Raw genomic sequence first — 57,671 nt, 5'->3', positions numbered from 1 at the left:
AAGTTTAATGACTTGAACTGGATATTCGCTTTCGTCATGATGTAATTGAGACTCGAGTCCATGCTCTCATCATTCTTATGCAATACTTCAAGAGAATCCGTTATAGCTGATAACCAAGGCGCCATTTTCTCCTCTTCTGTCCCCGGTAAAAAGCCAATAGACTCAGCGATCTCTGGCGTGTTTCGGGTAACAATAATTTTCTCGTAGATCCCCTTTTCGACCACCATTTCTAATGCCGCAGCAAGCGCTAATAGCGTCTTACCACTACCCGCCGGCCCCGTCAGAATGACCATGTCCAAGCTTGTGTCAAGCAGTGCGTGCATCGCCATCGCTTGATATATATTCTTAGGGTGAATCCCCCACGCGCTGTAACCCATTAAGCGCTCATATCCCAAATCCATCAGCGTTACAGAGGTATCGTCAAAAGTGTCCACCCGAGCTGCGAAATGTTCTGTTTCATCGATAAAATATTCGTTATAGAAAATTTGCGGCATGTGTTCGCGCGAAACCGTGTGATAGGCATCTCGCCCCTCTTGCAACGTACTGACATCACCCACTTGTTGCCAAAAGTCCCCTTCAAACTGATAGAAACCTTTCGTCAATAAACGAATATCATCAATTAATTGGTCTGTGCGATAATCCTCAACATGTTTTACGCCCGCACCTTTGGCTTTTAGGCGCATATTGATATCTTTTGTCACCAAAGTGACCGTGCTACCCGCAAACTTAATTTGCAGTTCTAACGCCACTTGAATAATACGGTGGTCATTTTCATTGAGCGCCAAAGCAGACGCACTTTGCTTCAACTCGTAGTCAGGGAAAATAGCTAACGTGCCGCTCGCTTGGTGGTCGCCACTTAACTGCGTCAAAGGGACACCTTTAACTATCTGCTCAGGTGTTGCATCCTTTAACACCTCCTCCAATGAACGAATCGCAACACGCGCATCTCGGCTCACGTCTTTATTGCGATCCTTAATATTATCTAACTCTTCTAACACGACCATAGGAATAACGACGTTATGCTCATCGAAGCTGAGAAAAGCGAGAGGATCATGCAATAGAATATTGGTATCTAAAACGAAGTACTTAGTAGCTTGGGAGGTTTGACTAACATTTGCGGTCATAGCGTACACCTTTTGTTATCGTTTGATTAAAGCTTAGACCAAAATTCGTGACACAGGGATGACAGTCGCATTGTTTTTTTCTAATCTCCCCATTACTATTGCCGACCTTTAAAGTTAGCGCATAGGAAGGACGAAGTGAGCGAGTTTAGTTTAGGGCAACGTTGGTTAAGCGAAACTGAAACAGATTTAGGCCTTGGCGTAGTCACTGCCGTGGATGGACGCCAGGTATCGGTGATGTTCCCTAGCACAGGGGAAACACGAATGTACGCTAAATCCGACGCACCTCTCGCTCGATTTGTGCTGAATGAAGGACAAGAAGCAACACATGCTGATCAATGGCGTTTTATCGTCACCGAAGCAAAAGAGCATCAAGGGTTAGCCATCTATTTCGGTGAACGCGAAGACTCAGGCGAAGAGGTGATGGTGCCAGAGTCCCAGTTAGCTCATCAAATTGATACCAATCCAGCATTAACGCGCTTTATTGCAGGGCAAGCCGATCGCCACGATCTGTATCTTCTGCGCATGCAAGGCCAACAACAATTAGCGCGCTGGCAACAAAGCCCTGTCGCGGGTCTCCTAGGCGCACGTGTGAATCTGTTAGCGCACCAGTGTTACGTCGCATCAACCGTGGCGAACCGCTACCACCCTCGAGTTATGCTCGCTGACGAGGTCGGCTTAGGAAAAACCATCGAAGCGGGCATGATTATCAAGCGCCAGCATGTCACGGGGCGTAGCCAACGTATACTAATTGCCGTACCCGATAGCCTCCGTCACCAATGGCTTGTTGAGATGAAGCGCCGATTTGCGCTTGATTTCAGTGTGTTTGATGAAGCCAGAATCCGAGAAGCGCAACTCGATAGTGATAATCCATTTTCTACTGAACAATTAGTGATTATCAACAACAAAATCCTACACGATGAACAGTGGCATGACGCACTCATGGGTGCCGAATTTGACATGTTGGTGGTCGACGAAGCCCATCACCTTAATGACAGTACACCGGGCTATGAACACTTTGCTCAGCTAGCGAAAGCCATCCCAGGCTTATTGTTATTAACCGCAACACCTGAGCAAGAAGGTAACGAGGGACACTTTAAGCGTTTGCAGTTACTTGACCCAGACCGCTTTAACGATTTTAGCGCGTTTGAGGAGGAGCAAACTCATTATCGCGAACTGGCAGATAAAGCGACGGAGCTTAAAGGAGAGGAACTCGACGAACTTCTTGATGAACACGGCACAGGCCGGGTTATGTTTAGAAACCGCCGTCAAAATGTCGGTGGATTCCCAGCACGTCAATTTCACCCGGTTAAACTACCTGAGCCCGAGGATGACATGCGTGAACCTTGGTGGCTTGGCGACCCCCGTGTGACTTGGCTTATTGACCATATAAAAGGTAACCGGGATGACAAGACGTTGCTTATTTGCCACGGCGCGAAAACGGTAAATGAGCTCGCTGAAGCATTGCGTGTGCTTGAGGGGATAAACGCTGCCGTTTTCCACGAAGGGATGTCATTACTTGAACGCGACCGCGCTGCCGAGTTCTTTGCCGACGATGATAATGGCAGCCCGATTTTATTGTGCTCAGAGATAGGTAGCGAGGGGCGGAACTTTCAGTTTGTGCATCAACTCGTATTATTCGACTTACCTGAAAACCCAGACTTACTTGAGCAACGGATAGGACGCCTTGACCGTATCGGACAAACCCATGATATCGCGATCTACCTGCCGTACACCGAAGATTCCGACGAGGGCATTTTACTGCCTTGGTATCACACGATGAATGCATTCGAACAATGTAACCCCGTCGGACGCCGCATGTATGACGACTTTTCTCAGCAGATTAAAAAGGCTTTGCTAAGCTGCCAGCCGCTTCCGAAAGAAGTGCTGCAGCAGAGTGCAGAGTTACATCAGCAACTCATGTCCGAGGTTGAAGCGGGTCGCGATAAACTACAAGAGTTAAATGCATGCCGTCCAGAACAGGCTGAATCGGTAATCGCGGCTATAGAAGAAAGCAGCGACGTATCAACTCTGGATGAGTTTATGACTACATTCTGGGAGCGCTTTGGTATCGATATCGAAGAACTCGACGAAAACCGAGTGTTCGTTAAACCGAGCGAGCATATGCGCGTCGAGGCTATTCCAGGCCTGCAAGAAGAAGGGATGACCATCACCTTTGACCGCACCACGGCACTTAATTACGAGGATATCGAATTCTTAAGTTGGGACCACCCTCACGTGCAAGAGGCCTTGGATATAGTGACCCAGCAAGACTTCGGTAGCGTCTGCGTTACTAAGCTAAATAATAAAGCGCTGCCTGAGGGCGCCTGGTTCATGGAGGTTGACTTTAGTGCACAGATTAACGCCCCCCAAAGCGCGGTAGCTCAGGAGTTCTTCCCGCTTCAGAACCATCGTATATTGCTTGATAGTCAAGGGCGGGAACTGACGAGCAAAGTGCCACGCGATGCATTAACCAAGCAAGCCGACTTTATGGATAAAAAAACCTCACGGCAAATTTTAAAGCAGTTGCGTGATATCACTAAGTCGCACTTAGAAGTAGCGCGTAGCTCTGCTGAAGCTTGGTTAGAGCAACAAAGCGCTGCTATCGGTTCGCGTATCAGTGAAAACTTAGGAAAGGAACTTGAACGTCTGACCAAACTACAGCAGCGCAATCCTTCCGTACGCGAATCTGAAATTGAAGCTATCAAAATGCGCCAGCAAACCTTATTAGAAGCGCTAAAACAACCGCAGCTTTCGTTGTTTGCCGTGCGTATTTTGGTCAATCATCACTAATGGCACTGCTTCACTATCAACCACCAACCAACCCTTATCTCAAGATAATACATCGAGATAATGCGTTGGTTGTGGTCGATAAGCCCGCAGGACTGCTTAGCGTACCAGGGAAATTACTCGAACATCGAGATTCCGTTTACACTCGCCTAGCTCGCATATTTCCTGATATCAAGTTAGTACACCGGCTAGATATGGCCACATCGGGTGTGATGGTGTTTGCGCTTGGTAAAGCCGCGCAAAGCCACCTAAGTAGACAGTTTCAACAACGAACTCCAAAGAAAACCTACTTGGCAAAAGTGTGGGGAGCATTGCCCGCTGACAATGGCTGTATCGATTTACCACTTAGCTGCGACTGGCCTAATCGACCGAAGCAACAAGTCGACTTTTTCAATGGCAAGCCCAGTCAAACCTTTTACCGAGTGCTAAAACGTCAAGCTCAGGGATGCACTGTCAAACTATCACCCTACACAGGCCGTTCACATCAGCTACGGGTGCACATGTTGGCATTAAACTGTCCTATTTTAGGTGATAAGTTTTATGCACACTCAGCCGCTTTTCAGGCGGCTGAACGACTGCTCCTACATGCATTTGAACTGCGTATTACACACCCTCAGACCGAGCAAACGCTAACCTTCACCAGCCCCTGCCCGTTTTAGCTAAAGTTTAAAGAATTTCCGTCTTATGACGATAACAAAGCATGAATATTATGCGCGTTGCCATCCTGTTGTTTGTCATATGCTGGTCTGTTATTTCACACGGACAGGATGATCGTGCTCGTTTCGTCCCCCCTGACGAGATCGTCTGGCTCAAAGACGCGACAGAGAAAGACGTACAGTATTTAGCACTGCAACTTGAGCCATTAAGAAGCTTCGAACGAGGGCAATTTGTTGCCTTGCCGGACTGGGGTCTACACCCCTTGCAATCTTCGCTCATTAAATCCAGTTATCACGAAGCGTCGAAGATGGGTTGGCGTAGTTGGGGACTGACACCACCGAGTATGCTTATCCAACCCACCTCGTTAGCGCATCACACCCCTGACTCTGAGTTTACTCAGCCCGATGATAACGCACTGGATCCTTATAGAGCCGCGTTATTTAAGCGCCTTGAAGCACTGAATGAAAAAGTGAGCCAGCACCCTGGTTTCGTTGTCTGGCTTGTTGAGGGAATCAGTGGTGCACTCTGGATTGATTGGATCAATAAAAATCCTTCAGCCGCACCCGATGCGGTCATCTTGTTGGATGTGTATCTGCCGCAGCCAGCACTTAATCGAGTCCTAGGCACCAAAATCGCTAAGCTCACCTTCCCGGTACTTGATATTAAATCAGCTTCAGCCAACCGATGGGTCGTTAAGCAATGGTCTATGCATGAAACACTTAGCCAAAAATATCAACAATTAAGCTATCGACCGCGTAGCTTATTGACCCGTCCCCCAGAAGCCGCCAACGAACTAAAGAGTGTCATTCAAGGTTGGTTTAAATTCCATGGCTTTTAATAGCTACCGTATGTCACGGTGTTTTTTGATTGCTTCATAGGCTGACTGGATATCCTGGGCGCGTTTTTGTGCTTCTTTCATCACATGCTCCGGCAATCCTTTTGACGCAAGCTTGTCAGGATGATGGCGCGCCATCAGCTTGCGATACGCTTTTTTAATCTCCGCATCTGACTGTTCTGGCTTCACTCCTAACACTTCATATGCATCTTGAAGTTCATTACGCGACGGCTTAGCCTGTTGGCTCCCCGCGTTTCCTTGCGAACGGTGTTGATGAAACCTAAATGCGGCTTTCTGCATCGCAAGCCACTGATCAATCTGAAACCGCCTGAAACCCAGCGCTTTACCAACATTAACAAGGACTTCATGCTCACCTCGATCAAGTACACCGTCATTAAGAGCCAAAGCCATCAACTGTTCCATAAAGACCTGAAATACCTCACGGTTGCCATAAAATGACTCCCTAAACCGCTTCATCGTATCTTCCAGTGGAAAAGTCGCCTGCTTCCCTTCTCGAAACGCCTCTTGCGCCTCTCCTCTCGCTTCAGAATCGAGTCGGAATCGGTCCATCAGTTCCGATGCTTGTGCAATATCTCGCTCGGTCACGCGTCCTTTTGCTTTAGCAAGATGTCCCATCACTGCAAACAGGGTATATAAAAATAATGCATCTTTATCAGCATCACGTTTGCCACTCATAAATTGCCCAAAACCACCACGGCTGGCAAAGTCCTGAGCCATTCCTCGATCAAACCAGTGTCCGATTAATACGCCGATGATAGCTCCAGGCAATCGCAAAAACAGATAGCCCGCTAGCGCACCAATCACCTTTCCCCAAATCATTATGTTTCCTCTACTTCTTGATTTAACTGACTCAAACGCGTTGGCGTTCCCACATCCGTCCAGGCACCTTTTAGGAGACTCCCCGCCACTTTGCTCTGATTAATGGCATCGAGCAGCAAGGGCTTTAATGGCCTATACCCATCGCCGTAACCGGCAAAAAATGCGGGGTCATATAAGCCAATGCCGGCGAACGTAAGTCCAGTCTGCTCGGGAGACTGGGCTATTACCCGGCCATCTTGCAAGGCAAAGTCGCCACTTAGATTATGTTCAGGGTTATCGACGAGTAATAGGTGAGCCAAGTCGTTCGTCTCAAGTTGAGTTGGCAAGTCTGTTAAGTCGGATGAGATAAAAATATCGCCATTAATGACCCAAAAAGGCGCTGTTCCCAGCATCGGTAGAGCATTAATGATGCCGCCCGCTGTTTCTAACCCACCGTCAGGTTCGGGAGAATAAATAATCTTCACGCCCCAACGTGAGCCATCGCCAAGCTGAGACTCAATTTGCCCCCCTAACCAAGCATGATTAATCACAATTTGCGAGACCCCAGCCCCCACCAACTTTTCAATGATGTATTCGATCAAAGGTTTGCCCGCGACGGTTAAAAGTGGTTTTGGGGTCAAATTAGTCAGAGGTTGCATACGCTTTCCGCGACCTGCGGCCAGTATCATCGCTCTCATGAGTTTTCCCATTTGGGTATAATACGTTGGGTCAGCCATTGGTGGTAGTTACTTAATTCCGGATAACGTGCACTGACTTTACTCAGATAGCCTAATGTACGAGGCACGTCTTTCAAGTAACCGGTTTTATCATCACGGTGCGCTAGTCGGGCAAAAATTCCTGCGGCTTTCGTATGCCGCTGAAGTCCCATCCAGTCGAACCAGCGTTGCCACTGTTCTGGCTCAACATCTGCACTTAGTAGCCCATCCTCCTGCAGTTGGCTCCGTAACCGTTGAGATAGCTCATCGACTAAGTCATCAGGCCACTCAATGTAACAATCTCTCAGTAGCGAGACCGCGTCATAGGTAATCGGCCCGATAACCGCATCTTGAAAGTCGATAACACCAAGCCCTTTAGGCGTCACCATCAAGTTGCGGGAGTGATAATCTCGGTGCACACCAACCTGTGGCTGAGCAAATGCATTACTCACTATCAGCTCGCAGAATTCAGACCATAGTTCGTCGTCGCGATCATCCCAGTCAAGATCGAGGTGCTGCATCAACAACCAATCTTTAAACAATGCCAGTTCGCGATCTAACAATGCTCGGTCAAAGCGGGGTAAATCGCCTTCCGCTGTTGCCGTCACACCCATAACTCGTGGCAAAATCGAAAGCGCTTGATCATAGTATTGGCGTGCGTTTTGCGCTTGGAGTTTCGACAATAGTACCGTGTGGCCCAAGTCTGTCTGCAACATGTATCCCTGCTTCAAATCAACGTTCAATACCAGCGGCACGGGAATATTTGCCGCTTGATAAGCGTCCGCTACGAGAAGAAAAGGGCGCATATCTTCTTTATCGGGTGGGCAATCAACAGCAATTAAGCTACGTTGACCATCTGAAGCTCGAAAGTAGCGCCTAAAACTCGCATCACCAGAAACCACTTCCAGTTGCGTTTGAGGATACCCCGTCTGCGCCTCACACCATGCTGCCAGACCAATCTCACGAGAATCTTCCAAAATGCCCCCTCTGTGTGCCATTATTTGGCAAATTTAATCTCTATTTATGCGTACTAAAATAGCAGAATACGCAGATTTGCTTTATTATACCAAGCTTGTCTCTAATCATTAATTAACAACTCAAAACGGATTAGTATCTTGCCATTGCGTTACAAAGTTGCCAAAACGTCCGCTGTCTTATTTACCTTACTCAGCGCGTCAGTTTCTGCTCAGCAGGAGCTTACTAATGTGTGCTCAGCCCGCTATAATCAGTGGCGTTTCGAAGAACCCGACTTCGACGTTTCTGCACAACTCCCTGGTAGCATATTAGTCCACTCTGATAACTCCAATGTCAGCAACAATGGCGAAGCGTTATTCTCTGGTAACGTGAGTATCCGTCAGGATGGTCAATGGCTTCTCACTGAGTCTGCACGGATCAATCAAGAAAAACAAACCATCGATGCGAATCAAGGCGTTCTGTTTTCTGACGGTTATATTCAAGTCAAAGGTCAATCGTTTAATTATAATGGCGTTTCAGCAACCGCCGAATTACGCGATACTGAATATCGAATGAAAACCACACAAGCGCGTGGCGAAGCCCAGCTACTGCGTTTATCTGAGCAGCACGTCAATCTGTTTTCTTCAAGTTTCACGACCTGTCCAACGACAGATCCGGCTTGGAAACTGACTGCTGATCGAATCGAAATCAGTCAATCAGAAGACTTTGGTGAGGCATGGGGCGCTAAAGTTGAGTTGTTCGATATCCCCGTTATTTATTTACCGTATTTTACGTTTCCAGTTAACGATAAACGTAAAACAGGGTTTCTTTATCCGACCATTGATACCTCATCTGTCAGTGGCCTTGAGGTAGAAGTCCCTTATTACTTTAATATTGCGCCGAATATGGATGCAACGCTTGCTCCCGTATACATTAGTAAGCGCGGGACAATGTTAAAAACAGAGTACCGCTTTCTAACCGATAGCTATGGTGGTCAAATCAATCTTGAGTACCTTCAAAGCGACTCACTTCGACTCGATAACGCCGATCGCTATTTATGGCATATTGATCAGCAAGCGCAACTCGGCGAGCACTGGCGCGCCTATGTGGACGCAACGCAAATCAGTGATGACAACTATCTCAATGATTTTGGTAGTGATTTTGCGGGGCGAGCAGACACCCACTTGTACCGTGTGGCGCAAGTTGATTATTTAAAGGATAACTTTTTTGCACGCATCCGTGCTGAAGACTACGAACTATTAGGGCAATATCAAAGCCCGTTTAGAACACTGCCACAAATTTCAATGCGTTACGATGAAGGTGCATACACGGGCTTTAACTGGGCGATCGAAAGCGAACTCACCTACTTTCAAAGCCAAGACGATTCAAACGTATACGCGACACGCGCCCACCTTCAACCCAGCTTAAGTTACGCGCTCGAAGCGCCTGCTTACGATGGTGAAGCTGAAATCACTTATTTATATACGCACTATCGTCAACAAGGGACAAGCCCTGAGCTCGAAGAGTCCGTGTCGCGCGCGTTGCCAAGAGCTCGCTTAAGAGGTCGCCTGCACCTAGAGCGCTTTTTTGACGGCGACGGCGTTGACGCATACCGCCAAACATTGGTACCACAACTTCAATACCTCTACGTCCCTTACAAAGACCAGTCTAATATCGGCATCTATGATACATCGCTGATGCAAGACGATTATTACGGCCTGTTCCGCGCCCAGCGCTATTCCGGTTTAGACCGCATTGCAGAAGCGAATCAAATAACCTATGGTGCCACAACAAGCATTTTTGATAAGCGCGAGCGTGAACTGTTGCGCTTTGCGTTTGGCCAAATTTATTATTTTGATAAAAGTCGGACCGAGCTATTGCAGCAAAATACCTCGCGGACATCCAGCAATACAGAATGGGTTGCCGACTTAACATGGGCGATTACCCCTCATTGGAGTATCAAGAGCGCGTTACAATACGATACGGAACTAAATCAAACACGAAAGAGTCAGACCGCTTTAGAATATCGCTTTGACAATAAAAACTTGCTTCAAGTGAATCATCGTAAAGCAACCAATATTTTAAATAGCGATATTGAACAAGTCGGCGCGCAAGCGGTTTGGGAAATTAATAACCAATGGCAGGTCGCTGCTAACATTTACTATGATTTGGTAAATCGCCGCACCAATGATGCCATTCTTGGGGTGCAGTACAGCAGTTGTTGTTGGGCGCTACGTGTAAGTGCGTACCGTCGAATCAACCTGAATTTAGAGCCTGCTATGGCTGGAGCGGCAAACGCTGGTATGATGCAAAGCACGTTTGCGGCACCCGAATTTGACAACGGTGTTAGCTTACAGTTTATCATCAGCGGCCTTTCAAGCGACGGAAGCAGTCTGATCGAAATGTTAGAGAAAAGCATTTACGGCTACAGACGACCTTTTTACTTAAGTAACTAGTGGTACAAATAATGAAACAGTTAGTTAAATTCAGCACATCAGTCAGTATCGCGTTGATGATGTGCATAACCGCAACGGTGGCGCATGCACAACAAGTGCTGGACCGCGTGGCAGTTATTGTCGACGATGGCGTTATTTTAGAAAGCCAAATTGAGCAGCTTATAAAACAAGTAAAACAATCCGAAAACTTCTCATCGGCTAATGCACCATCAGACAAGGTGCTACGCACGCAAGCGACCGAACGCTTGATCCAGCAGGAGCTTCAGCTGCAGATGGCGGAACGCATGGGTATTGAGGTATCGGAAGCTCAGCTTGACCAAGCAATCTCGAGGATAGCGCAGGATCGCGGCATGAGTGTCGACGAGCTGCGCGAGAATACAATTAACTCTGGGCAAAGCTGGCCGGCATTTCGCGAGCAGATTAAAACTGAGATAATCACGAGCCAAGTTGAGCGAGCCGCTGTTCAGAGACGTGTTTCTGTCACGCCACAAGAAGTAGAGAATTTAGTCAACTTGATTGAGCAAAATGACGCTTCACCTACAGAGTACCGTTTACGCCAAATTTTGATTGGTGTTGACTCTGACGCACCGAATGAAAAGCAGGAAGCGGCCAAACGTCGAGCGCAAGCCGTCATCGATCGCCTCGAGGAAGGTGAAGACTTTTCGCAACTTGCTATTCGTTCATCGTCAGGCTCAAATGCGCTAGACGGCGGTGATCTTGGCTGGATGACTGAGAATTCCATGCCGACATTGTTCGCAGAGGTCGTAAAAGGTAAATCAAAAGGTGAAATTATTGGCCCTATCCGCAGCGGCGTGGGCTTTCATATTTTACAAGTCGCAGATAAGCGAGGCGAGCAAGTCGTCGAAGTACAGGAAGTCAAAGCGCGACATATTCTTATTAAGCCATCAGTGATTTTATCGGATAACAAAGCCAAAGAAATGCTTGCTCAGTTTCGTGAGCAAATCTTAAGTGGTGAAAAAACATTTGCCGAATTGGCGAAAGAGCACTCCGCTGATCCAGGGTCCGCATCACGCGGAGGGGACTTAGGTTGGTCACGTCCAGATCGGTATGCCGAAGAATTCAAACAACGCGTCAGTACGTTGGAAAAAGGTGTGATCAGCGAACCTTTCCGCACCCAATTTGGCTGGCATATTGTAGAGGTAACTGATCGCCGCACGCTCAATGCCACGCAGGAAAGTAAACGCGACAAGGCATACCAAATGCTATTCTCGCGCAAGTATCGAGAAGAAGTGGACACGTGGCGACAAGAAATGCGCGATCGTGCTTATGTTCGCGTCGTAGCCAAGTAAAATGCGACCATTACTCGCTTTTACCCCCGGCGAGCCCGCCGGGGTAGGTCCCGATTTAGCCGTTATGATGGCACAACAGCATTGGCAAGCAGATATTGTTGCCATTGCGGATGCAGGCTTACTCAAACAACGAGCCACGGAACTCAACCTGCCACTTGAACTCATTCCCTATGAGGGCGCCCGCCCTCAGTCGCCAATGCAACCAGGTCAGTTGCTTATAAAACACGTTCCCCTTGCTGAAACCGCAATTGCTGGAGCGCTGAACGTTGCTAACGGTCAATACGTTGTTGAGACCCTATCCATTGCCTCGGATGGTAATTTAAGCGGAGAGTTTGACGCTATCGTTACCGGGCCTGTACACAAAGGTATTATTAACGAAGCAGGTGTCGCTTTCTCTGGTCATACCGAGTTTTTTGCGAATAAAGCAGACTGTCCTGATGTTGTAATGATGCTGGCAACAGAAGGATTACGCGTTGCGTTAGTAACCACTCACATTCCGCTTGCTTACGTATCAAAAGCGATTACACCTGAACGTCTAGAAAAGATTATCACGATCTTGGACGCGGATTTGCGACAAAAATTTGGAGAGGAGCAACCCAACATATTAGTTTGCGGATTGAATCCGCATGCGGGCGAGGGAGGTCATCTCGGGCATGAGGAAGAAGCAATTATTGCGCCCGTAATAAGGTCCTTACAAACTAGGGGAATGACGGTGTCTGGCCCTTACCCTGCTGATACAGTCTTTCAGCCCAAGTACTTGGAGTCGGCGTCAGCTGTCGTTGCGATGTACCACGATCAAGGTCTACCTGTGTTAAAATATAAAGGCTTTGGCAAAGCGGTGAATATTACACTCGGATTACCTTATATTCGAACATCAGTCGACCATGGTACGGCATTGGATATGGCAGGCAGTCCAGCGATTAACTCAGGTAGCTGTCAACTCGCCATAAAGACAGCAATTGATATGGTAAATAACTCAAAATTATGAGCAAAACTCACTTAGGTCACCGAGCGCGAAAGCGATTTGGTCAAAACTTTCTAAATGATGAACACATTATCGAATCAATTGTCGATGCGATTCATCCACAGCCGGGTGAAAATTTAGTTGAGATAGGACCAGGCCTAGCAGCATTAACCGAGCCAGTGGCAGAAAGGTGCCAGCAACTTCACGTTGTAGAGTTAGACAGAGATCTCGCCGACCGCTTAGAGACCCATCCGTTTTTGAGTCAGCATTTGGACGTCATTCGTGGCGATGCCATGAAAATCGACTTTAAAGCGTTCGCCTCTCCTGAGCAAAAACTACGCGTGTTTGGTAATCTACCTTATAATATTTCGACACCTCTCATTTTTCATTTGTTAAAGTTCAGCGATTATGTCGAGGATATGCACTTCATGTTACAAAAGGAAGTGGTTGATCGATTAACAGCTGAGCCTGGCAGTAAAACATATGGTCGTATCAGCGTGAGTGTGCAACAACGCTGCGAGGTTCAAAAAGTATTGGATGTGCCACCTGAAGCATTTACTCCACCGCCTAAAGTTGAATCAGCTGTTGTGCGTTTGCGACCCTACGTGAAGAGCCCAACGCCTGTAAAGGATGTTCAACAATTGCAGTCGTTATGTTTGACAGCTTTTAATCAAAGACGTAAAACAATTAGAAACAACCTTAAAAAGCTCATTGATGATACGCAATTAGAGGCACTAGGCATTAACCCGAGTGCTCGCCCAGAAACACTCACAGTTGCTGACTATTGTAGAATATCGGATTGGCTGACGGATAATCAGAAGTCCTTATGACGGTAAAAACACAAGTCCATATCGAAGTTTCTACGCAATATATTGCGGCTCAATCTAACCCTAATCAGGGCCAATATGTGTTTTCGTATACCATAAAAATTAGTAATAACGCCGCCCAAGACGTGACACTTAAAAGTCGAGAGTGGCGTATTACTGATGCTGAAGGCAAAATCACCCGCGTCGCTGGTGAAGGGGTCATTGGCCAGCAGCCAACGATTGCGCCAGGAAAGTCATTTAGTTATACCAGCGGTACTGTTATTGCGACTCCAGTCGGCATGATGGAGGGTCATTACTTAATGTTTTCTGAGCAAGGTGAACAGTTTAAGGTGCCAATTCCCTCATTTCGTTTAGCCATTCCCAATATTATTCATTAGATCGATGGCGACATATATAGTTGGTGATATCCAAGGCTGTTATTCCGAACTTATGGAGCTACTGAATCAGGTAGGCTTTTCCCATAAATCGGACTCACTGTGGTGCGTTGGTGATATCGTTGCGCGAGGGCCTGACTCAAAAGCTTCGATAGATTTCTTCCTTAATAGCGGCTCTTCTGTAAACACGGTACTTGGCAATCATGATCTGAATTTATTAGCTATCCTGTTGGGTGCGCGCGAAGTGAATCCAAAGGACAAATTAGAGGCTGTTATTTCATCGTCTAGACGACTTGATTATATCGACTGGATCCGTCAGCAACCATTACTACATCATTTCAAGCACCACAACACGTTGTTATGCCATGCTGGCGTCTATCCGCTTTGGTCAACTCAGCAGGCGGCTGAGCATGCAAACGAAGTTGAACAGTTACTAACCAGTGATGACATGCCGCGGTTTGTAAACCATATGTTTTCTAATCAACCTAGCAATTGGCGCTCAAGTCTTAGTGGATTTGACCGATACCGATTTATAATCAATGCGTTTACGCGCATGCGTTTTTGTAGCAAAACCGGTGAGCTGGACTTTCACCGAAAAAACCATCCACGAATAGACACGGACGCTCAGTGGAAACCCTGGTTTGAATTGTCCCATAGTAATGACCGCATTGTTTTCGGACACTGGGCGGCACTCATGGGAGAAACTCAAAATACGAAATATATTGGTTTAGACACAGGTTGTGTTTGGGGTCAACACATGACGCTTTTTCATTTAGAGGAAGCGAAATACTTTACACAGCCTGCTCTGTCCCAACTGTAGTTGTAGCGATGCTGAGGACTATCTTATGAAAATGACTGTTGCAATGCGAGTTATTGGTGGCTTCGCACTGATTACTTTGCTTTTGCTTGTGATCAGTTTGAGCTCACTGTTTAACATTAACAGTATAGGCTCATCGGTTGAACGTTTAAATGATAAGGCAGTTCCTGCCCTAGAAAGCGTAGCGGGTCTTAAAGTCGACGTATTGCAGCTCGGCGCTCTGCAAAGTGAAACGTATTACGATGAGTCATTAGATCAGCTCCAAAGCCACACTCAAAGCTTCTCCAGCACAAGACAACAGTTTTCGAATTCGCTTGATCAAACCATGAACTTAATTCGAGGCGAAGGTTATTCGAAGCTCGTTGAGCGACTAGAAACCGATGCCAATAAGTATGTCGACTCGATAGACAATCTATTCGCACAGCAACGCAAATATTTAGAGCTAGAGCAAACGGCAAAAGCTCAGTTAGACGACATCGCATTTAATATTGATGACGCATCAATCATGATGCTTGATACCTCAGACATGTCAGGTGTGCCTGAGGTTAAACAGCTAGCACGCTCCATAGAATCATCTTTATCGTCGTTAGTAACACTGATGTACGATTTAAGTAAAGCAGATGCAATTGATCGCGCAGAAGTAATTCAGAGCGAGATCGGAATCAATATCGATTCACTGCGCCCACGTTTAGACAGCTTGGAGTCTGCGGTAACGAGTGATAACGAAAAATTGGTCAATGACGGACTTACTCTTATTCGCGGTGCTCTGAGCAATTTGCAAGGCGCGGGGTCTTACCCAGATAACATTGTCGCGCGTTTGAAAACACGTGATGTCGAACAACAAACGTTAGCTCAATCGAAACAAGAATTGGATGGGTTGATTGAGTTAGCAAATGAACTACAAGCTGCTGTGCGTAGCATCGCTGACGAAACACGCACTAATGTTGAGTCATCCATCTCGACCTCAAGCTGGATAAATAGCATTTTAACTATTGTATCTATTGCGCTTGCCGTCGTGATATCGTGGGTAACCGTCCGAAGCATCAGCAACCCGCTCGGCAAAGTAAACCACATGCTCAATATTATGGCCGAGGGAAATCTTACTGAGCGTGTTGCATATGATTCGCAAGATGAGTTTGGTACGCTCGCTGAGAATACCAATAAGCTAACCGACAACCTGCGTAAACTGATCGAAGGTATTGCGAATCGAGCAACACAGTTGGCAACGGCAGCGGAAGAGTCCTCAAGCGTCTCGGATCAAACCACACACGCGATTGAAGAACAACGCAGTCAAATCGAGCAAGTTGCAACAGCAACTCAAGAAATGAATAGCACGGCGAGTGAAATGGCAAGTGGCGCCGACCAAGCGTTAGCTGAAATCCAACATTCCGACCAAGAAGCTAAACGAGTACGCGGTATTTCAGAACAGAACCGCGCTACAATTGAACAGCTCGCGAAAGAAATAGAAGGTGCCTCTTCGGTCATCAATCAGCTTTCTGAAAACAGTAAAAATATCGGCGGTATTTTGGATGTGATCCGCGGTATTGCTGACCAAACCAACCTATTAGCGCTCAACGCGGCTATTGAAGCAGCGCGTGCGGGTGAGCAAGGACGCGGATTTGCAGTCGTTGCCGACGAGGTGCGCACGTTGGCGAGTCGAACTCAAGAGTCGACTGAAGAAATTCAAAGTATGATCGAATCTCTGCAAACCGACTCTCAACGTGCTGTCGAAGTGATGGAGCGCGGTCGGGCACAGGCGGAGCAAAGTGTACAGCAGACCGACGAGGCCGCTTCAGCACTCAATGCAATCACCGAGTCAGTGCATCAAGCGGCGGATAGCAGCACTCACATTGCCAGTGCAGCGCAAGAGCAAAGCCGTACGGCGCATGATATCAGTGAGCGTCTGGAAGCCATCGTATCCATTGCAGAACAAACCGCGTCGGGTTCGAAACAAACAGCGCAGGCATCCAATGAAGTTGCCAAGTTGGCAGATGAATTACAAGACTCAATTAAGAGCTTCACCGTTTAAATTAGGTGATTATCCAAAAAAGGCTTGCCCAGTGGGCAAGCCTTTTTTTTATCGCCATCGCGAATTAAACAAAGATAATTTTAGCAAATTTGCGCTTGCCGACTTGATATACGCCTGAATCTTCTTTTGTGCACATCAGTTTCGTGTCAGTGATTTTCTCACCATCCCGCTTGACGGCCGACTGTTTAATCATACGCATCGCATCAGACGTTGACGATACCAGCCCCGCCTCCTTCAAGGCGTTGCCAATGGCGATACCATCGTCTCCAACGGTGACCTCAACTTCTTTGATATCATCCGGTATCGCATTTTTCTGGAACCGCTGGATAAAGTCCTGCTCCGCCTTATCTGCTGCTTCTTCATCATGGAAGCGCGCAATGATTTCCTTAGCTAGAAGAACTTTGATATTACGCGGGTTTTCACCATTAGCGACTTGCTGTTTAAAGTCTTCGACTTGTTCCAACGGACGGAAGCTCAATAACTCAAAGTAACGCCACATCAGTTCATCTGATATCGACATGACCTTGCCGAACATCTCATTAGCGGGCTCAGTAATACCAATATAGTTATTCAATGACTTCGACATTTTCTGAACGCCGTCGAGCCCTTCGAGTAAAGGCATCATGATGACCGTTTGAGGGCGCTGTCCTTCTTCTTTCTGAAGCTCGCGTCCCATCAACAAGTTAAAACGCTGATCGGTACCCCCCATTTCAACATCGGCCTTAAGTTCGACAGAATCCCATCCTTGCACAAGAGGATACAAAAACTCATGGATCGCGATAGACTGATTGGCCTGATAGCGCTTCTTGAAATCATCTCGCTCTAACATACGGGCCACAGTCTGGCGCGCTGCTAGCTTGATCATGCCATCGGCGCCGAGATTATTCATCCACTCTGAATTAAAGCGAATTTCTGTTTTCGTCGGATCGAGAATTTTAAAAACTTGCTCTTTGTAAGTTTCCGCGTTTGCCAGAACATCCTCTCGCGTTAACGGTTTACGCGTAACGTTTTTGCCCGTCGGATCACCAATCATCCCGGTGAAGTCACCAATGAGGAAAACCACCTTATGGCCATAATCCTGAAATACACGCAGCTTATTAATTAAGACCGTGTGGCCTAAATGAAGATCCGGTGCGGTCGGATCAAAGCCTGCCTTGATAATCAGAGGTTTACCCTGCTCTAGCTTGTCAGCAAGTTCACTCTCGATAAGGACTTCATCGGCACCGCGTGTAATTTCTGCTATTGCTTCGGCCACCTGAGGGGTCATTGAGCCAATCTCCTACGTCGTGAATAAAGTGTAAAAGTGTTAGTTTACGCCATTTATAGCCCTGTTTTAACCTCTTTAATACTGGTATTCTTGAATTTTTCATATTATCCTCAAGAAAATCGCCTTGAGCGAAGTTTAAACAAATAACGAAGTGCGCAACCAAATGAATGTCCAAGCAGTACATAAAATCAAACAGTTTATCGTTGATTTACCTCGCTCCCATAGAGTGCTAATCAGCTCTGTGAGTGCGCTGTTATTCTTGTTGCTGTTCGTGCCAACCGAACAAGCAACTGCTTCTAAAAATAGCACAAAGCCAGAGCAGCTTTTGCCGGGTCAACGCTATCAGCTTGATCTCGTTTTTGAGCCCGAGCAACAAGTCGATAATCAACAGCCTGAACTTTTCTGGCAAACCTACGTGGTTAAAAGTGGCGATAGTTTAGCTAAGATATTTGATACGCTGGGCTTTTCCGCACAGCAACTTTATCGCGTAACGCATTCGGGTAGCGAGGCGAAAAAATTACGCAATATGCATCCCGGCGATGAGCTCCGCATTGCAACCGATAGCAACGACGAGCTCGTGCAATTGGTTCATCATATTAGCGGTTTGCAAACCTTAATTATCACACGCCAGAACGAAGACTTTGTATCTGAGATCGAAACGCGCGAAGTAGAGACGCGTACGGAGTTTGCTCATGCTGTCATCGATAGCAGCTTCTGGAGCGCTGCGATGAACGCGGGAATGACCGATAACCAGATCATGAGCGTCGCGAATATTTTTGGTTGGGATATCGACTTTGCACTCGATCTCCGTAAAGGAGATGAGTTCAGCGTATTATTCGAGCGCGAATTCGTCGACGGTGAGTTTGTTGGTTATGGCAAAATTCTAGCGGCCGAGTTTGTTAATCAGGGCGAAGTTTTTCAAGCTGTATTGAACGCGGAAAATGGTCGTTATTACACACCGGAAGGTCGTGCGATGCGCAAAACTTTCTTGCGTTCACCGGTCAACTTCACATACGTGAGCTCAAACTTTAATCCGCGTCGACTGCATCCCGTCACGGGTCGAGTACGTCCTCATAATGGGACCGACTATGTAGCGGCGGTTGGGACGCCGGTCATGTCCGCCGGTGACGGTCGCGTAATAAAGGCAAGCTATAACTCACTCAATGGTAACTATGTGTTTATTCAGCATGGTGAGCGTTACGTTACTAAGTATCTTCACTTGAGTCGTAAACATGTCAAAACGGGCGACCGCGTTTCACAGGGGCAGATTATAGGTCGAGTGGGTTCTACAGGTCGTGTGACGGGTGCTCATTTACATTATGAATTCTTAGTTAATGGCGTACACCGTAATCCACGTACCGTGGAGTTGCCAAAAGCTAAATCGCTTTCAGAGTCGGAGCTGCCAGCATTTAGAGCACACGCCCAACAACTCGTTGCGGTACTCAACGACAACAAGCGAATCTATCTGGCAATGCGCTGATGAGCTTGTATATTGGTTTGATGTCCGGCACCAGCATGGACGCTGTTGATGCAGTGCTATGTGACATCAAACCCGATAGAGTTCAATTTATTGATGCACACGCAGTTTCCATTCCAAACGAGCTAAAGCAACGGCTCGAAAACGCCTGTCGTCCTGATCTATCCGTTACCGATTATCAATACCTTGCTCGCGAATACGCAGCGTTATGTGCTGACGCTACGTTGCAACTGATCGAGAAGGCTAAAGTCGAAAAGCAAGCAATTTCAGCCGTTGCCAGCCATGGTCAAACGCTTTGGCATGCTCCTCCAAAGCACAGCGGACAGGTCGGCTATAGCATTCAGCTCAATGATGCCGATTGGTTATCAGTTCAAGTAGGCCTACCGGTTATTTTTGATTTTCGTGCCCGTGATCTCGCACTTGGTGGTCAAGGTGCACCGTTAGTACCGGCTTTTCATCAGTTTATTTTTACAAACACTCATCGAGCCCCTATTGCAATACTGAACCTTGGTGGTATTGCTAATATCAGCTATTTAGATACTCAAAAGGGCATCGCGCTTGGTTTTGATACAGGCCCAGCCAACACCCTGCTCGATCAGTGGATCGAACGTCACCAAGGGAAACGGTTTGATCAGCAAGGTCGATGGGCGCAACAAGGCACATTACAGGTCAAGCTGTTAGAAGCTCTACTCAATGATCCATTCTTTCAAAACTCTCCACCTAAGAGCAGTGGTCGGGAGCATTTCAATTTAGCTTGGTTGGAGCGCTTTATAGATGAGCCATATCGCCCACAAGATGTGCAACGCACGTTACTAGAATTAACCGCTAAAAGTGCTGTGGATAGCTTTCAATGGTTACCCGAGAGTCCTACTCAGCTCATTGTATGCGGTGGCGGTGCGTTTAATTCGTTTTTACTGGAGCGCATCGCTCAGTGCCTACCCGACAAGGTGACATTGGCAGACAGTGCCCAATACGGTGTCGCGCCTCAACACGTTGAGGCAATGGCATTTGCTTGGCTAGGATGGTGTTTTGACAATAACAAACCAGCCAACCTGCCCGCAGTGACGGGGGCCAGTCGGCTGGCTACTTTAGGTAAACGCGTTAACGCATAGTATTACTCAGCGCCGAGCTCTTTAAACGCATCACGCGTTAAATTTTCATTCTCGGTTTCGCCCACCACAATACTATCCTCAATACGCACGCCGCCGTATGGACGAAGTTCATCCACGCGTTGCCAATTGATATCTGAGCTACCTTCGAACTCCTCAAGCAACTGGTCAACAACGTATAAGCCTGGCTCAATCGTGAACACTTGCCCTACTTCCACATCGCGTAACAAGCGTAAGAATGGGTGGCGTTCATTACGTGGGTAACTATCACCTTTATCATTCTTTAAGAAGCCCCCTACATCGTGTACTTGTAGTCCAATGAAGTGACCTAAACCATGCGGCATAAAGGCACTGGTGATACCTTTTTCATACGCTGACGCCGCGTCAATCGTGATAAAGTCGAACTGCTCTAAGATAGCCGCAATTTTATGGTGCATCGACACGTGCAAGTCGTAATAGCTCACCCCCGGCTTGATTTCAGTCAGGAGCTCTTGTTGTGCAGCATCGACGGCGCTAATCAAATCGGCGTAAAAACCTTCTTCTTTCGCGTAAGTGCGTGTGATATCAGCGCAATAGCCCTTATATAATGAACCCGCGTCAATCAGAAACGACCGGCTCACAGCAGGTGCTTCAGTGTCGTACACATCATAGTGCAGAATCGCGGGGTGTTCATTTAACGCGACGATACTATTGTAAGGAACCTGAGACTCGCGGAAGTTCATCGCCGCTAAGTAGTCCGCATGAATTTCGAGCTCACTTTTGCCTGCATAGAAGGCTTCTTTAGCTGCGACATGCGCTTTTGCTGCAAGCTTATTGGCTTCGCGTAAGTTATTTACTTCCCATTCAGTTTTAACCGCTCGATGAAAGTGCAAATGGTCAATCAAGCCCTGTGGGTTACGCGCTTTCACGTTCCAGCTACAGACCGGTTCGGCAAAGTCTTCGCCGATAAATGCTGAGTTTTCAAGCTCACTCCCCAGATCGGCAACCATCGCATCTAAACTATCGATGATTTTTAAATCAACGTGTTGCTGCCAATCTTCTTCTGGGATTTTCGCTTGCGAGTGCCAAAAGTCGCGTGCTTGAAACAAATAAACAATTGGCTTACCGGCACCCTTTTTGTAGAACACAGCACTTTTGGGGCTTTCAAGTACAGGTACCCAATATTTAAACAGAGGGTTTACTTTATATGGTGCGGGGTTGTCATCTAGAAACGCAACGCGCGGTTGACCTGCGTAGACCAACACAGACTCAAACTGATTGTCCTCTAGCGCCTTGTCAAAACGCTGCGTAACCGTTTCTAAATGCTTTGCGTATAAACTCATAATACTCCCTCAAATCGGAATGGATAGGAGTATTCTACCTAAACGCTGAAATGAATTCAGCCTATTGGCTAAATTGAGAAGCTCGAACCGCATCCACAGGTCGTTGTCGCATTTGGATTGTTCACAAAAAAACGCGAACCTTGTAGACCTTCTTCGTAATCGACAACGCCACCCACTAAGTATTGTAAACTCATAGGGTCAACAACGAGCGTAACGCCATCCTTATCGATCTGCATATCACCCGCGTTTATCTGCTCTTCGAAGGTAAAGCCATATTGAAATCCCGAGCAACCGCCCCCCGTGACATACACACGAAGTTTTAGGTTTGGATTCTCTTCTTCGGAAATTAACTTTTTAACTTGGGCCGCCGCATGTTCTGAGAACTCGATCGGCATTGCTTGCTCTACTGCCATAACATCACCTTGGTGAGCGTATTCAATACGCAATTTTCGCTTATATCGGGCGTTAAGGTCAAGATTGCTGGTTACTTTCTAACTCAAGCGAGCGATTCTTGCGTATACTTTGTGTCCAGTAAAACCGACGTTCCAATTGTCCTTGTCCACCCTCAGTGAGCGTCACCCTAACATCGACGTGCTCAGGAAGTACGCCTTCCGGTAAAATAAAGTCACCTTCGAGCAAACTAAAATAGCGCATTGAAAATGCGTGAGGTCGTGGCTCAATATTCGCTAGCTCAAGTAAGTTATAGCGTTTCACCGTTTTTTCACCGGTTCGTGCCTGCAATTCGATGGTGATATTACCTTCGACAAATTGTCGCCGCTGCTCAATCTGTAAGAGAGCGAGAGAGAAATGGAAGTGTCGCTTATTGGCATTTGGTGTTAACGCAAATGACTCAATCACCACCCCACCTTGCTCGAGCTCAGGCGCCATAATCTTCTGATAAAAAGCGACATCTCGTCGTAGCGCATAGTTGTCATTTTGCAGCTCTGTCAGCTCTGCCTGCAGCTCCTCATTTGCTGAGCGCTCAATATCAAGTTCAACACTCAACACATTGGTTTGATATTCTAAACCTTCAATTTGTTGGTAAAGTTGATCAAGACGTTCGCTTTGTTGCGCTACGGTTTTTTCGTCAACGTCAGCCAGCCGCCCACCTAACCAGTAAGAAAAGTAAATACTTACACACAGCAGTGACATGATGCCGAGATAGAAAGCCAGCGGACCTATACGCTGTTTGAGTTTTTTAGGCAGATTTGTAAACTTCATCATTTGTTAACGTCTGTTTATTCTCGGTATTCATGGTATGTTAGTGCGTATTAATGACCCACTCACCTGCAAGCTGCGTGTAGGACAAAAAACATGCAATTTTCCCGGCAAGCGATAATTAAACGAGCGCGTAAACAACTCGCCGCCCCGACAACAACGGTTGCTATCTGTTTATTAGGACTACTCGGTGGCATTGTCGCGGCTCTTTTTATTGTCGTTTTCCGGTTTGCTATTGACCAAAGTGCCTATCTTGTCGGTAATGTGACTCACTGGCAACAGCCTTTACCGACTTTTTCTCGGTTTGCTCTACCTGTTGGTGCCGCGCTGGCTTTGTTCGTTTTATTTAAGCTGTCCAGAGCTAAGCGCGTTCGTCTCGGTATCCCTTACGTAATCCATCGTATGAAACAGCAATATGGCATGCTTCCCTGGCGTAGTACGGTGAATCAATTTTTTGGTGGTATTATTGCATTGGCGGCAGGGTTTAGTGTCGGAAGAGAGGGACCGGCTGTGCATTTAGGCGCGGCAGCCAGCACTTGGTTAGGTTATCACATTGATACACCTAAAAACGCAGTACGTACACTTGCTGCATGCGGAATCGCAGCGGCAATAGCAGCATCTTTCAATACACCATTGGCGGCAATGGTGTTGGTGATGGAAGTCGTGCTGCGCGAATATAAAGTCCATATCTTTATTCCCGTCATGCTAGCAGCCGTTGCAGGGTCTATTATCACTGACCAAATTTTTGGTCCCGCCACCGAGTTAACGTTGTTGAAAGGGCAAGAATTGCCAGAGTCTCAGTTTGGCTTTGTCATACTGCTTGGTATATCGGTTGGTATTATCGGCGTGCTGTTTAAAAAGCTCATGCTAGACGTCATGAACACGGTAAAAGACACCGCAATGCTTACGCGGTTGCTATTCGCAGGACTCATTACCGCTTTTCTCGCTGTCATAATCCCAACCAGTCTTGGCCCGGGTCTATCGACGATTCAACAAGTCGTTCAGTTCCAAGATCAACAAGCCGTACTCTTAACATTACTACTTGCTAAGCTCGTCGCGAGCGCTATTGCCTTGGGCATGGGAACACCCGGTGGCTTAATCGGCGCCGCCTTTGGCGTGGGTGCAGCGGTCGCCGCGTTATTCGTCAATATCCTCGTGCAATATCAGTTAATTGGCGCGGAGCACTTAGACTCCTATATATTATTAGGCATGGCTGGAATACTGGCTGCGTGTATTCACGCGCCTATGGCCGCTCTACTCGCCATTGTAGAGCTCTCAGGCAGTGTCGAAATCATTGTACCCGCAATGCTGGTTATCGTTCCTGCCTATTTGATTTCGTCCCAACTGTTTAGGTCAAAGTCTGTCTTTATCGCACAGCTAGAATTACAAGACCTGCCCTATCAAATTCCTCCTGTCGCCGTCGCGTTGCAAAAAACAGGAGTTGAACATGTCATGGAGACACAATTTAAATTGTTGCTGGAGCCGACCCAAAACGAGCTCTTAGATGTATTAGAAAAAGCGAGTAACCAAACCGTTATTGTCATGAATGTCGACGACAACAACCTTCCGCAGTATCGAATTGTTACTTACGATATAGGCGCTGGCGACAGTCCTTCACTTAATTATATGCCCATTAAGGGCCTCAAGGTCACTTCGACCTTGTCTGAAGTGTGGGATGAACTGAGTGGTCAGCGTCGAGGCGCTGTCTACATTTTTGATCAAGACAATGGCGAACCCTGCGGTATTGTGACCTGGGAAATCGTACGTCGCGCACTACAACGAGAACTTGCCTAAGAGGAGCTGTACCCACGATGTCCACTTTGCTTTGGATTAAAGCCTTGCATGTCATATTTATGGTGGCATGGTTTGCCGGGATATTTTATCTACCCCGTTTGTTTGTCTATCACGCCATGTCCAATCAACCAGCCGTTGATGAACAATTTAAAATAATGGAACGAAAATTACTCTATTTTGTAACACCGTTTGCCGTTCTAACCTTAATTTTTGGTGTAACTTTAATGGCTATGTACGGTAGTGCTTGGATTGCAGCTTCTGGCTGGCTGCACGTAAAGCTGGTTCTGGTTGCTTTACTGTATAGCTATCACGGGTACTGCTTTAAATTACTAAGTGACTTTAAAAACAACCGTAATAAGCGCAGCCATCGTTTTTATCGCGTTTTTAACGAATTCCCCGTGTTATTGTTATTTGCCATTGTCATTTTAGCGATAGTGAAGCCGTTCTGATTTTTTTGCAGACAATATCTGATATACTGAGCGTCCAGTGACATCCGCTGGCAAAGGGCTTTATACGTTATGAATTTCACCGGCTCCAACATCCTCTCGGTCAACCAATTTGATCGCGACAGTGTCGAATACATTTTTTCCGTTGCGGATAAAATGCAACCCTACGCGCGACGTCAAAAGCGCACAAAAGTGCTCGAAGGCGCCATTCTCGGGAACTTGTTTTTTGAGCCCTCCACCCGCACACGGGTCAGCTTTGGCACTGCTTTCAACCTACTCGGTGGTGAGGTGCGCGAAACAACCGGTATGGAAAGTTCTGCGATTGCTAAAGGTGAATCACTTTATGACACGGCTCGTGTGTTGAGTAGCTATAGCGATGTTATCGCAATGCGACACCCGAAATCGGGTTCAGTCGCTGAGTTTTCTGAAGGTAGCCGCGTTCCAGTGATTAATGGAGGCGATGGTGCCAATGAGCACCCAACACAAGCCTTACTCGATTTGTATACCATTGAAAAAGAGCTTGCCTACCACGGTCAGACTATTGATAACATGCATATTTGCATGATCGGCGACCTCAAGTATGGACGCACTGTACACTCGTTGTCGAAGTTGCTGACCATGTATAAAAATGTTCGCTTTACTTTAATTTCGCCGCGCGAACTATCAATGCCGAGCTCAGTGCTCGATGCACTCGATAACGCGGGTCATGCCTTCCATATTACAGAAACGATGGAGGGTATCGTCGATGCGGATATCGTCTACCAAACGCGTATCCAGCAAGAACGTTTTGCATCTCCTCAAGATGCTGACCAATACCGCGGACGTTTTCGGTTAAACCAAGATATCTACACCAAGCATTACAAACCTAATACCGTCATCATGCACCCGTTACCGCGTGATTCGCGCTCAGAAGCAAACGAATTAGATAACGATCTGAACCAAAATCCGAATTTAGCGATATTCAGACAAGCCGATAATGGCGTCTTAATTCGGATGGCACTGTTCGCGCTCACCTTGGGTGTTGTCGATCAGGTCGACCAATATGAGTGCCCGGTAAACTGGTACAGCGATAAGCGTTAAATCTGTCAAACAAGTTTAAGGAACTGTTCATGAGTCGTTCAGAACAATTATTTACGCAAGCACAAATTAGTATTCCAGGCGGCGTAAATTCGCCGGTACGTGCATTTAACGGTGTGGGCGGCAGCCCTATTTTTATTGAGCGCGCCGATGGTGCATACATGTTTGATGCCGATGGTCAGCGCTACATTGATTACGTGGGTTCTTGGGGTCCGATGATCCTAGGTCATAATAATCAAGTCGTTTTAGACGCCACCATCACAGCAGCGCAGCGGGGTTTAAGCTTTGGTACACCGACCGAAGTCGAAATCACCATGGCAGAGAAGATCCGTGAGTTGGTACCGTCTATTGAAAAAGTACGCATGGTGAACTCTGGCACCGAGGCGACCATGACAGCGATTCGTTTAGCGCGTGGCTATACCGGTCGCGATAAGATCCTTAAGTTTGAGGGTAACTATCACGGTCACGCCGACGCACTCTTGGTTAAGGCTGGCTCCGGTGCTCTGACCCTTGGCGTACCCAATTCACCGGGTATCCCAGAAGATTTTGCAAAGCACACGCTGACAGTTGAGTACAACAATATTGACTCTGTTAAAGATATTTTTGCTCAGTATGGCGACCAAATCGCCTGTATTATTGTTGAACCCGTTGCTGGCAATATGAACTGTATCCCTCCCGTACCTGGCTTCCTAGAAGGCTTACGCACGATTTGTGACGACTACAGTTCAGTACTTATTTTTGATGAAGTCATGAGTGGCTTCCGTGCGGCCCCAGGTGGCGCACAAGAGCGTTACAACGTAACTCCCGATCTAACCACCTTGGGTAAAGTCATTGGTGGCGGTATGCCTGTGGGTGCCTTCGGAGGTAAAAAGGAAGTCATGGACCATATCGCGCCAACGGGTCCGGTCTACCAAGCAGGTACCTTATCCGGCAACCCAGTAGCCATGTCGGCAGGACTTGCCGCACTGTCACAATTAAGTCAGGAAGGACTTTACGAGCAGTTATACGCGCGTGTCGATCAATTACTCGACGGCATGCAACAACTCGCGGACGAGGCGGGTATCCCGTTTACCACTAATCGCGCCGGTTCGATGTTTGGTTTCTTCTTCACTAAAGAGAAACAAGTGACTTCATATAAACAAGCTACCGAGTGCAATATGGAGCACTTTAAAGCGTTTTATCACAGCATGCTCAAGCAAGGTGTCTATTTAGCACCTTCTGCCTTCGAAGGTGGATTTATGTCTGCTGCTCACTCCGAACAAGACATTGAAGACACTTTGGCGGCTGCTAAGATCGCGTTTAGCGAACTCTCAGCTTAACCACCAAATAGACGCTCAAGCCAGCTTTTCTCTTCCACTTGGGCGTCACAATTCATATTTTCAGCAAGCGGTTTAGGTATAGCAGGTAAAACAATCGCTTGCTGACAATTATCCGGAATCCTCGTGCCTTGTTTTTGGTGAAAGCTCTGGAACGTCAATCCTTCGACAGGAACGAGCGATAGCGGCTCTGGCTTAACTTGCTGATAAAAGCGTGACACCATTGGTAAGGCGCCCGAACTGCCGCTTAACCAAGTGGTTTTGTTATCATCTGTACCGAGCCAAGCAGTCACCACATAGCGTCCATCGATAGACACAAACCAGCTGTCTTTGTAGTCATTTGTAGTCCCTGTTTTGCCAGCCATCGGTGTCCCCGGAAACGCCTCGCCTAACGCATGTGCCGTCCCTTTACTGACTACCCCTGCCATCGCATAGCGAGTTAAGTACGCGACTTTAGAACTTAATACACGCTTTTTAACCTCTTTTGCATTCTCGTACACCGGTAGCCCGTCGTGCGTAGTAATCGCATTGATCGCTTTCAATGGTTGAAATACACCATCATTTGCAATGCTAGAAAATACCCGAGAAACCGCTAGGGGTGACATTTCGACAGCCCCCAGTGTAAGGGATGGATAGTCACGAATCGGTGTTACTACACCCATTTTTCTTAATTGGGTAATCAACCTCTCAACACCTACTTGCAAACCAATACGGACTGCTGGCAGATTGCGCGAATAAACGAGCGCGTCATAAATTGTCATGTCTCCCCAAAACTCGTCATCGTAGTTTTGGGGCTTCCACGGCTTACCACGCTCATCCGTTAACGTAACAGCCTCATCAACAACGTGACTATTTAGACCCATTGTCTCGGACTCGCTCATTGCGGTGGCATAAATAATGGGTTTAATGAGTGAGCCTATCGGTCTCAACGCCTTAATCGCACGGTTAAAGCCAACTTGATTCGCATTGCGACCACCGACCAAGGCGACAATATTTCCATGTTGGTAATCACTGACGACGAAAGCACCTTCTAAGTCTTTAATCTCCCGACCAGGAATACCATCAGCCATGACGCGTTCAGCCCGATGCTGTGCTTCGATATCCAGCGCTGTGAAGATTTTGAGACCATTTTCTTGCCAATTGGGTGGTAGCTTGATGCGACTAAGCTCATCTTTTACACGCTCAAGATAGTGAGGAAAGCTATCCTCTACTAGCCGACGCGAAGCACGCACTTTGATGTCAGTCTCGATCGCTGCGATAAAATCGGTTTTACTCAATAAATCGTTTTCATACATTAGCCTTAACACGAGATCTCGGCGCTGACGTACGCGTTCAGGATAACGTCTCGGATCATAGTAAGACGGCCCTTTAACCATCGCAATCAGCATTGCCACCTGATCAGCGGTTAGTTCCTGCACCTGACGCCCAAAGTAATACTGACTTGCAAGCCCTACCCCATGAATTGCATGGCGTCCGTCTTGACCAAAATAAACTTCATTAAAGTAAGTTTCGAGGATCGTGTTTTTGTCGAACCGATAATCGATGACTAAAGACATCATCGCTTCGTGGAACTTACGCCACAATGTTTGTTCGCGTGTCAGATAGAGGTTCTTAACAAGCTGTTGAGTCAGCGTGCTACCACCTTGCACGGTTCGACCCGCGCGGATATTTGCAGCGAGTGCACGCAGCACTGAGAGAGGTGAAACGCCAGAGTGATGGTAGAAATTTTTGTCTTCAACCAATAATAGTGTCTCAGTCATCAAGCTCGGGATCATCTCTAATCCCACTAACAAGCGATCTTCATTGCTCAGCGAGTTAATGCGACCAATGAGCTGAGGCTCCAGTTGAATGTTCTGTAGCTGACGTCCGTCTGGCCAACTCACAATGGTTGCAATTTTTCCACGATGAAAGTTTAGCTCAACGCGTTGCGACATCTTGGGCCCGTCAGCAAAGTCAAACGGCCTTCGATGCACCATGAGTCTATCGCCAGCAACCGAAAAGTATCCTGTTGCTTCGGTTGAACTACTGCGCTGATAACTTAAACGCTCAAGTACATCTATCACTTGCGCCTGACTTATCGAGTCACCCACACGAAGTGTTTTTTCCGCCGCATAGACCAGTGCAGGCGCCTGATAGCGTTGATTGGCAAAAACTCGCGTGAGGGTGGCGTCCAAATAGATTAGATAGAAAGCCGAAATGACGACCACAATCAGGCCGAGTTTTAGGCCTGTTTTAATAATGTAGTTTAACCAGGGTTTACTTGTCATTCAGTTGTCGCTTCGTTTTTACTGTAGCAATTGCGTGTGTCGGATCATCGGGCCATGGATGCTTGGGATACCGTCCGCGCATCTCCTTTTTAACTTCCTGATAGCCCGAGCGCCAAAAAGAAGCCAAATCATGCGTTCGTTGCAATAACCGACCTGCCGGTGAGAGCAAATCTATTGCAATGGCGACTTGTCCGTTTAGCACGGTAGGTGATGCGACTTCACCAAAAGCTTCTTGCAACTTTATTGCAACCTTTGGTGAGCGTTCAGACTCTGTGCTACTCGGATAATCAATGATGACGCGTCGACCACTGGGCGCCAACCAATGCGTCGGGCACCACTTATTCAACAGTTGCTGCCCCTCGTAAGTCAGCGTATTGAGTAACGCCTCATTCGGTTGCCATCCCTTCAACTGTCTTAAGCCCGTCATACCATGCCAATAAGGCAATGCCCAATCGGCTAAGTGCTCAAGTAAGTCCGTTTCATACGGGGCGATATTAAACAGTTCAGGTCGTGCGCGATATAGAAATTGTAACCTGGCTAATAACCCTGCGGTACCGCTGTTCCAGCCGATGGCGTTAAGGCCCTCAGCCCGCAACCAATGAGTCAAAGCATCATTTAGTGCGTCTCTTGTTAATGCGGCGGGCTCCTGATGCCTATCTAAGACAAGTGCGCCACACATCTGCTCACTGGTTTTTATGAGCCGCTCGCCGTCTTTAGTCCAATTGTAAACCTCTCGTTCGACCAAACCTACTGCGGGATGACTCAGCAGCCTGTGTTTGTCGATCGATAAATATCCGATCAGCCGGTTATGACGTTGCTTTTCGCTCAAGCTCAGTTGCGTAGCGATAAAGTAGGATGAGTTGTTTCGGTTACCAAATGAGTTCTGCAAATCGTAAATACGCGCCCCACTTGCAAGTTGTGCCTCATCAGTCCTATCCTGATAAGCAATGCGGTCAGCAAAGCCAAATAATACGGCCTCTTCGATATCTTCAAACTGTGTAGCGCCTTGCCGTTCGATTGAAAATACCTGACACCAATACGCAAACCGCTTCCACCATATCGAACCGCGTGTTGCGTTACGAAAATGTTGCTGAGCGGAAATCACGCTATCACTATTTGTGAAGCGTTTATCGGGCTGCTCATAAGTCGCTAGCCACTGCGCTAGTGCGCGCTGCTTTCCTTCAGGAAGTTTACCCCGGGCGTGTAATGCTATACACGACAGTCTAACATCGGTTCCAAAGCCAGCGACTTCTTGCCCCGCAAGCGTTAGTCGTTGCTCTTTTAACAACCCCATATCAGTCAGCGTGTCTTTAGCGGCTTCGACTAACGCGCTATCCGGTGGAGTAAACCAGTTAAGCTCCTCTACTTCTGTTCCCCACGCTTTGACTTGAACGATCAAATCCGTTAGCTCTTGAGTGGCTACATCGGGTGGACTATACGCGGCTAAGCGCTGTTGAGTATCTTCACTCCATAATCGGTAGGCTCTACCAGGCTGCTGTCTCGCTGCACGACCTGCCCGTTGCTCACTATTGGATTTAGCGATCATTGCCGTTGTGAGACGACTGTCTCGATATTGAGGCAAATATACGGATTGTCGTTCTCGCCCCGTATCAACTACCGTATCAATACCTTCAATGGTGAGTGAGGTCTCAGCGATATTAGTAGCCAAAACCACCCGTTTACTAGCGCCCGCACGAATCACCTGCTGTTGCACATCGGCGGTTAGGCTACCATGCAAAATAGACACATCCTCACCTATTAACGTCTCCTGTAGACGTTGCTCAACATACTTGATCTCGCGCATCCCAGGCAAGAATACTAACACTCCTTTACGTGCGTGTTGAAAAGCTTCCACAATAACCGGTACGCTCTCTTCTAACCATCGTTCTAGGCGAGAGGGGGCTCGATAATGAACATCAAGATCAAACCGTTTCACGTCTACTGAGAGCAACTCAAAGCGTTGTTCTGTCGCGTTCGTGAGCCAGGTCGTTAACGCTTCCCCCGGTAAGGTAGCCGACATGATTATCAAATTTAGCTCGGGCCGTAATGGCAGCAAGTCTAGCACCAAGCCAAGGCTCAAGTCGCTGTGTATGTTACGTTCGTGAAATTCGTCAAAAATGACAGTGGTAATCTCATGTAACTCGGGATCTTGTTGCAACCAGCGAGTGAATATACCCTCTGTAATAACCATTAGCCGTGTATCTTGGCTGCGTTTTGAATCGCCGCGAATACTGTAGCCGATGGTTTTACCGACAGGTTCATTGAGTTGTTCTGCTAGAAAATTCGCTATTGATAAGGCAGCGACTCGCCGTGGTTGTAATAAAACAATGAGCCCTTCATTGTCACCGTGAAGAGCACTTGAAGCCAGTAAATGTAAGGGTAAAGCGGTCGATTTACCTGCCCCGGGAGGGGCTTCTATAACAACTCGAGCGCCTGGGCAGCGCTCGAGTAAAGATAGCTTAATCGCATCAATCGGTAGGTTTAACACGTCAGCCTACTCGTCATACATTAATCAGCCAATAAGGTTGCAGCGATTGTGCGTGCGCCCATCGCTGTCGCGCCCGCAGCCCACATTGGCGTTGATGACTTCTGATACGCACCGGCCAAATCAAAGTGCAACCAACCTTGTCCATCATTCGGTGCAAAACGCAGTAAAAAGCCAGCCGCGTTGCTTGCACCACCCGCACCGCCACCTTTCTGTGGACGACTATTCGCACAGTCTGCAAAAGGTGAAGGTGTATTTTCCATATGCCATGTTGCCAACGGCAAGCGCCATAAAAGCTCGTTCTCTTGTGCAGCGCAGTTCAGCGCAAGCGCCGCTGCCTGTTCATCAATACTGAACACCGCATTAAACTCATTGCCCACAGCCATTTGCGCGGCACCGGTCAGCGTCGCAGCATCGATCACCTGCTTAGCCCCCGCTTCACCTGCAGCCATTAAGCCATCGGCTAGCACGAGTCGCCCTTCAGCATCGGTATTGACCACTTCCACGCGAAGCCCATTTTTATAAGTAATGATATCGCCCAGCTTGTAGGCTTTGCCACTGATCATGTTCTCTGCGCAGCACAAGAATAGCTTCACGCGTTTATTCAGGCCTCGACGAATGGCCGTTGAAAGTGCACCGGCGAGCGTCGCGGCGCCACCCATATCGCACTTCATGCTCAACATACCTTCACTTGGCTTGATACTATAACCGCCCGAGTCATACGTAATACCTTTACCCACGAGCGCGTAATCAACAGGCGCGTTTTCATCGCCCGTCGGGTTGTAATCGATGACAGCCAGCACAGGCGCATGTTGGCTCGCGCGACCGACAGTATAAATACCCATCCAACCTTCGTTTTTGAGTTCATCGCCGACAATAAAACGTGCACTGACATTCTCTGGCGCAATACTCTTTAAATGCTCACTGACGCGCTCAGCTAAGCTTAACGGATAGATTTCTTCGGCCGACAAGTTCACCAGTTCGCGAGTAAATTGATTAGCCGCTCGCATGTCATCAAGCTGTGAGGCGACTCCTTCATCGGTTTCGTTCCATGCCACTGTATTGTCTGACATGGTTGAATTAAAACCTTGATAGAATGCCCACTGACTTTCCATATCCCAACCCGCGCCAGCGAGTTGAACTGAAGCATAACCCTGTCCATCAAGATGACGGCCTGCTTTTTGGATTTTCCGTAAGTTTTCAACACTGTCCGATCCAACATGAACGTTAACGCCTTGGTCGGAGTGACTCACTAAAGCCGACTGCTTTAAGAACGCCGCAGGTTTATCTAAAGTTAGAAAAACATTTACTGAACTAGACATCAGAATCATCTCCCATTAATTTGTCGATGCGTTTACTTTAGGGTTATAAGGACAGTCATGCAATTTAACAAGCCACTCGAAGTGGGTATCTTACACCAACGATATAAACGATTTTTAGCGGATATCGAGTTTGCTGCACAACCCCAAAGTATCGAAACAGTTCATTGCCCTAACACCGGCGCCATGACAGGCTGCGCGGAACCAGGCTACAAAGTATGGTGTAGTGTATCAGATAATCCCAAGCGCAAATATGCAAAGACTTGGGAGTTAGCACAAAACTTTGCCAGTGATTGGATTGTTATCAATACCCAGCGGGCAAACCAAGTTGCCGGTGAGGCATTACAGCAGGGGCTTATCACCGAGCTCGCTGAGTTCAACGAGTGGCTTGCTGAACAACGCTACGGCGAGCAAAACAGTCGTATTGATTGGCTCGGTGAAAGTAATACGGGCGCAAAGTGTTACGTAGAGGTCAAAAGCGTCACCCTGGTTGAGCAACAATGCGGCTACTTCCCCGACACCGTGAGCGCTCGAGCAATAAAGCACGTGCAAGAGCTCGAACACATGCGTGAGCAAGGTCACCGAGCGGTAATGCTATACGTCTGCATGCACTCTGGCGCAGACCACGTAAAACCTGCCGCCCACATCGATCCAAAATATGCAAACGCCTGTATTAATGCAGCGCAAAAAGGCGTCGAGTTTTATGCATTAAGCACCGATATAAATGAGCAAGGTATACGAGCTACCGGTGTGTTACCTGTCATGCTGAGTCACGAATAATACAGGCTGTATGAGTGTTCAAAAAGTACGAAAAGACGTTGCCTTAGGATGGCCTTTCTGCTATATGTAGCGTCCTTTTTTTCAGCTTGTTTAATTTAAGAGCAGCGAATTAACTGTAGGAGAACCATGATGCCAGAGGGCAAGAAGAAAACGCATGGCATCCTGGCGCTTGCCGGGCTAGAGCCGTATCAAGAGAAGCCGGGCGAAGAATACATGAATGATGAGCAATTAGCTCACTTTCGCAAAATTCTAGAAGAGTGGCGCCGCCAATTACGCCAGGAAGTGGACCGTACGGTTCACCACATGAAAGATGAAGCTGCAAACTTCCCTGATCCGGTCGATAGAGCCGCTCAAGAGGAAGAGTTCAGTATTGAGTTGCGCACGCGTGATCGCGAACGCAAACTTATCAAAAAGATCGAGAAAACTCTGCAAAAAATCGAGGAAGATGACTTCGGTTTCTGCGATTCATGTGGCATCGAAATTGGCATCCGCCGGTTAGAGGCACGCCCAACAGCCGATCTTTGTGTCGACTGCAAAACGCTTGCAGAGATTAAAGAAAAACAGATGACCGGTGCTTAAACCGATTCAACCTCAGTCTTCTGATAGCTACCGGGGTCGGTTTGCACCGACCCCGTCGGGTCCTTTGCACTTTGGCTCACTTGTTGCCGCATTGGGCAGCTTCTTGGATGCACGCGCGCACCACGGTCAATGGCTCGTGCGCATCGAAGATGTTGATAAAACCCGTGCCGTCCCCGATGCCGACACGCAGATACTCAAACAACTGGAAGCCCACAATTTACATTGGGACGAAACAGTTATTTACCAAAGCCAGCGCGACGACGTCTATGCGCGCGTGCTCGCTGATATCAGCGCGCAAACTTATCAATGTGATTGTAGCCGAAAACAAATACGTGCCCAGGGCGAGTATTACACTGGTTACTGCAGAACACGCCAACCACGCCCGACTCCTTATGCTATCCGCTTCAAAAACGACAACGCGAAAACTCACTTATTTGACCGTCGTCACCAGTACGTCGAGGCAGAGGTCCAGTTTGCCCAAGAAGATTTTATTCTACGCCGCCGTGATGGTTTGTTTGCCTACCAATTAGCTGTCGTGGTCGATGATCTAGCACAAGGCATCACCGATATTGTGCGCGGTTCGGACTTGTTAATTCCTAGCTTCTGGCAAGCAACACTGTGGCAAACATTAGGCGGAAGAACCCCTCGCTGGTTGCACCTGCCCTTAGTTACTGACCCTAACGGACGCAAACTGAGCAAGCAAAATCACGCGCCAGCGATTGATGCAACGCATCCAATAGCGAACCTCATCGCAGCCGCCAAGGTGTTATCACTCTCCCTAGGGGATGCCAACGATTATGATAGTGTCGATGCAGTGTTGACTGCAGCGATTCTACAATGGCAATCACAGTGGCAAATGATCGTATAATAAAGGTACAATATGCGCGCCCATCAATGAGCGTGCAGACTTAAAGCGGAGAACAGTCATTATCAAGCAATTCAAAAAGCTAGCTGAACGAGCAATGTCAAGCTTTAAAAAATCATCGAATAGCCGTTTACCACAGCTAACTAAGCTGACTCGCGATCAGCATCCAATATCTCGCAAAAATATAAGCGATAACGCGCTTAAAGTTTTATATCGCCTCCATAACTCAGGCTTTGAAGCCTATTTAGTGGGCGGGTGTGTACGCGATCTGCTTCTAGGTATTCAACCGAAAGACTTCGATGTCACTACCAACGCAACGCCTGAGCAGGTAAAAAAATTATTTCGCAACTGTCGCCTTGTCGGTAGACGTTTTCGCTTAGCACATATCGTATTCGGGAAAGATATTATTGAAGTCGCGACCTTCCGCGGGCATCACAAAGAAGACGATAGTGAAGCAACATCACAAACACGTAAACAGCCGACAGCCAAAACCGATGAGCAAGGTTTTTTAGTGCGCGACAATGTTTACGGCTCAATCGAAGAAGATGCTGAGCGACGCGACTTTACTGTTAATGCGATGTACTACAATATTGCTGATTTCTGCATTTACGACTTTGCGGGTGGCAAAAAAGACTTAGACGCCGGTGTCATACGACTGATTGGCGATGCTGAACAACGCTACCGTGAAGACCCAGTGCGTATGTTGCGAGCCATTCGCTTTGCCACAAAGCTTAACATGCAGATGGATAAGCATGTCCAAGAGCCTATTGTCGAAATGGCATCGCTTCTCAGGAACATCCCACCCGCACGGTTGTTTGACGAATTCCTGAAAATGTTTATGGCAGGTAAAGCCAGCGCGAACTTTGAAATGATGGTGCAGCACAACTTGTTCCAACAGATGTTCCCGGTGCTTAAAACCTATTTAAAAGATGAGCAGTCACCCGCGATAGCTCTTATCCAACGTGCACTCTCGGACACTGATAAACGAGTCAATAACGAGCAGCGCGTCACACCCGCTTATTTGTTAGCGGTAATGCTCTGGTATCCAATGGAAGCACGTCGCTCACAATTGGAGGTTGAGTCAGGACTGCCACCGATGGATGCGCTCAATATTGCCTCTGCCGACGTGATCGATAGGCAAAACCAAACGGTTGCTGTACCAAAACGTTTTTCGCTCCCCGTCCGTGATATGTGGCAATTACAGCTGCGCTTACAAAGTACCCGTGGTGGAAAGGCGATGAAGGTGCTTGAACATAAAAAGTTTCGCGCGGCATACGACTTCCTCATGCTGCGCGCCGAAGTTGAAGGTTCTAATGAGTTGATTGAGCTGAGTCAGTTTTGGACTAAGGCACAGAAAGCGCCTAATAAGGTCATCGGTAAAAAGCCAGGCCGCTCAGGACCTAAACGCCGCCGGCGACCTCGATCACGCAAAAAACCGAAGGGCTCTGAGAGTAATGAGTAATGCCTTTATTGCGTTGGGCGCTAATTTAGGTGACCCAGCGCAACAGCTCAAACAGGCGTTGTTGCACCTGAGCCAATCAGCGCATCTCAACTTGATCAATGTATCGTCGCTTTACCATTCCAAACCTATGGGGCCGCAAGACCAGCCCGACTACGTTAATGCGGTTTGCCAAGTCGAATGTCATGATTTAACGGCTGAGCAACTGTTAGCGCTTCTCCATCACGTCGAAGACGAATTTGGACGTCAAAGAATTCGTCACTGGGGCGAGAGGACACTCGATCTCGATTTACTGCTATTTGATGACGTTCGTTCCGATACTGAAGTGCTTAAACTGCCGCATCCAGGTATTTATGAGCGTCGCTTCGTATTACAGCCGCTAGCTGAGTTTGCCCCACAGCTCAAATTACCCAATAATAATACGGTAGCACAGCAACTTGCCATGCTTACTGATGAACCGCTTGCCGTGTTATGCTCACATTCTGAACTCATGACTTTGCTCAGTTAAGGATAGTCCTATGGTTGCGATGACCATTGCCAAACTACAAAAAAAGAAACAACAAGGCGAGAAAATTGCTTCTCTTACGGCATACGATGCAAGCTTTGCAAAACTAATGGTTGAGCAAGGCGTTGATTGCATTTTGGTAGGCGACTCACTCGGCAATGTTGTGCAAGGCCGTTCGTCGACTGTGCCGGTCACAATGACGGACATGGTTTATCACACTGAATGCGTTCGTCGTGGCGCACCAGAAGCCTTTATCATGAGCGACTTGCCGTTTATGAGCTACGGCACGCTAACCGATACTTTAAAAAACGCGGCTCAGCTTATGCAGGCAGGCGCCAATATGGTGAAGCTCGAAGGGGGTGACTGGCTCGTTGATTCGGTTAAAGCACTCACGCAACGCGGCATCCCGGTCTGTGCACACCTTGGTTTACTTCCCCAGTCCGTCAATGTGCTAGGTGGTTACCGGGTACAAGGTAAACAAGAGGCGCAAGCAGTGCAGCTGATTGAACAAGCAAAACAGCTCGAAGCTGCCGGCGCACAATTACTCGTACTCGAGTGTATTCCCAACTCTTTAGGCAAGCGCGTCACCGAAGCACTTACCATTCCTACTATTGGCATTGGCGCGGGTCCTGACACCGATGGCCAGATCTTAGTGATGCATGACATGCTCGGTATGAACAGTGAGTACTTACCAAAGTTCGCTAAAAACTTTTTGGAAGAAGGTGATGGGATAGCCGGTGCTTTTCGTCAGTTTAGCGAACAAGTGAAGTCGGGTGACTTTCCTGAATTAAAGCATAGCTACGAGGGCTAGTTATGTTAGTACTAAAAAACTTAAAAAGTATGCGTCAGTGGCGCTCGGAACAAACCACTTCGGTTGCTTTAGTGCCTACCATGGGCAATTTACATGAGGGTCACTTGAGCCTAGTTAAAAAGGCACAAACACTGGCAGATAAAGTTGTCGTCAGCATCTTTGTGAATCCCATGCAATTTGGAGCAGGCGAAGACCTTGATAGTTACCCACGAACGTTGGAGCAAGACTGCCGTCTGTTAAGTGATGCCGGTGCGCACGCAGTCTTCACACCTACTGTCGATGAGGTTTACCCACGCGGACTCGAGCAACAAACACGCGTTGAGGTTCCCGGCATCAGCGACATACTATGCGGTGCGAGCCGCCCAGGCCATTTTACCGGCGTAGCGACGATCGTATGTAAGCTGTTTAATATGGCACAACCTGACGTTGCCGTGTTTGGTGAGAAAGACTTTCAGCAACTGCAGGTAATTCGTTTAATGGCGAGTGACCTCTCGTTACCCGTTCAGGTTGTCGGTGCACCGATACAGCGTGAAGGCTCGGGTTTAGCGATGAGTTCAAGGAATGGGTACTTATCGAGTTCGCAACGAGAACAGGCAAGTCTTATTTATCAGCAGCTGTGTTGGGTCAAGCAACACTTGAGTAGCGCCTCTAAAGCCACTTCGTTATGCCGACAAGCAAGCCAACAACTTTCCCAACATGGTTTTGCTGTCGACTATTTTGAAGTGCGTAATGCTCACGATCTGACGGTGGCCTCTGACGACGCCCCGGAGTGGGTGGTGTTGGCGGCTGCCAAACTCGGCAGCACGCGCTTGATTGATAACTTACGCGTCGCGAATCAAACCTAACTCGCGCATTTCAGTGTGCAACGCCCCTCTTAGGCTCGTTGCTTTCTCAGCAATTTCGCGTTGTTCCGCGATAATTTCACGTAGCATGTCATGGGTCGTGAGCGGATTCGCCAATACGACCCTAAAGACAACGGTCGGCACACGGTAGTAATGCTCAGGTGTCAGCTTTGTACGCGATACGAATGAGCGGCCACTTTCACGCTGCCGCTTCTGAATGTAGCGCGTGAGTGCATTAAGATGCGGAGTTAGGCGCTCCACTTGCTCAACATTGGCTGCTTCCAGCGCTAGCTTCACGCGCTTAGGTACAAAGCGATAGGTTAATAAACACAACTCAGGCTCTGTGATCACCTCGAAGTCATCTTGCTCAGCAATCAAACTAGAGAAGTAGCGGGCTTTTTCAAGGCTGTTATTGATTAGAAGCTCATAACCACGACGTCCGATTACATGCATGGCTGAAAAAACCATCATTGCCATACCCGGTCGTGAACCTTCCATGGTATGCGAACCTAAGTCTTTAGATCCCTGACGGATGATATATTCGGCATGATGTTCAATCGCCTTAACCATTGCAGGGTCCTTAAACAGCACCAAGCCCGCTCCCATTGGCACGTACATTTGCTTATGCGCATCAATAGTGACGCTATCAGCACGCTCTATGCCACTTAATAAATGTCGATAATCATTGGACAATAAGGTCGCACCGCCCCACGCCGCATCAACATGAAAGTGAATACCTAATTGCTCAGCAATATCAGCCATGTCAGCCAATGGGTCTATATGCCCAGTCTCTGTGGTTCCCGCGACGCCTACTATCGACAGCACTTCGCCGCCTTGTTCACGTACGTCCTGACAGGCCTGTCGCAACGCATCAATCTTAATTCGATTATTGGCATCGGTAGCGACGGCCACTAAATTCTTACGACCAATGCCCAGCACATCAGCGGCCTTGCTCAACGAGTAATGCCCTCGTTCCGAAACTAATACCACCAAGCGCTTGTAATTATAATGCGCCAGTCCCGCAGCTAGGCCTTCTGCGGCTATCCCTGCAAAATCACCATCCGGCTTTAACAGTTGGTTGCGCGCTACCCAAAGTGCGGTCATATTCGCCACGGTCCCGCCCGAACAAAATGCGCCGAGTGAGTGTTGTGCACTGTGCATCCAACGGTTGTAAAACGATGACTCGCGTTGATAAACCAAGTGATGCAGCATACCAATGACATTACGCTCAAGCGGTGTAAACGCTTTGGAGGTTTCAATTTTGACAAGGTTTTGATTGAGACCAACCATCAATTTCGCGAGCGGCATCAAAAAGTAAGGCAGTGCCGACGTCATATGGCCGATAAACTTCGGTGAGGCCGTATGTACTGAGTGCGCAACTAATTTCTCAAGTAAAAACTCAGTATGGTCTGAGACAAACTGCGGATTTTCTGGAATCGACGCTTTCTCAAAGTCGCGCTCGATATCTTGTAGTGGCTTTTCTTTTGCCACGATATGATCGCCCAAGAATCCTAAAAGGTTTTCAGACAGATCTTTCTCGATTCGGCTTAGCGTTGAGTCGGGCGCCTCGGGCAACGTAAAAATCCGATACAAAGACTCTTGGTTTACTTCCGCGTATGACTTATCGTCAACGTCATTCATATGCTTACCTGTCCACATTCTCAACTGCAGTAACTGCAGCCGTTAAATCAGCGGTTAACCGCCATAGTGCCTGTCCACTGGCTAAATATTTACGCTCAAAAGGTGTCATCGCCTGCTCAGGATCCATCGCAAGGTAACCCACCGAAGCATCCACCTGATTGAGACTTAACGCTTGCGCGACCTCGAGCAAGTAGGTACTCCAATTAGAACGCATCTGTAACTGGCCACCTATTTGAACCACCGCAGGCCACACGGGTGAGCCATGCCAGCGTCGAGATAAATGCGCCTGCTTGGGCCATGGATTCGGGTATAAAATTGTATGCAATTCAACGGGCCACTCAGCTGCCGCAACCAAACGCCAGAAATCGAGTAAATCTGCTCTCACCAGATAGTAACGCTGTCCTCGCGATGAGCCCTCGTAAAAGTCATGTTTATCTAATCGATGACTCGACTTATCGACCCCCACGACTAAGGCGTCAGGATATTGTTCTGCCAACTTAGCGGTACTCTCACCGACACCGCAGCACGAGTCTAAAATAATCGGTCCCTGCCATGATTGCACAGGCTCATTCACCGCATCAAATGCCGCTTGGTTATGAGCCTGTATGGGCTTTAAAAACTCCGATCCCCAGTGCCGACGCGCGACACTCAGGGTATCTTCATGAGGACCTGTTTGGTTCGAGTGTACTGGGCGTGCTTCTTGGTTCACGAACGAATTCCCTTACCTTTTTCTAGCAAGTAATAGGCACCTGAGAAAAACACCACGTTAAAAGCAATTAAAACCCACATGGCAGTCGCAATACCCACATCTGACTGACCTAAAAAGCCATAGCGGAATCCATTTACCATATATAAGATTGGGTTTGCCATCGACACGTTCTGCCAGAACTCAGGTAGCAATGACACCGAGTAAAACACACCACCGAGATAAGTTAGCGGTGTTAAAACGAAAGTCGGTACGATAGATATGTCGTCAAATGTCTTACCGAATACACCATTCAGTAAACCACCTAGAGCAAATAGCGTTGAGGTTAATACCACGGTCAGAATGACATAGCCAATGTGCGCGATGCTAATATCGACAAACATAAAGGAGACGAATGTCACAATGACCGCCACGATCATTGCACGTGCCATACCACCACCAACATAACCAAGAATAATGGCCCACGTCGGTACCGGCGAGACCAGCATCTCTTCAATGTTGCGTTGAAACTTTGCGCTAAAAAACGACGAAGCCACGTTGGAGTAGGAGTTAGTAATCACCGACATCATGATAAGGCCCGGTACGATGAACTCCATATAAGTTACACCACTCATGGTGCCGATACGCTCACCCACAATGCTACCGAAAATGACAAAATAGAGTGTCATGGTAATTGCAGGCGGCACTAAAGTTTGCACCCAAATACGCAGAAAACGCGTGCACTCTTTTATCCAAATTGTTTTTAGCGCTATGATATTGGCCGATGCGTTACTCATTGACTACTCTCCTCTTGTTTTCGGCCGTTCTCAACCATATGAACAAATAACTCTTCGAGGCGGTTGGCCTTGTTTCTCATCGATAAGACCTTCGCGCCTTGCCTGCTCAGCTGCTCAAATACGTTATTCAAGCCAGCGTCTTTCTCGACATCAACCTCGAGGGTGTTATCGTCGCTCCAGCGACTCTCGAAACCATCAATTGCAATATCTTTATGGCCTTCAGCCAAATCTAGAATAAAGGTTTCACGGCTTAATTGAGTAAGCAGTTTCTTGATAGAAGTATTCTCCACAATACGACCCGCATCGATAATGCCAATATTACGACATAACATCTCAGCTTCCTCTAGATAGTGAGTCGTTAAAATGATGGTGATGCCTTCTTTATTAATTTGTGTGAGGTAATCCCACATCGAACGGCGTAGCTCAATATCAACCCCAGCAGTCGGTTCATCTAAAATCAGTAATTTGGGCTCGTGCAACAAGGCGCGTGCGATCATGAGCCGACGTTTCATGCCGCCTGATAGCGCGCGTGCAGGCTGGTCACGTTTGTCCCATAATCCCAATTGCTTTAGATATTTCTCTGAACGTTGATGCGCCAACTTTCTTGGTACGCCATAATAACCCGCTTGGTTAACGACGATCTGACGTACTGTTTCAAACTGGTTAAAGTTAAACTCTTGTGGCACGAGGCCAATTTGTCTTTTTAAATCGGCAAGCTGCGTATCAAGGTCATACCCAAACACCGTCACCTTGCCTTCGGTCTTATTGACAAGGCTTGAGATCACGCCAATGGTTGTAGACTTACCTGCGCCATTAGGACCTAGTAACGCATAAAAGTCACCTTCTTGAACTGTTAAATCGATCCCTTTAAGTGCTTCAAAGCCACCCTTATAGACTTTTCTTAACCCTTTGATTTCTAGTGCATTAGTCATTACTAAAGTTTACTCCTTTCCATAGCCCCAACGTTGCATCAACGACTGTTCAAGACCTAAGTGATCTAGCATCCGAGCGACCATGAAGTCGATTAAATCGTCGATCGTCTCGGGTTGGTGGTAAAAACCCGGTGCAGCGGGCATAACCGTGACTCCCTGCTCACTCAACTGCAACATATGACGCAAGTGTATTGCCGAAAGTGGGGTTTCGCGTGGAACTAGTATCAATTGCCCGCGTTCCTTGAGAACGACATCGGCAGCTCGCTCGATCAAGGTATTACTGCTACCTAACGCCACTGATGACAAAGTACTTGTCGAACAGGGACAAATAATCATTCGCTTAGGCGCGGCGGAGCCCGAAGCAACCGGTGAAAACCACTCTTCTTTACCGAATACTTGTAGCTGGTTTGGCACGACTTCAACGCCGCGTTTTTCAAGCAATTCGACCCATTGCTGCTGCATCTTTTCAGGGGCCGCAGATAAGCTTACGTTATGCTCAGTTGCCATCACCACACGAGCCGCACTCGAGACAAGTAAATAGACCTGTTGCTTCTGCTGCAGAAGACATTCTATCAAACGAATAGCGTAAGGGGCACCCGATGCTCCAGTAATTGCGACCGTGATGCGGTTATCTTCAGATCTCATTATTAACTATCCAACTCATGATTTATGTTGCTTGTAGAGCTTTGACTAAGCGATTTTGCATACCCTCGAACCCACCGTTACTCATAATAACCACCGTATCACCTGGTACTAGATCGTCGATAGCATGTTGCAACATTGCTTCTGTGTTACTAAATACACACGCATTAGGCACTGCGCTAGCAATGTCCCACTCGATAGACGCAGGAGCAAATATATTAATACTATCCGCATCGGCAAGTGCGTTTGCCAAAGCGTCTTTATGGACACCGCTTTTCATCGTATTTGAACGAGGTTCAAGAAATACCACTAGTCGTCCTGTTTCGCTCTTTTTAAGCGCTTCTACCGTGGTTTTAATGGCGGTAGGATGATGTGCAAAGTCATCGAACACTCTTATTCCGCGGTGCTCAAGCAATAACTCCAATCGCCGCTTAGGGGCCTTAAATGTTGCTAACGCTTCAGCCGCCTGTTGCGGTAATACGCCAACATGGAAAGCCGCGATCATTGCCATCACAGCATTCTGCATATTATGGGTACCCACTAAAGGCAACTTAACAGCGACTTCGTTATCGTCTCGACGAAGATTAAATAACGACGCATCCGCTGAATTAGCATGGTAATGCCAGTCTTTGCCAACCCTTACCACGTCACTCCAACAACCCTGTGTGATCACCTGTTCGATGGCATCGACTTGGTCGGGAATGATGACTTGCCCATTTCCAGGAACAATTCGCAATAAATGGGAAAACTGCTTTTGAATATCAGCTAACGTGTCGAAAATGTCAGCGTGATCAAACTCAAGATTGTTGATAACTAGAGTATTCGGTGAATAATGAACAAATTTAGATCGCTTATCAAAGAATGCGGTATCATATTCATCCGCCTCAATAACAAAGAAGTCACTTTTACCCAGCGCTGCACTCACATCAAAGTTACCGGGTACGCCACCAATCAAAAAGCCAGGCTGATAGCCATTCGCTTGCAAAATCCAAGTAAGCATGCTGGCTGTCGTCGTTTTACCATGCGTCCCGGAAACAGCAAGCACCCAACGCTGAACTAGGACATTATCGTGCAACCATTGAGCGCCGGAACAATAACTCATCTTCTGATCGAGTACCGCTTCCACCTCTGGGTTTCCACGACTCAGAGCGTTACCAATAATGACAAGTTCGACCGTTTTATCGATATTCTCCGCACGGTAGCCCTCGATGAGATCAATACCCAAAGCTCGCAACTGATCACTCATCGGCGGGTAAACCTGCTGGTCGGAACCTGTAACCTGATGACCCAGTTCAATTGCTAAACGAGCGATGCCGCCCATAAATGTGCCACAGACACCAATAATGTGAATATGCATAGTTAGTTTTCGAGCTAAAATAAAAGGCTAAGTGTATCATTCAAGCGCACAATCAACAGGATTTTTGCGCAGAATTAATGTACGATACGCGTCCATACACCTGTCACGACAAAAAGGGAATGGAACGACATGAAACGCCTGCTTCCAACGCTCCGTGCTGATAATGCACCTGAAGGACTGATTTCAGTTCTAAATACCATACAAATTGCCGCTAAAGAGATCTCTTTTCGGCTGCATCAAGGCGCCCTCGCCGGGGTATTGGGCTCAACACTGGACGAAAATATCCAGGGTGAAACGCAGAAAAAGCTCGACGTGGTCGCAAACCAATTGCTCAAAACCTTATTGCTTGAGTCTCCTCGTGTACACGCAATTGCGTCGGAAGAAGAGGACAGCATTGTATTGAGTCCGAATTCAGGCGAGTACTTAGTTGCTTTTGATCCGCTTGATGGCAGCTCAAACATCGATATCAATGGTACAGTGGGTACTATTTTTTCGGTTTTACCCAAGCCAGAAAATAGCGCCAATGACGAATCTATGTTTCTGCAAAAAGGGCGTAACCAAGTCGCGGCAGGATACGTACTTTATGGTCCCTCGACTATGTTGGTAATGACAACAGGATCGCATGTCCGCACCTACACGCTCGACCAAACAGTAGGTGAGTTTTTACTGACTAAGGACACTGCGTCTATCCCAGCGGACACTCAAGAGTTCGCAATAAATATGTCTAATCAACGCCACTGGGGTACGGCGGTGCGCGAATACGTCGAACACCTGCTTTTGGGTGAGGACGGCCCTCGACAAAAGAATTTTAATATGCGTTGGAACGCGGCAATGGTTTCTGATGTCCACCGTTTAGTCACTCGTGGCGGCTTATTTACATATCCGTGGGATGCTCGTAATCCTGACAAGCCGTATAAACTGCGCTTAATGTACGAGGCTGCACCAATGGCTATGATTGTAGAGAAGGCGGGCGGCTCGGCAAGTAATGGCTATGTGCCCATTTTAGATATTGAGCCTGAGCAGATTCACCAACGTGTAGCTGTTGTCATGGGCTCGACAAATGAAGTACAAAAATGCGTTGAATATCATGAGAAGCATGGGTAAGACCTTAGCTTAATCCCTTGCCCCGATAGCGACAAACGATATAATTTAGTGGTTAACAATTAACTGATGTAGGAAACATTATGAGTTTAGGTAACGTACCTGCGGGTAACAATCTTCCCGATGAAGTGAACGTAATCATTGAGATTCCAGCAAATGCTGACCCGATTAAATATGAAGTCGACAAAGACACTGGCACCCTTTGGGTTGATCGTTTCATGGCGACGCCAATGTTCTATCCATGCAATTATGGTTTTGTGAACCATACCTTGTCTCTCGACGGTGACCCCGTTGACGTGCTTGTTCCTACACCTTATCCATTGCAAGCGGGCTCAGTCATTAAATGCCGCCCTGTCGGCGTGCTTAAAATGAGCGACGAATCAGGCGAAGATGCGAAAGTCGTTGCTGTCCCGGTGAGTAAGCTGACTAAAGAGTACGACCATGTTCAGGACATTGATGACCTTCCTGAATTACTTCGTGCACAAATCACGCACTTCTTTGAGCGTTACAAAGAACTCGAAAAAGGCAAGTGGGTCAAAGTCGAAGGCTGGGGTAACGCAGCAGACGCGAAAGAGGAAATCGAGTCCTCTTACAAACGCGCTCAGAAGTAATTATGGCTTATGCCATAGAAATCGACCACCTTGCCTTTGCGTGGCAAGGTGGTCAACTCACTTTAGATATTCCTCACTGGCAGGTAGAAACGGGTGAATCCGTTTTGCTCCGCGGACCGAGTGGCAGTGGTAAGTCGACGTTGTTATCGTTGCTTGCGGGTATCAACGTAGCTCAACAGGGGAATGTGAGTTTACTCGACCAGTCCTTATCTAACCTCAGTGGTCGCAAGCGCGATAGATTTCGAGCTAATCACATTGGCTATATTTTTCAGCAATTCAATTTACTCCCATACTTAAGCGCGCTCGACAACGTGCTCCTGGCAACTCAATTTTCTCCTAAACGCCGCCAGCGCGTAGCTGAAAGTGGCCAGTCGGCGGAACAGCTCGCTATTCAATACTTAAAACGGCTCGGTCTTAGTGCCTCGCAGCAACAACAAGCGGCGGCTAACTTGAGTGTGGGTCAACAGCAACGCGTGGCAGCTGCAAGAGCATTGCTCGGTGCACCCGAGTTATTGATCGCTGACGAACCGACTTCAGCGCTCGATAGCGATCGCAGAGATGATTTTATAAAACTTTTGCTCGAACTCAGCGAACAGAATAATACAACCGTATTATTTGTGACGCACGATGCGAGTCTCGGGCAGTATTTTAATCGTCATGTTGAGTTAAGCGACATCAATCGAGCAGCGGGAGGTTCACCCCATGCTTAAACTTGCTATTAAAAGCTTGGCTAATCGCAAAACCAGTGCGTTACTGACGGTTATTGCAATTGCTGTCAGCGTCGCACTACTGCTCGCCGTTGAACGAGTAAAAGAACAAGTCCAAGCGAATTTCGCGAATACCGTATCGGGCACCGATCTCATCGTCGGCCCCAGAAGCGGCGACGTACAACTGCTACTGGCGTCTGTTTTTCATATCGGAGCGCTTAACAATAGCATGAGTTGGCAGAGCTATGAGAAGCTTAGCCAAAATCGTCAGGTAGAATGGTCAGTACCCATTTCCTTGGGTGATAGTGTCAGTGGCATGCCGGTTGTTGCGACGACCGCCGGTTACTTCCAGCATTTTAAGTATGCCAACCAACAGCCACTTAAATTGCAGCACGGCGAGTGGTTTAATCATTCTGAGCAAGCCGTATTAGGCGCTGATGCCGCAGAAAAGTTGGACTTTAGAGTTGGCGACCAACTCATTATCGCACATGGCACAGGCGGCATAAGCTTTAGCCAACACAGTGGACATCCAATTGATGTTGTTGGCGTTTTGAAACGCACAGGCACCCCTGTTGACCAATCCATTTATGTTGACTTAAAAACGCTTGAGGACATTCATGGCGGAGAGACTGCTAGCGAAGCCGAAGAGCATGCGCACGAGCACACCGGTCATGATGAGCACGCTGACCACCATCACCCGACCAGCGCTATAAGCGCGGCATTGGTGGGTTTAAAGTCGCGCCAAATGGCGTTATTTATGCAGCGCGACATCAACACCGCAGATGGTGAGCCACTGACTGCATTAATGCCGGGACAAACATTGCAACAACTTTGGAAGACATTACGTGTGTTTGAGCAAGCTCTTAATGGTATCTCCGCTATTGTAGTTATCATTGGCCTACTCGGCATGCTAACGATCTTACTGGCAAGTCTACGTGAACGCAGCCGAGAGATGGCTGTGTTAAGAGCGGTAGGTGCGGGTCCTGGCACGCTGTTCACGTTGTTGGTCACTGAGGCAGTATTATTAACGATCATTGCTACGGCGTCGGGGCTGGCGTTGCTATATATCCTGCAAATTTCCCTTGCCGGTGTGATTCAGCAGCAAACGGGATTATTGTTTGCTCTGCAGTGGCCTACCGCTGCAGAATGGTGGAGAATGTTATTTGTGGTTGTTGCAGGCTTCTTAATGAGTCTTGTACCTGCTTGGCGCGCTTACCGCCAATCACTTGCAGACGGTTTAACGGTGAAAGTATGAAGTATAGTTTGAAAGTAATGATGAGCACGGCGTTGCTATTTCTGGCGAGTCAGAACATGGCGTTCGCAAGCGAAAAAATTGGTTGGAAAGATTTAGTACCTGAAGGCTTTACCCCTCCCCCCGTAAAGCCTCAGTCGTATTACGACCAAAACCCTGAAGAAGCAGAGCAAAAGTTTCTTGATGCACCTGTTGTACAGGCGCTAGATGGCAAGAAAGTGAAAATTCCTGGCTATGTCGTACAACTGGAAGGCAACGCGGACGCGGTTACAGAGTTCTTATTAGTCCCGTATTTTGGTGCTTGTATCCATGTTCCACCACCGCCTCCTAACCAAATTATCCACGTTAAGTTCGAAGAAGGTGTTCCTTACGAGAACACCTACGATGCGGTTTGGGTCGAAGGAACTATCTCAACTCAACGCACAGACAGTGATTTAGCGGTTACGGGCTATTCAATGAAAGCTGATAGCGTCACGGTTTATCAGTAACGATATTAATCTATGTTGGCGGATTGTTTAGCAAGCAGCTCCGCCAACCGTTGTGCTGGCATGGGCTTCGCGAAATGAAATCCCTGTGCCTCCGCCACCTGTAAGTTTTTGAAATAACTCACTTGCTCTTCAAGCTCAATACCCTCTGCTAACACACTCATTCCAAGTCGATGAGCCATATTCACAATAGTCTCAATAATGATACGGCCACTGTCTTCATTTGAGTTGTGTACGAATGTCTTGTCGATTTTAATACGATCGAGTGGAAGTTTCTGAAGATAACTCAACGATGAGAAGCCGACGCCAAAATCATCAATAGCCACATGAATACCTTGCCGTTTTAGACGGTAAAGTATATCGGCCACAAGATCAGGGTCTTCCATCACAATACTCTCAGTGATTTCCAGTTCAAGTCGGTCTGGGCTGACATTATGGTTTTGTAACTGCTGTTCGACTAACTCAGGAAAATCACGCATTCTAAATTGCGGCACTGATACGTTGACAGCAACGCGAAGTTCGGGCAAACCTAGCTCGTCAAACTGGCGGATCTGCTGGCACGCCTCTTCAATGACCCAAGCACCGATATCAACGATTAACCCTGAATATTCTGCCAGCGGAATGAACTCGCCAGGAGAGATAAAACTACCATCGCGCTGCGGCCACCGCAGTAAGCTCTCAACCCCAATAATCCGTTTTGAAGCTAAACAGACTTGCGGCTGATACCACACCTCTAACCGTCTTTCTGCGAAATCCGCCCGCAGCATGCGTACAATATGTAATCGACGCTGAGTTTCCTGCTCCATATAAGGCAGATAGTAATTATGACGCTCAAAAGAATTCTTCTTCGCATTTTTAAGTGCAATATAGGCCTGCTTAAGCAAGCTCTTACCGCTCTCATGCTCGCTATTCGATGCAGCAGTAAAGCCACAGGTAATGCTCAATGGAATATGATGCTCTCCCGCTCTATACGGAAGTCTAAATAACTCATTCAGATTACGGGGCGAGATAATTTCTTCGGGACCAATTAAACCAAAGACATCAGCGGCAATGCGTGAAATAAAAACCTCTGGCCCCAGTTGCTCACTCAAGCGCAAAGCGACCGACCGAAGTAATAAGTTGCCAACATCCTGGCCTAGCCCATCATTCACATCAGAAAAATGGTCGATATCCATAATTGAAACGACAATATGTTCATCTTTCTGCTTTGCGAGGTCTGATAGGCGTTTAGAAAACTCGCTTCGATTTGCGACACCTGTCAATGGATCACGATAAGCCGCGGCACGCAACTCCTCAAACAAGTTCGCGTTTTCAAATCCCACGGCAATATTAGCGAGAAACACCTCGAGTAACTCTTGGTCATAATTCTCCAGCAACTCTTCTGTTTCTATGTAAGCAGCGGCTTGATGAACTTGTCCATCGATGAAAAATACGGAAGCGCCCTGTAATTGAATATGACGCTTTTCCCGCAAGCACTGTTTCACCGCTTCTTCTATAAATGCCGAATTAAGACTCGAAATTGAGCGATTAATACTTCCAGCGAAATGCCCTGCTGCCCCAAGTACAAGAATGTCATCATCTTTATGTGGCGCTCGCGCTCCTACGATACCCTCGGCTGACAACCCTAATAGCGAAGCTAACTGAGTCACCACGCCCTCAGAAAAATTCACAATAGAGTGCTTTTCCATCAGATTCGATGCAGAGTGAATAATTTTTCGTAACCCGCGGCGGTTTTCGTTGATAGTACGTAGTTGTTGGTATGAACGGATGGCAGCAAAAACAGTGGTTAACAAGCGACTTCGGGTCAGTTCCGTTTTTGTTTTGTAGTCGTTTATATCATAATCTTTGATAACACTTTCTTCTGGCGCGTAACCGGGTTGGCCGGTGCGTAGCACAATTCGAACTTCTTCGTTACGTAATTCATTACGTATGGCTCGTGCAACCTTGAGTCCAGCATCATCGGATTCCATGACAACATCCAACAACACCATTGCGATGTCGTCATGGTCAGCCAGCATATCCATTGCTTGCTGACCATTATAAGCATGAATGAACTCAAGCGACTTGTCAGCAATCAGCACATCCGAAAGCGCCATTTTAGTCACGGCATGAATCTCTTGATCATCGTCGACGATCAAGATTTTCCAACTCTCTAATGCACTAACTGCCCTCGTTTCCTCCTCATCGTCGATAAGAAACAGCGGCTCTTCATTTTTACTGCTCATTCTTGCCTGCAATTTGTTAATTCCGATATAACAATCTAGCCATATCGAACTTTAACTGCAAGTATTTATAACAGGCTATCTAGAAATGAACGTCAACTGACACGAACGGACCCGAGAACCGAATATCACTGTACGTATCGTCGATATCATCGAGCTTAATTTCCATATCGCGATACCCTAAACGCACGCTCGCGTCTATCGCCGCATTATCTAAGAACTGATACTCGACTGATGCACTAACATCGCGGATATCGCTATCGTCAAAACTTAATGCGCTCGCCTCAGCATTGATCCACCAAGAAGTGAATGGTAGTCCGATTTTTGTTGATGCGTAAGCCATCGGTACCGTACCAGAGAAATCAACGGGAGTAACAGCGGCATCTGCGACGATATAACGAGTGTTTCCATCAAAGCGTTTTGCATTGACACCTAAGTCAATCGAGACGATATCGTTGTCAAAGATTTCATAATAAAGAATATAATCAACGTGACTAAAATCGCTTTTTGGATTTATGCCATCTCCGTCGACCGTCATGTCATTCCAACGTGCTTTAAAATTCGGAATTAAGGGTATTGGATGTTCAAGTGCAACATAGTAGCTGGAGAACGTCTCACCTTGATCATCATAATTGCCTAACTGTACTAACGGATCAAAAGCTGAAATCGAACCATCGACATTTCCATCCCAATACTGCCCACCAGCAAACACACCTAATACGGTGTCGGCACTCGCTGCCATAGGAGCTAGCGCTAAACCAGCAAGTGGTAATACCTTCGCAAAGTGCTTCATAGTGTTATCCTATTTAAGTTGTTCAGCCTTGTGCTAATAAGCTACGTAATTCGATAAGCGCAGCGTTTGCACGAGAAATATAATTAGCCATGACTAATGAATGATTTGCCATCAATCCAAATCCAGAACCATTAAGGACCATTGGGCTCCATAACGTCTTCTGCGTTGACTCTAATTCACTAATTATCTGTTGCAAGCTAATTAACGCATTTTTATCTTCTAGGATATCCCTGAAATCGATTTCAACTGCTTTTAAGTAGTGGAGTAAAGCCCAAGAAGCGCCGCGGGCCTCGTAAAAGACATCGTCAATTTTCCACCAGCTCGTTTGCTCACGGACGATACGAGGCGTTGGCGTTGACTGTCGTGCATTCGCATCACCCGCCAAGGTGACATCGGGCTCTACTCGCGCAACACTGGCACTCAAACGGCGAGATAGAGAACCTAAACGCTTCTCTACTTCTGCAACCCACGCACGCAAATTATCGGCTCGAGAGTAAAATTGAGCTGAGTGATCGTTAGGATCTGCAAGTGCCAAACGATACTGCTTAAGTTGACTTATCACTTCACTGAATTCACTTTCGGGTGATGGCGCAAACCAACTGGTATGATCAATATTCATTGCCGGCTGAGCTACGACAAGAAAAGTGTTCTCAGCTGATTGGGACTGTGAGCGGCTATACTCGTTACGCATAACTAACAGCAAATCACGGGTCATTTGGACAACCCCATATTCCCAGGCAGGAATATCGTCGACCCAGGCAAACGGTGGCAGAAGGTCATTACTCATATAACCGCCGCGCTTATTTAGCAGCGTATCCAACACATCAATGGCCGCCGTTGAAGTTGCGAAACCGTTTACGGGCTCTAGATTGAGACGCTTAGCTTCGGCTTCAACACGTTGTTCAACGTCAAACGTATCTGGCTCTTCAGAAAACCACCACGCAACTATCCACAGTAAGATTAGAAAGGATACTAATGAAATGAGTAACCACTTTACACTTAACTTTAATTTGCCTATTCGCATAGCCTGTTATCGACCCTCAATCGGAATTAAAATAGTTTGTGTCTGATTATTATCGTACGAAATGGTCAGATTAAAAGTTTCCCCCTGAGACAAAGGCTGTTTCAATCCCATCAACATGAAGTGATAACCTCCACTTTGAAATACAACTTGCTCGTTGGGAGCAATCGCAAGCTCAGGAACATGCATCATCGACATCATGCCATCTTTCATTTTATGCGTATGGATCTGAGTCATTTTACTGACATTTGAAGATACGCTTTTAATCACTATGGTGGCAGTCGAGTTGTTTTTTATTGTTGCGAACGCGACGCCATTATTTGAGCCTGGGATTGACTCTTTCGCGCGCGCATCAGTAATAGTCAACGCATCTTGCGCTATAGCTCCGCTAGAAACCATGAGCGCAAGACCAAAGAAGAGTTTTAACATGATATTCACCTCAATTATTGATCATTGAGATGATGTTACACGGTTTTGCGTCGATCCCGAAATACAAAGTAAAGAATCAGCAAACAAATGATAAGCGGCCAAAACATACCAATCCCGGTAAATATCAAGGCAAGAAAACCTGCACCAAGTCCTAGTAGGACGCTACCAAACACAGTCATCACGACAAAAAATACTAATCCAACAATGGCGAAACCGATCAATAGACTGATTGTAAATTCAATGACTGAGCCGACCGCAAAACCCAACCCCGAAAGTATCTCTGGGGCGAAAAATAGCGCGCCCACAATCACTAATGCAATGAGCCAACCTTTACCGGCACTTCGTTTATACGTGGACATATTGTTCTCCTCAACTATTCACTTCAGTGAATATAATTCAAATGTCATGCCAATATATAAGTGATTGTTTATTAGAACATTTTTATATTTACGGTGTTTATTTTCAAAGTTATTAAGCGTTAAATATAAAAAAACCGCCACTTTGTGGCGGTTTTGACTAACTCGATTTCATTAGAAACGGTATTCAACTTCTGTATAAACATAGCCGCCATTAAATCCAATTGGCGAGTTAGTAAGTGGATATTTGAAGATACCATTAAATTGATTACCTTCACCCCGTTCGTCTGGGTATTCGTTGAACAGGTTTTGCGCTCCGACCGTGATATCAAACTGATCATTTAGCGCGTAACTCACTGTAATGTCAGTAATCCAATTCGGTCCGTAAGTCTCTTTGCCACTGGAATAATTGATACTATAAGTACCAAAGTAACTAAATTGAACGTTGCTAGTCCAACGACCTAATTGGTGAGTCAAACCAAGTGAAGCACTACTTGAGGGAACCGACTCTGTCATTCTCACTCGTTCGTCTTCATCAAAAAGAACTTGCTCTAAACCATCAAGTAGCGGCGGTAAGTTTACAGAGTCAATCTCGGTATCATTGTAGCCATATGCAAGTTGCGCTTTGAGTGACCCATAATTATTAAGTTCGAAATCTTTGCTCACAACAAGGTCAATACCCTGAGTGGTGGTATCCACTGCGTTCACAAAGAATCGAGCGTTATCGGCGTTAGTTTGCGCTAAAGCATCAGCCACGGCCTGCGAATCAGTAGGCGAGACGTCACCTGATAGAATGATACGATCATCTATCGCTATCTGATACGCATCCAATGTCACCGCGAGACCATTATAACCATTCCACACTAAGCCTAAACTGTAACTCTGTGACTCTTCTGGCTGCAAACGACCGATGTTGAGTGCGTTAGCTACGTCGCTCAGATTGTTAAAAGTTCCTGATTGTTCTGGTACTAAACCGTCACCTCTATCAACAAACAAAGTCGATACATTGGTAAAGTAAAGTTGCTGAACACTCGGAGCTCGAAAGCCAGTATTCACTGCACCACGAATAGCCAACCTGTCTGTAATGTCGTAACGACCTGATAGCTTCCAGCTTGTATTATCACCAAAGTCAGAGTAGTCCTCGTACCGAACGGCTGCGCCCCACATAAAATCAGTGGTCAGCTGGTTCTCTGCTTCTAAATAAATACCGACGTTATCGCGACTTTGATCGACTTCCGAATCCGGAGTGAAGCCACTGAAACCCTGACTACCGGACGGACGATCTTGATAACCTCCATCAATATAAGAGGCCTCTTCACCCGCTGTAATTTGATAAGTGTTTTTTCTATAGCTAATTCCCGTCGCTATTGATAAGTCGGAATTATTAAAAAACGGCAAAAATCGCTGAGCGTCAATGGTGACGTTTGTCTCTTTATTTTCCAACGTGCCTGCTTCAAATGACGTCGGTGTTTGAGTCGGCCCTAAAGAGGCATTCAAAGAGTTTTCAACGTTGTATTGAAACTCGCTAACGCCATGACCCGCACTGACATCAATCGTCCACTCCCCCTGCAACCATTCGTAGCCTAAATATGCAGAGTAGTCTTTAACGTCTGGTGCAAGGATTGGCAGAAAACCATCTGGATAGATTTCAGTCAGCGTATTAGATTGCAATGCACGACGATAAAACGCACCCGATTCCGATGAGCGGTCACTTACGCCAGCAAAGGCATACAAAGTGCCGCCTTCAACCACTTCTTGCTCATAGTTTGCGAATAAGGCAGCGTTCTCATATTCTGCATCACCCACGTGAAAGCTGTAGCGATCGAATGTTTCTTCTCTTGGGTCAGGCTCTCCGTTAGGCAATTCTGGATACTGCTGACGAGGATCAGGTCCCGCGCGATTGGTACGGTTCTTGTGATGAAATTCGCCGGATAGCGTTAGTGAGCCGTTGTCACCGACCTTAAACCCACCACTAGCAGATAGCTTATACTGCTCCCCGTCGCCTTCGTAGGTTTGACCGACTTGTGCATTAGCTGTGCCGCCAGAATCGTTGTCTTTAAGCACGATATTGATTACCCCAGCAATTGCGTCCGAACCGTAAAGTGCTGCAGCACCGTCGCGTAACACTTCGATTCGCTTAATCGCTGAAATAGGAATCGCATTCAAGTCTACGTTGGAACTACCGCGGCCGGTTGTGCCACTTAAGTGTACTAGGGCCGACTTATGACGACGTTTGCCATTCACCAATACTAAGGTGTGATCTGGAGATAATCCCCGTAGAGACGCTGGACGCACCGCATCAGTTCCGTCAGTAACCGATGACGACGGGAAATTAAAACTCGGTACTGCGTATTGAAGCGCTTTCGCCGTCTCGGTAATACCCGTAGCTGCTAAATCGTCAGCTGAAATAATATCGACAGGTGCAGCACCATCGGTAGCAGTTCGGTAAGAAAGACGTGAACCTACAACCTGTATTACCTCTTCAACATCCGCCTCAGCTTGATCTTGCTGCTGAGCTAATACGGGTAAGCTACCCAACGACGTTGCCGTAGCAACGGCGAGCGTGATTGCATTATATTTATTCATTACTGCTCTCCATGGGCCATAACACAAAGAATTTATGCACGGCAATATACCAGTAGTTAGCAATACGAAGATAATGCAGTTTACGATTATATATAAACAAAAATTATAGGTAGCGTGCGCATTCTGCGCACGGGGCGATATGGATTGTCGCGCACAATGCGCGACGTACGTGGCGCGGTGGTAGCGTGCGCATTCTGCGCACGGCGCGATGTGGATTGTCGCGCACAATGCGCGACGTACAGGGCGCGGTGGTAGCGTGCGCATTCTGCGCACGGGGCGATGTGGATTATCGCGCAAGATGCGCTACGTACGCGGCGCGGACGTAGCGTGCGCCTTGGGCGCACGGGGCGGTGTGGATTGTCGCGCAGGATGCGCGACGTACGTGACGCGGTGGTAACATCATGCGGTGGTAGCGTGCGCATTCTGCGCACGGCGCGGTGTGGATTG

General features: G+C 47.3%; 51 protein-coding genes (1 of these 51 running past the window's edge). 28 read left to right on the top strand and 23 right to left on the bottom strand.

All coding sequences use genetic code 11. The annotated features are described in order from the left end of the window. Positions 1-1,124 carry the 5' portion of a PhoH family protein gene (locus AWU56_RS01455; RefSeq protein ID WP_286681567.1) on the bottom strand. The gene continues 280 nt to the left of window position 1, outside the view, so the window shows 1,124 of its 1,404 coding nt (coding positions 1-1,124); its start codon is at positions 1,122-1,124; its stop codon lies off the left edge, out of view. 135 nt (positions 1,125-1,259) lie between these two features. Here AWU56_RS01455 and rapA point away from each other — a divergent pair, with 135 nt between their 5' ends. From rapA to AWU56_RS01440, 3 genes are read left to right on the top strand one after another with little or no spacing between them, the layout of a single operon-like run. Further along, on the top strand, positions 1,260-3,914 hold the full coding sequence (gene rapA / locus AWU56_RS01450) for an RNA polymerase-associated protein RapA (RefSeq protein WP_286681566.1): 2,655 nt from the start codon (positions 1,260-1,262) through the stop codon (positions 3,912-3,914). Then, a complete protein-coding gene (locus AWU56_RS01445; protein ID WP_272978659.1) occupies positions 3,914-4,570 on the top strand; it encodes a pseudouridine synthase in 657 nt (218 codons plus the stop codon). Before rapA ends, AWU56_RS01445 begins: the two co-directional genes overlap by 1 nt. Before the next feature lie 41 nt (positions 4,571-4,611). Continuing rightward, positions 4,612-5,406 (top strand): DUF3530 family protein, encoded by a 795-nt coding sequence (locus AWU56_RS01440; RefSeq protein ID WP_286681565.1) that lies wholly within the window; start codon positions 4,612-4,614, stop codon positions 5,404-5,406. Positions 5,407-5,409: 3 nt separating this feature from the next. Here AWU56_RS01440 and djlA read toward each other — a convergent pair whose 3' ends face one another. The 3 genes from djlA to AWU56_RS01425 are packed head-to-tail and all read right to left on the bottom strand — an operon-like array spanning position 5,410 to position 7,915. Then, the gene (gene djlA / locus AWU56_RS01435) at positions 5,410-6,243 is read right to left on the bottom strand and encodes a co-chaperone DjlA (protein ID WP_006954265.1); all 834 of its coding nucleotides are present in this window, start codon (positions 6,241-6,243) and stop codon (positions 5,410-5,412) included. Further along, complete coding sequence (murU, locus tag AWU56_RS01430; protein WP_286681564.1) at positions 6,243-6,920, bottom strand: N-acetylmuramate alpha-1-phosphate uridylyltransferase MurU; 678 nt, start codon at positions 6,918-6,920, stop codon at positions 6,243-6,245. The genes djlA and murU overlap by 1 nt, the downstream gene beginning before the upstream one ends. Continuing rightward, complete coding sequence (locus tag AWU56_RS01425; protein WP_272978653.1) at positions 6,917-7,915, bottom strand: aminoglycoside phosphotransferase family protein; 999 nt, start codon at positions 7,913-7,915, stop codon at positions 6,917-6,919. Before AWU56_RS01425 ends, murU begins: the two co-directional genes overlap by 4 nt. A 138-nt stretch (positions 7,916-8,053) precedes the next feature. Here AWU56_RS01425 and AWU56_RS01420 point away from each other — a divergent pair, with 138 nt between their 5' ends. The 7 genes from AWU56_RS01420 to AWU56_RS01390 are packed head-to-tail and all read left to right on the top strand — an operon-like array spanning position 8,054 to position 16,669. Continuing rightward, a complete protein-coding gene (locus tag AWU56_RS01420) occupies positions 8,054-10,348 on the top strand; it encodes an LPS-assembly protein LptD (RefSeq protein ID WP_333809386.1) in 2,295 nt (764 codons plus the stop codon). A gap of 11 nt (positions 10,349-10,359) precedes the next feature. After that, on the top strand, positions 10,360-11,658 hold the full coding sequence (gene surA / locus AWU56_RS01415; RefSeq protein WP_286681562.1) for a peptidylprolyl isomerase SurA: 1,299 nt from the start codon (positions 10,360-10,362) through the stop codon (positions 11,656-11,658). Between the two features lies 1 nt (position 11,659). Beyond that, positions 11,660-12,646 (top strand): 4-hydroxythreonine-4-phosphate dehydrogenase PdxA, encoded by a 987-nt coding sequence (gene pdxA, locus AWU56_RS01410; protein WP_272978650.1) that lies wholly within the window; start codon positions 11,660-11,662, stop codon positions 12,644-12,646. Continuing rightward, positions 12,643-13,452, top strand: coding sequence for a 16S rRNA (adenine(1518)-N(6)/adenine(1519)-N(6))-dimethyltransferase RsmA (rsmA, locus tag AWU56_RS01405; RefSeq protein ID WP_286681561.1), 810 nt, complete (start codon positions 12,643-12,645; stop codon positions 13,450-13,452). The genes pdxA and rsmA overlap by 4 nt, the downstream gene beginning before the upstream one ends. Next, positions 13,449-13,826: a Co2+/Mg2+ efflux facilitator ApaG/CorD gene (gene apaG, locus AWU56_RS01400; RefSeq protein ID WP_006954280.1), complete on the top strand. Its 378-nt coding sequence runs from the start codon at positions 13,449-13,451 to the stop codon at positions 13,824-13,826. The genes rsmA and apaG overlap by 4 nt, the downstream gene beginning before the upstream one ends. Before the next feature lie 4 nt (positions 13,827-13,830). Beyond that, positions 13,831-14,643, top strand: a complete 813-nt coding sequence (locus tag AWU56_RS01395) for a symmetrical bis(5'-nucleosyl)-tetraphosphatase (protein ID WP_286681560.1) — start codon at positions 13,831-13,833, stop codon at positions 14,641-14,643. Positions 14,644-14,668: 25 nt separating this feature from the next. Next, complete coding sequence (locus AWU56_RS01390) at positions 14,669-16,669, top strand: methyl-accepting chemotaxis protein (protein ID WP_272978644.1); 2,001 nt, start codon at positions 14,669-14,671, stop codon at positions 16,667-16,669. Between the two features lie 64 nt (positions 16,670-16,733). Here the strand turns inward: AWU56_RS01390 and tyrS are convergent, their stop codons facing one another. Continuing rightward, positions 16,734-17,936: a tyrosine--tRNA ligase gene (gene tyrS, locus AWU56_RS01385; protein ID WP_286681559.1), complete on the bottom strand. Its 1,203-nt coding sequence runs from the start codon at positions 17,934-17,936 to the stop codon at positions 16,734-16,736. Between the two features lie 163 nt (positions 17,937-18,099). On the opposite strand from tyrS, the gene AWU56_RS01380 reads away from it, so the two are divergent. Together AWU56_RS01380 and AWU56_RS01375 are read left to right on the top strand one after the other, a co-directional pair. Further along, positions 18,100-19,416 (top strand): peptidoglycan DD-metalloendopeptidase family protein, encoded by a 1,317-nt coding sequence (locus tag AWU56_RS01380; protein WP_006954288.1) that lies wholly within the window; start codon positions 18,100-18,102, stop codon positions 19,414-19,416. Beyond that, positions 19,416-20,525: an anhydro-N-acetylmuramic acid kinase gene (locus AWU56_RS01375; protein WP_286681558.1), complete on the top strand. Its 1,110-nt coding sequence runs from the start codon at positions 19,416-19,418 to the stop codon at positions 20,523-20,525. The genes AWU56_RS01380 and AWU56_RS01375 overlap by 1 nt, the downstream gene beginning before the upstream one ends. 2 nt (positions 20,526-20,527) lie before the next feature. Here the strand turns inward: AWU56_RS01375 and pepQ are convergent, their stop codons facing one another. The 3 genes from pepQ to AWU56_RS01360 form a co-directional block, all read right to left on the bottom strand. Beyond that, positions 20,528-21,844, bottom strand: a complete 1,317-nt coding sequence (gene pepQ, locus AWU56_RS01370) for a Xaa-Pro dipeptidase (protein ID WP_006954291.1) — start codon at positions 21,842-21,844, stop codon at positions 20,528-20,530. 68 nt (positions 21,845-21,912) lie between these two features. After that, positions 21,913-22,257, bottom strand: coding sequence for an iron-sulfur cluster insertion protein ErpA (gene erpA / locus AWU56_RS01365; RefSeq protein ID WP_006954293.1), 345 nt, complete (start codon positions 22,255-22,257; stop codon positions 21,913-21,915). Positions 22,258-22,315: 58 nt separating this feature from the next. After that, positions 22,316-23,068: a DUF6776 family protein gene (locus AWU56_RS01360; protein WP_272978637.1), complete on the bottom strand. Its 753-nt coding sequence runs from the start codon at positions 23,066-23,068 to the stop codon at positions 22,316-22,318. 90 nt (positions 23,069-23,158) lie between these two features. On the opposite strand from AWU56_RS01360, the gene AWU56_RS01355 reads away from it, so the two are divergent. The 4 genes from AWU56_RS01355 to hemL all read left to right on the top strand — a co-directional run bounded on the left by AWU56_RS01355 (position 23,159) and on the right by hemL (position 27,698). Continuing rightward, the gene (locus tag AWU56_RS01355; RefSeq protein WP_006954297.1) at positions 23,159-24,856 is read left to right on the top strand and encodes a chloride channel protein; all 1,698 of its coding nucleotides are present in this window, start codon (positions 23,159-23,161) and stop codon (positions 24,854-24,856) included. Between the two features lie 17 nt (positions 24,857-24,873). After that, entirely contained in the window at positions 24,874-25,305 is a 432-nt protein-coding gene (gene hemJ, locus AWU56_RS01350) for a protoporphyrinogen oxidase HemJ (RefSeq protein ID WP_286681557.1), read from the top strand. 69 nt (positions 25,306-25,374) lie between these two features. Next, positions 25,375-26,382, top strand: a complete 1,008-nt coding sequence (locus tag AWU56_RS01345) for an aspartate carbamoyltransferase (protein WP_286681556.1) — start codon at positions 25,375-25,377, stop codon at positions 26,380-26,382. 29 nt (positions 26,383-26,411) lie between these two features. Further along, positions 26,412-27,698, top strand: a complete 1,287-nt coding sequence (hemL, locus tag AWU56_RS01340; RefSeq protein ID WP_006954303.1) for a glutamate-1-semialdehyde 2,1-aminomutase — start codon at positions 26,412-26,414, stop codon at positions 27,696-27,698. On the opposite strand, the gene mrcB is transcribed toward hemL, so the two are convergent. From mrcB to pepB, 3 genes are read right to left on the bottom strand one after another with little or no spacing between them, the layout of a single operon-like run. Then, on the bottom strand, positions 27,695-29,962 hold the full coding sequence (gene mrcB, locus AWU56_RS01335) for a penicillin-binding protein 1B (protein ID WP_272978633.1): 2,268 nt from the start codon (positions 29,960-29,962) through the stop codon (positions 27,695-27,697). The genes hemL and mrcB overlap by 4 nt on opposite strands. Then, positions 29,952-32,450, bottom strand: a complete 2,499-nt coding sequence (gene hrpB, locus AWU56_RS01330; protein ID WP_286681555.1) for an ATP-dependent helicase HrpB — start codon at positions 32,448-32,450, stop codon at positions 29,952-29,954. Before hrpB ends, mrcB begins: the two co-directional genes overlap by 11 nt. Before the next feature lie 20 nt (positions 32,451-32,470). Continuing rightward, positions 32,471-33,769, bottom strand: coding sequence for an aminopeptidase PepB (gene pepB / locus AWU56_RS01325; RefSeq protein WP_006954306.1), 1,299 nt, complete (start codon positions 33,767-33,769; stop codon positions 32,471-32,473). 57 nt (positions 33,770-33,826) lie between these two features. On the opposite strand from pepB, the gene sfsA reads away from it, so the two are divergent. The 7 genes from sfsA to panC all read left to right on the top strand — a co-directional run bounded on the left by sfsA (position 33,827) and on the right by panC (position 39,610). Further along, a complete protein-coding gene (gene sfsA, locus AWU56_RS01320; protein ID WP_006954307.1) occupies positions 33,827-34,546 on the top strand; it encodes a DNA/RNA nuclease SfsA in 720 nt (239 codons plus the stop codon). A 129-nt stretch (positions 34,547-34,675) separates the two neighbouring features. Beyond that, complete coding sequence (gene dksA / locus AWU56_RS01315) at positions 34,676-35,125, top strand: RNA polymerase-binding protein DksA (protein WP_006954308.1); 450 nt, start codon at positions 34,676-34,678, stop codon at positions 35,123-35,125. After that, the gene (gluQRS, locus tag AWU56_RS01310) at positions 35,118-35,993 is read left to right on the top strand and encodes a tRNA glutamyl-Q(34) synthetase GluQRS (RefSeq protein WP_006954309.1); all 876 of its coding nucleotides are present in this window, start codon (positions 35,118-35,120) and stop codon (positions 35,991-35,993) included. The genes dksA and gluQRS overlap by 8 nt, the downstream gene beginning before the upstream one ends. 94 nt (positions 35,994-36,087) lie before the next feature. Next, complete coding sequence (gene pcnB, locus AWU56_RS01305; RefSeq protein ID WP_272978629.1) at positions 36,088-37,452, top strand: polynucleotide adenylyltransferase PcnB; 1,365 nt, start codon at positions 36,088-36,090, stop codon at positions 37,450-37,452. Continuing rightward, positions 37,445-37,957, top strand: coding sequence for a 2-amino-4-hydroxy-6-hydroxymethyldihydropteridine diphosphokinase (gene folK / locus AWU56_RS01300; RefSeq protein ID WP_006954311.1), 513 nt, complete (start codon positions 37,445-37,447; stop codon positions 37,955-37,957). The genes pcnB and folK overlap by 8 nt, the downstream gene beginning before the upstream one ends. 10 nt (positions 37,958-37,967) lie before the next feature. Next, positions 37,968-38,765, top strand: a complete 798-nt coding sequence (gene panB / locus AWU56_RS01295) for a 3-methyl-2-oxobutanoate hydroxymethyltransferase (protein ID WP_272978626.1) — start codon at positions 37,968-37,970, stop codon at positions 38,763-38,765. 2 nt (positions 38,766-38,767) lie between these two features. Beyond that, positions 38,768-39,610 carry a pantoate--beta-alanine ligase gene (panC, locus tag AWU56_RS01290; protein WP_286681554.1) on the top strand — a complete coding sequence of 281 codons (843 nt, stop codon included), beginning with the start codon at positions 38,768-38,770 and terminating at the stop codon, positions 39,608-39,610. Here the strand turns inward: panC and panP are convergent. From panP to mpl, 6 genes are read right to left on the bottom strand one after another with little or no spacing between them, the layout of a single operon-like run. After that, complete coding sequence (gene panP / locus AWU56_RS01285) at positions 39,587-41,248, bottom strand: pyridoxal-dependent aspartate 1-decarboxylase PanP (protein ID WP_040487582.1); 1,662 nt, start codon at positions 41,246-41,248, stop codon at positions 39,587-39,589. The two genes, panC and panP, sit on opposite strands and share 24 nt — an antisense overlap. A gap of 4 nt (positions 41,249-41,252) precedes the next feature. Next, the gene (gene trmB, locus AWU56_RS01280; protein WP_006954315.1) at positions 41,253-41,957 is read right to left on the bottom strand and encodes a tRNA (guanine(46)-N(7))-methyltransferase TrmB; all 705 of its coding nucleotides are present in this window, start codon (positions 41,955-41,957) and stop codon (positions 41,253-41,255) included. Then, a complete protein-coding gene (locus tag AWU56_RS01275) occupies positions 41,954-42,730 on the bottom strand; it encodes an ABC transporter permease (protein WP_006954316.1) in 777 nt (258 codons plus the stop codon). Before AWU56_RS01275 ends, trmB begins: the two co-directional genes overlap by 4 nt. Beyond that, on the bottom strand, positions 42,727-43,662 hold the full coding sequence (locus AWU56_RS01270; RefSeq protein WP_272978620.1) for an ABC transporter ATP-binding protein: 936 nt from the start codon (positions 43,660-43,662) through the stop codon (positions 42,727-42,729). Before AWU56_RS01270 ends, AWU56_RS01275 begins: the two co-directional genes overlap by 4 nt. Positions 43,663-43,671: 9 nt before the next feature. After that, entirely contained in the window at positions 43,672-44,307 is a 636-nt protein-coding gene (locus tag AWU56_RS01265; protein ID WP_272978618.1) for a flavin prenyltransferase UbiX, read from the bottom strand. A 22-nt stretch (positions 44,308-44,329) separates the two neighbouring features. Beyond that, positions 44,330-45,661, bottom strand: a complete 1,332-nt coding sequence (mpl, locus tag AWU56_RS01260; RefSeq protein WP_286681553.1) for a UDP-N-acetylmuramate:L-alanyl-gamma-D-glutamyl-meso-diaminopimelate ligase — start codon at positions 45,659-45,661, stop codon at positions 44,330-44,332. A gap of 129 nt (positions 45,662-45,790) precedes the next feature. Here mpl and AWU56_RS01255 point away from each other — a divergent pair, with 129 nt between their 5' ends. The 5 genes from AWU56_RS01255 (at position 45,791) to AWU56_RS01235 (ending at position 49,820) form a co-directional block, all read left to right on the top strand. Next, positions 45,791-46,765 carry a class 1 fructose-bisphosphatase gene (locus tag AWU56_RS01255; RefSeq protein WP_006954320.1) on the top strand — a complete coding sequence of 325 codons (975 nt, stop codon included), beginning with the start codon at positions 45,791-45,793 and terminating at the stop codon, positions 46,763-46,765. An 80-nt stretch (positions 46,766-46,845) separates the two neighbouring features. Next, on the top strand, positions 46,846-47,373 hold the full coding sequence (ppa, locus tag AWU56_RS01250; RefSeq protein WP_006954321.1) for an inorganic diphosphatase: 528 nt from the start codon (positions 46,846-46,848) through the stop codon (positions 47,371-47,373). 2 nt (positions 47,374-47,375) lie between these two features. Further along, positions 47,376-48,083, top strand: a complete 708-nt coding sequence (locus tag AWU56_RS01245; protein ID WP_272977650.1) for an ABC transporter ATP-binding protein — start codon at positions 47,376-47,378, stop codon at positions 48,081-48,083. Further along, positions 48,076-49,335, top strand: a complete 1,260-nt coding sequence (locus AWU56_RS01240; RefSeq protein ID WP_286681552.1) for an ABC transporter permease — start codon at positions 48,076-48,078, stop codon at positions 49,333-49,335. Before AWU56_RS01245 ends, AWU56_RS01240 begins: the two co-directional genes overlap by 8 nt. Beyond that, positions 49,332-49,820, top strand: a complete 489-nt coding sequence (locus AWU56_RS01235; RefSeq protein WP_006954324.1) for a DUF3299 domain-containing protein — start codon at positions 49,332-49,334, stop codon at positions 49,818-49,820. The genes AWU56_RS01240 and AWU56_RS01235 overlap by 4 nt, the downstream gene beginning before the upstream one ends. Before the next feature lie 5 nt (positions 49,821-49,825). Here AWU56_RS01235 and AWU56_RS01230 read toward each other — a convergent pair whose 3' ends face one another. The 6 genes from AWU56_RS01230 to AWU56_RS01205 form a co-directional block, all read right to left on the bottom strand. Next, on the bottom strand, positions 49,826-52,042 hold the full coding sequence (locus AWU56_RS01230) for a GGDEF/EAL domain-containing response regulator (RefSeq protein WP_286681551.1): 2,217 nt from the start codon (positions 52,040-52,042) through the stop codon (positions 49,826-49,828). Positions 52,043-52,121: 79 nt separating this feature from the next. Continuing rightward, a complete protein-coding gene (locus tag AWU56_RS01225; protein ID WP_006954326.1) occupies positions 52,122-52,832 on the bottom strand; it encodes a TIGR04219 family outer membrane beta-barrel protein in 711 nt (236 codons plus the stop codon). Between the two features lie 22 nt (positions 52,833-52,854). Then, the gene (locus tag AWU56_RS01220; RefSeq protein WP_006954327.1) at positions 52,855-53,856 is read right to left on the bottom strand and encodes a DUF2333 family protein; all 1,002 of its coding nucleotides are present in this window, start codon (positions 53,854-53,856) and stop codon (positions 52,855-52,857) included. 6 nt (positions 53,857-53,862) lie between these two features. Continuing rightward, positions 53,863-54,282, bottom strand: coding sequence for a copper chaperone PCu(A)C (locus AWU56_RS01215; protein ID WP_286681550.1), 420 nt, complete (start codon positions 54,280-54,282; stop codon positions 53,863-53,865). 35 nt (positions 54,283-54,317) lie between these two features. After that, entirely contained in the window at positions 54,318-54,641 is a 324-nt protein-coding gene (locus AWU56_RS01210; protein WP_006954329.1) for a hypothetical protein, read from the bottom strand. A 171-nt stretch (positions 54,642-54,812) separates the two neighbouring features. After that, the gene (locus AWU56_RS01205) at positions 54,813-57,224 is read right to left on the bottom strand and encodes a TonB-dependent receptor plug domain-containing protein (protein ID WP_286681549.1); all 2,412 of its coding nucleotides are present in this window, start codon (positions 57,222-57,224) and stop codon (positions 54,813-54,815) included. Positions 57,225-57,671 lie beyond the last annotated feature (447 nt).

This window comes from Idiomarina sp. T82-3 (genome assembly GCF_001577655.1).
GTDB classification, from domain to species: domain Bacteria; phylum Pseudomonadota; class Gammaproteobacteria; order Enterobacterales; family Alteromonadaceae; genus Idiomarina; species Idiomarina baltica.
This window is presented reverse-complemented; position numbering and strand designations above follow the sequence as displayed.

Coding starts and splice junctions, on each gene's coding strand:
- AWU56_RS01235 (WP_006954324.1), top strand. CDS start 49,332: ATGAAGTATAGTTTGAAAGTAATGATGAGCACGGCGTTGCTATTTCTG.
- AWU56_RS01230 (WP_286681551.1), bottom strand. CDS start 52,042: ATGAGCAGTAAAAATGAAGAGCCGCTGTTTCTTATCGACGATGAGGAG.
- surA (WP_286681562.1), top strand. CDS start 10,360: ATGAAACAGTTAGTTAAATTCAGCACATCAGTCAGTATCGCGTTGATG.
- AWU56_RS01225 (WP_006954326.1), bottom strand. CDS start 52,832: ATGAAGCACTTTGCGAAGGTATTACCACTTGCTGGTTTAGCGCTAGCT.
- hemL (WP_006954303.1), top strand. CDS start 26,412: ATGAGTCGTTCAGAACAATTATTTACGCAAGCACAAATTAGTATTCCA.
- AWU56_RS01390 (WP_272978644.1), top strand. CDS start 14,669: ATGAAAATGACTGTTGCAATGCGAGTTATTGGTGGCTTCGCACTGATT.
- tyrS (WP_286681559.1), bottom strand. CDS start 17,936: ATGACCCCTCAGGTGGCCGAAGCAATAGCAGAAATTACACGCGGTGCC.
- pepB (WP_006954306.1), bottom strand. CDS start 33,769: ATGTCTAGTTCAGTAAATGTTTTTCTAACTTTAGATAAACCTGCGGCG.
- folK (WP_006954311.1), top strand. CDS start 37,445: ATGAGTAATGCCTTTATTGCGTTGGGCGCTAATTTAGGTGACCCAGCG.
- AWU56_RS01270 (WP_272978620.1), bottom strand. CDS start 43,662: ATGACTAATGCACTAGAAATCAAAGGGTTAAGAAAAGTCTATAAGGGT.
- AWU56_RS01375 (WP_286681558.1), top strand. CDS start 19,416: ATGAGCTTGTATATTGGTTTGATGTCCGGCACCAGCATGGACGCTGTT.
- erpA (WP_006954293.1), bottom strand. CDS start 22,257: ATGGCAGTAGAGCAAGCAATGCCGATCGAGTTCTCAGAACATGCGGCG.
- AWU56_RS01380 (WP_006954288.1), top strand. CDS start 18,100: ATGAATGTCCAAGCAGTACATAAAATCAAACAGTTTATCGTTGATTTA.
- AWU56_RS01240 (WP_286681552.1), top strand. CDS start 48,076: ATGCTTAAACTTGCTATTAAAAGCTTGGCTAATCGCAAAACCAGTGCG.
- AWU56_RS01275 (WP_006954316.1), bottom strand. CDS start 42,730: ATGAGTAACGCATCGGCCAATATCATAGCGCTAAAAACAATTTGGATA.
- AWU56_RS01215 (WP_286681550.1), bottom strand. CDS start 54,282: ATGTTAAAACTCTTCTTTGGTCTTGCGCTCATGGTTTCTAGCGGAGCT.
- pcnB (WP_272978629.1), top strand. CDS start 36,088: ATGTCAAGCTTTAAAAAATCATCGAATAGCCGTTTACCACAGCTAACT.
- AWU56_RS01220 (WP_006954327.1), bottom strand. CDS start 53,856: ATGCGAATAGGCAAATTAAAGTTAAGTGTAAAGTGGTTACTCATTTCA.
- panP (WP_040487582.1), bottom strand. CDS start 41,248: ATGAATGACGTTGACGATAAGTCATACGCGGAAGTAAACCAAGAGTCT.
- AWU56_RS01205 (WP_286681549.1), bottom strand. CDS start 57,224: ATGAATAAATATAATGCAATCACGCTCGCCGTTGCTACGGCAACGTCG.
- AWU56_RS01255 (WP_006954320.1), top strand. CDS start 45,791: ATGAAACGCCTGCTTCCAACGCTCCGTGCTGATAATGCACCTGAAGGA.
- rsmA (WP_286681561.1), top strand. CDS start 12,643: ATGAGCAAAACTCACTTAGGTCACCGAGCGCGAAAGCGATTTGGTCAA.
- AWU56_RS01395 (WP_286681560.1), top strand. CDS start 13,831: ATGGCGACATATATAGTTGGTGATATCCAAGGCTGTTATTCCGAACTT.
- AWU56_RS01210 (WP_006954329.1), bottom strand. CDS start 54,641: ATGTCCACGTATAAACGAAGTGCCGGTAAAGGTTGGCTCATTGCATTA.
- apaG (WP_006954280.1), top strand. CDS start 13,449: ATGACGGTAAAAACACAAGTCCATATCGAAGTTTCTACGCAATATATT.
- pepQ (WP_006954291.1), bottom strand. CDS start 21,844: ATGAGTTTATACGCAAAGCATTTAGAAACGGTTACGCAGCGTTTTGAC.
- AWU56_RS01265 (WP_272978618.1), bottom strand. CDS start 44,307: ATGAGATCTGAAGATAACCGCATCACGGTCGCAATTACTGGAGCATCG.
- AWU56_RS01445 (WP_272978659.1), top strand. CDS start 3,914: ATGGCACTGCTTCACTATCAACCACCAACCAACCCTTATCTCAAGATA.
- panB (WP_272978626.1), top strand. CDS start 37,968: ATGGTTGCGATGACCATTGCCAAACTACAAAAAAAGAAACAACAAGGC.
- panC (WP_286681554.1), top strand. CDS start 38,768: ATGTTAGTACTAAAAAACTTAAAAAGTATGCGTCAGTGGCGCTCGGAA.
- dksA (WP_006954308.1), top strand. CDS start 34,676: ATGCCAGAGGGCAAGAAGAAAACGCATGGCATCCTGGCGCTTGCCGGG.
- murU (WP_286681564.1), bottom strand. CDS start 6,920: ATGAGAGCGATGATACTGGCCGCAGGTCGCGGAAAGCGTATGCAACCT.
- ppa (WP_006954321.1), top strand. CDS start 46,846: ATGAGTTTAGGTAACGTACCTGCGGGTAACAATCTTCCCGATGAAGTG.
- AWU56_RS01360 (WP_272978637.1), bottom strand. CDS start 23,068: ATGATGAAGTTTACAAATCTGCCTAAAAAACTCAAACAGCGTATAGGT.
- pdxA (WP_272978650.1), top strand. CDS start 11,660: ATGCGACCATTACTCGCTTTTACCCCCGGCGAGCCCGCCGGGGTAGGT.
- mrcB (WP_272978633.1), bottom strand. CDS start 29,962: ATGACAAGTAAACCCTGGTTAAACTACATTATTAAAACAGGCCTAAAA.
- sfsA (WP_006954307.1), top strand. CDS start 33,827: ATGCAATTTAACAAGCCACTCGAAGTGGGTATCTTACACCAACGATAT.
- AWU56_RS01440 (WP_286681565.1), top strand. CDS start 4,612: ATGAATATTATGCGCGTTGCCATCCTGTTGTTTGTCATATGCTGGTCT.
- AWU56_RS01245 (WP_272977650.1), top strand. CDS start 47,376: ATGGCTTATGCCATAGAAATCGACCACCTTGCCTTTGCGTGGCAAGGT.
- AWU56_RS01355 (WP_006954297.1), top strand. CDS start 23,159: ATGCAATTTTCCCGGCAAGCGATAATTAAACGAGCGCGTAAACAACTC.
- hemJ (WP_286681557.1), top strand. CDS start 24,874: ATGTCCACTTTGCTTTGGATTAAAGCCTTGCATGTCATATTTATGGTG.
- AWU56_RS01345 (WP_286681556.1), top strand. CDS start 25,375: ATGAATTTCACCGGCTCCAACATCCTCTCGGTCAACCAATTTGATCGC.
- mpl (WP_286681553.1), bottom strand. CDS start 45,661: ATGCATATTCACATTATTGGTGTCTGTGGCACATTTATGGGCGGCATC.
- djlA (WP_006954265.1), bottom strand. CDS start 6,243: ATGATTTGGGGAAAGGTGATTGGTGCGCTAGCGGGCTATCTGTTTTTG.